A 57,671-nucleotide genomic window follows, 5' to 3' on the forward strand; every position below is an offset into this window, starting at 1 on the left:
TCGGCGAGACGGCCACGGAATTGCTCCAGCGTATAGCCCTCTTCGGACCCCGGCAGACCCGCGATAATATTGCCCGTCAGGCGCGCAATATCCTCTTCGCTCATCGCACGGTAGTAGTCGGCAGCCTGTGCCTGCTCATCCGCCGTGTAATCTTTTTCGGCACCGTTGCGTTGCAGAATATGCAGTTCAAAAGCCGCAAAGGCAATATGATCGAAACGCAGCGCTTTTGAGCCATCCGGCAGCGTATATTCCAGATCGGTTCGCGTCCAGTCCAGCACTGGCATGAAGTTATAGCACACCGTATCAATGCCGCACTGCGCCAGATTGCGCAGCGATTGCTGATAGTTGGCAATATGTTGCTGATAATTCCCTGTCTGAGTCTTTATCTCTTCATGAACCGGTACGCTTTCTACTACCGACCATACCAGCCCTTTCGCCTTCAATTCAGCTTTGCGCTTTTCAATCTCCTCAACGGTCCAAATTTCACCATTGGGAATGTGGTGTAACGCCGTCACCACGCCGGTCGCTCCGGCTTGCCGCACATCATCCAATGAGACAGGATCGTTCGGGCCGTACCAACGCCAAGTTTGTTCCATACCGAGTTACCCTTTTTTTTTGCCAAAAATAGTGGTTTTTGTCCAGATAGCAAAAGCCTACCTCACCGAAATCGGCTGTCAAACGAAACTCACAAATTGATTGACCAATTACACAAAAAATCTGTCATTTGGACTAACAGCATGCATAAAAAGGCTATAGGAATGAAAAAACAGTCAAAGCCAGGGGATTTGGTCTGATATCTTTACTCTCCGTACACCGATACGATGCCGGAGAGAAAATTCACACGGGAAGGACATACTGGAGAATTAGGATTCCAGACGTGAAGGAACAGACTCGAACAGGTAACCATCGAATGTGGGGTCGTCTACATTCGAGATTTCCAGCAGTTTAATTTTTACATTCTCGAGATGCTGCCACATCGCCTGCCGCGCCATGTTCACATCACGACGAGATACGGCACGTAGGATCTGTTCATGATCGTCCAGCCACTGGCGCTGATAGCTGAAATCATCGGTATGGGAGTGAATTCCCTGCCACATTGGGCTGCGCTTACGTGCCTGCCAAACCTCATACACCATATTGGCTAAGACGCTGTTTTGGGTAGACTGCGCCAGCAGGCAATGGAATTGTTCATCGGCGCTTTCATCCACGCTGCCGTTCTCAAGCGATGCCCTTTCTTGTTCAATGGCCTGTCGCATCTTCACAATGTCACTCTTGGTCGCCTGCATTGCGGCAAACGCAGCGACTTCACCTTCCAGTAGCTGACGCGCCTGCATCAACTCGAAAGGACCATAATCGCTGTCCACGACGCTGTCTTTTCCCTGTGCCGTCGGGAGTTGCATGACATAGACACCGGAACCTTTGCGCACTTCAATCAGCTTTTCCAACTCCAGCATGATTAAAGCTTCACGCACCACGCTGCGGCTGACGTTGTAGGTTTCAGCAATATCACGTTCGGGAGGCAAACGATCGCCAATCTGATAGTTTCCCTTCAGAATTTCCGCGCGAAGATTGTCACCAATCTGCTGATATAAACGCATACCGCCATCCCTTTATTCAACATCGGCCATCGTAATATTGGCCTGACCAAAAGACAGAAAAAACGCCCAATTTGTCTGAAGTATAACATGAAGCCCCACCGCGCCAGCACGTTGAGCGCCATGCTTGCCAAATAATTTCAGATATAGTGGTGTCGAAACGCCATATCCCGTTAGCGAGCAGGTTGATGTTGCCAGCAGGCAAGGAGCATAAATGACAATAGACGTATTCCGGTTCGTTTCGTGGGCAGTCTGGAAACGAGTGATGACAGGCTTATTCGCTACCATTGGCGTGCTTTCCATCGTCGGATGCAATAGCAATCCACGCGACATCACGCCATTAGGGCAAACATCATTCGAGCGTTATCAGCAAGACACTACACGCTGGGTAGCGCAGCATCGAGCCTTCCAAACCACGGATAAACAGCTGGAATTACGTTGGAACACGCCGAGAGAAACCCGTCCTGCGGGTCAACCGCATAAAGCGATTTTGCTGGTGCACGGGCTGGGAGACTCACCCGGTTCGTTCATTGACGTCACACCGGAATTGGTCAAACAAGGCTTTCTGGTCAGAACCGTTTTGCTGCCAGGCCACGGCACTCGGCCCTCCGATCTGTTGCACGTCACTGTTGATGACTGGCGCAAAGTGGTCGCCGAGCAGGCCGCCATCCTCAGTAAAGAGGTCGATGAGGTCTATCTGGGCGGCTTTTCAACTGGCGGCAATCTGGCTCTGGAATACGCCTCACAACATTCTGAAATCAAAGGATTGGTGCTATTTTCACCCGCCATTAAATCCAACGAAAAATACGATTTCATGACGCCACTGCTGTCCGTATTTACCGACTGGCTGATGCCACCGCGCCCCGGTTATCCTGAGCAGTTAGCGACCCGCTATATGCGAGTACCAACCAACGGTTTCGCCCAATATTACTATTCCAGCAGCGGTGTTCGTTCACAACTGGCCAAAAAACCTTATGACAAACCGGTGTTAATCGTGCTGGCGGAACATGATTCCGTCGTCGATACGACCTATGTTGTTAACGCGTTCGATACGCAGTTTACCAATCCGCGCAGCCGCCTGATCTGGTATGGCGATCGCCCTGCCGGTGTACATTCCTCACGCGTGTTGGTGCGTACCGGCTCGCTACCTGAATGGCGTATCAGCCAGTTTTCGCATATGTCACTCCTGTTTTCACCAGAGAATAAGGAATACGGCAAAACGGGAGCAATCGTCATTTGTGCCAATGGACAAACCAATAGCGACCTGACGGCCTGCGCGGATCGCAGCACGCTGTGGTATTCCGACTGGGGATATAGAGAAAACGGCAAAACCCATGTGCGCCTGACGTTTAACCCCTACTTAGACTGGCAAAATCAGATCATGGCCAACGTACTAGACGTACAATAACCTTACCCAAAGCGGGTAATTGTCATCATTTGGTCATCAAGGGCAGGTATTTTTACTTAAAGATAAATCCGCCCAAAGATTAACCATGATCTCCATGTCCGTTCCTCGCGCCCGACCACTCCTCCGGGGTACTCCGGTGGCGCGAGATCTTTGCATTCCTTTGCCGGACGTTTCTCCTAACACCGACAACGCCACCGTATTGCAGTTGTTTAGTAAAAATAAAGAATGGGTCAGCCTGCCTGTCGTTGAGGATGGACGCCCTTTCGGCTTAATCAACCGCCATATTTTCCTCTCGCAGATGTCCCGGCCTTTTTATCGCGAGCTGTACGACAAAAAGAGTTGCATCGCGTTTATGGATAAGAACCCGCTGATCGTTGATGCGCTGGCCTCATTAAACGACGTCGCCGATCAAACGGTCATTACCGGTGATAAATCGCTGACGGACGGTTTTATGATCACCGAGAACGGACGCTATATCGGTATCGGGCTCGGTATCGATCTGATCAAGGCCGTATCGGATATGCACCTACGCCAACATCAACAAATTATGCAAAGCATCGAATATGCCAGCGTGATTCAGGCCGCGATGCTGACGACATCGACGCAGGCGATGTCCCGCTCGCTCGCTGACTGGTGCTTAGCCTGGGAGCCACGGGACTGTGTCGGCGGCGATTGTTATGCCTTTAAAACCTATCAAAATGGCTGGTTGGCCGCCGTCGCGGACTGTACCGGGCACGGCGTACCCGGCGCATTCATGACGCTAATTTTTTCTTCCGCACTGGAACAGGCGCTCACACAGCACGGCCCAATGTTGCCAGCGCAGTTATTGCAAGCGATCAACCGTCACATCAAAGATACGCTGGGGCAACGCGGCGAATCACGGCAGCTTTCTACCTCTAATGATGGCTGCGATGCGATGCTGGTGTTCTGCGATATGACGCGAAACACGCTGACGTTTTCCGGTGCACGGATGCCAGCCTTCATGCTGCAACGCCATACCGGACAGATGACACCACTCCAGTGCGATCGTATGGGTATCGGCTATACCGAAACGCCTTATGACTACCAGTGGTCGAGCTACGAATTGCCGCTTCATGACAACGATATGTTTTTCATCACCACGGATGGGCTGACGGATCAAATTGGCGGAGAACGCAGGATTATGTTTGGTAAACGTCGACTACAGGAGCACCTACAGCACTATAAAAATCAACCTATGCGTGAGCTGGCTAACCAACTCCTATCAGCACACAAGATCTACCAGGGCGATCAGACCCGACGAGACGATTTAACATTTTGGGGCTTCCGACATTGTTCGACTTTTGTTTAATCAGGTAGGCAGAATGATGCCAAACATCAAATACACCGAGTTCTTTTCGCCCTCTCATCAGCATGACATCACGCTGTATTACGTGGGCTATTTTTCACAAAACATCATCAGTTCACTGGCTGAAACCATGCGGCTACAGCTGGAGAAAAAGCAGCTTCCCGCTGGTATCCGTCGCCGGCTGTTTTCCACATTCGTGGAAATGGTACAGAACATCACCCGCTATTCCGCCACACAGTTAACCGCTCTTGAGAGCCCCATCGAGGTTCGTCATGGCTCCGTGTGTCTGGGTTACGAAAATGGGAAATACTTCCTGTTGTGCGCTAATCCGGTACGCCCTGACGATGTCGAGAAGCTGCGGGGACGTCTTGAACCGCTGCGCGGTATGACGCTTGATGAAATCCGACTCGCCTACAAAGTCTCTCTGCGTGATGAAACCCCGTCATCAAGCAAAGGCGCGGATATGGGGCTGTTGACCGTCGCGCGTGATGCCAGTGAGCCACTCCAGTTTACGTTTCTGGCCGACGCATCAACGGGGCTATCTACGTTTTATCTGAAGGCAATCATTTGACATGAAAAATATAACGACCATAAGCAACCTCCATATTTCGGGGACATCCTGTACCCCGGCAGTTGATTTCCATTTTGACACACACCGTCTTTATCTTTCCGGCGAATCTTATCCTGAGAATGCGGCGGCGTTTTATCGCCCTCTGCTCACCGAGATTCAGGCATATCTGCATGCATTGACGACCTGCGCAGAAACGATGCCACCGGATGAGGCACTCCCGAGCATCGAAATACACGTCTCCCTGATTTACTTCAACAGCTCAAGCACCAAGATGCTGTTCAGTTTATTCAACCTGCTTAACCAAGCGGCTGAACAGGCGCTCTCTATTGCGCTGTATTGGTATTACGACAAAGACGACGACATTGCAGAAGAATTTGGTGAAGAACTCCACATCGATTTCCCTGCCCTGATCTTTCACAGCACGATTTTGAGTGATAACCATGAGCACAATTGAATTGTTTACACCGGAATATGACATTCTGCTCGCCGCGCGCAACATTGCTAACCAGCAGGAAAGGCCAGCAGAAGTCTATCGCGATACGCTAATGGCATTAACCGATCACTACCAGCGATTGGTACGAGAGTCGCATCGCCTGATTTCACGCAGCGATCGGGCAGAGAAAGAGCTCAATCGTCTGAATGCGCAGCTCAATCAGTTGGCGGTCGAGTTAGAGTACAAAGCCAGCCACGATCCGTTGACCAGCGTGTATAACCGTGGCGCGATTATTGAACGCATAAACCACGCGCTGGAACGCAATCAGGCAGCGCTCATCGTGTTGGATATCGATCACTTCAAACAGGTGAATGACACCTATGGTCACCCTACCGGCGACGCCGTGATCTGCGATCTGGTATCACGTGTACAGCACGTCCTGAATACCACAAGCAGCATTGGTCGCGTCGGCGGTGAAGAGTTCACGATCCTGCTGGAAGGGCATACGCTCATGCAGGCCGTCGCCCTCGCCAGCCAACTACATCAGGATCTCAACAGGATGCCACTCAGCGTGCTGCCACAGCAGCGCGTTACTGCCAGCTTCGGCGTCAGTTGGGCACCGCAGAAGACCAGTTTTGATGCGCTATACGGTGCAGCAGACGTGGCGCTCTATAAAGCCAAAGAAAAAGGAAGAAATAGGGTGGAGTTTCAATAAGTCACAGGCTGGGCGATTGCCGTCGCCCTGACTCGCGACCATAATAGTGGGTATCGGCTCACCCGAGACAGATTCCCCTATGCGATTCGATTTAACCGATCTCCGGCTGTTTCTCAATATTCAGAAAGCAGGCAGCATTACCGGTGGTGCAGCGGCATCCAGCCTGACCGTGCAGGCCGCCAGCGAACGAATACGGGGAATGGAAGAGGAACTGGGCGTACCACTGCTGTTGCGATCAAAAGCTGGCGTCTCGCTCACCGATGCGGGATTTTCACTCGCGCATCATGCCCATATTATCCTGCGTCAGGTAGAACATATGCGCAGCGAATTACACCAATACGGCAAAGGGCTACGCGGCCACATTCCCCTGTTGTGTAACTCGGCAGCGCTGAATGAATATTTACCCGCCCTACTTGGCCGCTATTTGGTGGTTTGTCCGCAGATATCCGTAGCGGTGAATGAAAAACTCAGCCGCGATATCGTCGATGCGATCCGCAATCAAACCGCCGACCTCGGCATTGTGGCCGATTCCGTGACGCTAGACGGACTGGAAACTCGCCCGTTCCGTCAGGATGAACTGGTGGTTGTGGTTCCTCGTACCAGCATCTGGTCTGGCACAAAGCAGCTTGCCTTTTCCGCCATCACCGACGCCGAATTTGTCGGGCTTAGTGAAGGTGCTGCGTTGCAGGAACATATTGATGAACATGCCAGAAAGCTGGGAAAACGTCTGAATTATCGCGTTCGCCTAGCCAGTTTTGATGCCGTCATGCAGGTGATTCACAGCGGTATCGGCATTGGTATTCTTCCGCGACATGCTGCCCAACGGATGATGGAACGGCTAGAGGTTCACACCATCCCGCTGTCAGACGATTGGGCGACGCGCAATCTGGTTATCTGCGCCCGTCAGTTCTCCGCTCTGCCCGGCTACGTTCAGGATTTCGTGGCGTTTATTACCGAAGCGCATGCGGATTAGAGCAGCCCGCGTGCCGCCATGTATCCACCCAGTGCAATCAGTCCGATAAAGAAGCAGCGCCGGAAAAGCAGTTCACTAATCGCGTGGCGCAAACGCTGCCCTATTATCATGCCGAGTAGCGCGGGAATCAGGGCCAGCAACGACTGCCAGAGATCGATGCCCTCTAGCCCGATGCCCCGCATGAGCTGTAACGCCAGCCCCAGCGTGGAGACGGTAAACGCCAACCCCAACGCCTGTACCAGATCGTTTTTATTGAGTCGCAGACATTGCAGGTAAGGCACGGCAGGAATCACAAAGACTCCTGTTGCCGCTGTGATTGCACCAGTGATGTAGCCCACCAGCGGCGAGAGCCAGATTTCATGGCGTCCCGGCTGCGGCAAGGTGGTCGCCACGATGCCCCAGAGGCCGTAAACCACCAAAATGCCGCCGAGCGCTGCGCTCGTCCATGATGACGACGAGGTTAGCGCGGGCAGCCCATTCCATAACGTCCCAATAATGATTCCGGCAAATAACGTCCAAAACCGCTTAATCAGGATAAGAAAAGCTGGGCCACAGGCGAGTTGCCAGATGTTGGTCACCAGCGAAGGAATTATCAGCAACCCTGCTGCGCTGGCAGCGGGCATCACCAGCGTTAACAGCCCCATGGCGATCGTCGGTAATCCCAGGCCAATCACACCTTTCACCATGCCAGCCAGCAGGAACACCACCATCATCGTCATTGATTGCCTCGGTTTGCAACAGGTTGATTTACAAAAGACCCCACGAACGAATATTCCAATAAGGTGGCGGCGGGTGTCTATGCGGATTGTATTGAGGCTGATTCAAGGAAAATTGGAGGCAAAGGGAGGATTGAGAGTCTTGGAGTCACATATTTATGCAGGCTCAGAGACCGTTTCGTGCGCCATAATGCTGTTATTTCATGCTACCTCGTAGCACGCGCCCGACGCAGGGCGCTCAGTCGCCGCCGCCCTGCGAACCCTGGCTTCCGGCTAAATTATGTCGCTGCGCGATGCCATCGTCGGTATCAGGCTTAACGGACCGCTTGCGACACGCTCCCTGCGTGGCGCAAGCTTTCGCCGCGTCCATGCGGCTCATCCTAAGCCTACTATCTCCTCAGCATAATTTCTTACGCCGGATAACGGCCAGACCCGATGGCGTCCTTACATTGTGTATAAGGATCTTCCCTTGCGAAAGAGAAGACGGATACGGCATAAGCAGCACCCACAAAATATCTTAACGCGCGCGGCCTACGGCTTCACCGAGTTGCCATACGGCCATCGCATAGTGCGTGCTGTGGTTGTAGCGCGTGATGGTGTAGAAGTTCGGCAGTCCGTACCAGTATTGATATCCCGTTCCGATATCCAGCCGCAGTAGGCTGGCTTCACTGTATCCCGCCAGCGAATGCTGTGGCGTTAGCCCTGCGGCCTGAAGTTCAGTGAGCGAGTAACGGGTATTAAAACCGTTCGGAAGTAGCGGCGCTTGACCGTTTGCCGGCACCGCAACAGGCGCGCCCTTCACCCAGCCGTGCGCTTTGAAATAATTGGCTACGCTGCCAATCGCGTCCACCGGATCCCATAGGTTGGTGTGTCCGTTGCCGTCGAAATCCACGGCGTAATTCTTGAAGGATGAAGGCATAAACTGCCCGTAGCCCATCGCACCCGCGTAAGAACCACGCAGGCTGAGTGGATCGTTGCCTTCTTTACGTGCCATCAGCAGGAAGGTTTCCAGCTCGCCCGCAAAGTAATCGGCACGTCGTGGGTAATCAAACGCCAGCGTTGCCAATGCATCAATGATGCGCGTTTTCCCCATCACTCTGCCCCAGCGGGTTTCAACGCCAATAATGCCGACGATGATCTCAGGAGGAACGCCGTAAATATTCTGGGCACGCTGTAGCGCATCCTGATATTGATTCCAGAACGCCACGCCGTTCTGCACGTTGTCAGGCGTAATAAACTGATTGCGGTAACGGTTCCAGGCACCGTTCGGCCCTGAAGGTGGCCGTGATGTCGGAGCCTGTTTATCCATCAGACGGATCACCCAATCCAGACTTTTCGCCTGTACCAGCACATCATGCAATTGCTGACGATTAAAGCCATGTTCCTGCACCATTTTATCGACAAATCGCGCAGTGGCGGCGTTAGTCGCAAAATCACCGCCCAACGGATGGACATTGTGTGCAGGTTCAAGCAGGAAACCACCGTTGAAAGGATTCCCCGAAGGCGCTTCTGTGGGAGGAGGAGCTGGCTGACTGCTACAGGCAGAGAGCAAAACGAGCAGAGGGAGAAAACGAACCAAATGACGCATCAGATATCCGTATAGCCAGGTAAGAAATCAATATCAGCTATGGTAAAGGATTGTCTGATGTGAAAAAACCAGCCAGAGGTGAAAAAGTGCCGCGCGCCGACCAAATGGAAGACCAGCGCGCATCGCCACACTCGAATCAGTTTTTCTTCACAAACTCGGATTTCAGCTTCATCGGGCCAAAACCGTCGATTTTACAATCAATGTTGTGATCGCCTTCCACCAGACGAATCCCTTTCACGCGGGTGCCGATTTTCAGCGGAGTCGAGCTACCTTTGACTTTCAGGTCTTTAATAACCGTTACCGTATCGCCATCCGCCAGCAGATTGCCGTTGGCATCTTTTACCACTAAAGCGTCATCCTGCGCCGCCGCATCACCCGCCGCCGACCACTCATTTCCGCATTCAGGGCAGTTGAGCATTTCACCCTCTTGCCAGGTGTATTCAGAACTGCATTTTGGACAATGAGGTAACTGTTGCATGATAAACTCCTGAAAAATTCATAATAAAAAAGTAATAAATATCATTAGGTAACTACCATATTTTCGATATTTTACCCTTTTATGCTCATTTTTGATAGTGAAGCAGTGTTTATCGTGGCTTTACTGCCCGTCTGACATGGTTTCTCGCCTTGCCGTCAGAAACGCAATTAATGCTTCTTGCGTGAGCGCTTTGGAATACAACCAGCCCTGCGCATAAGCTACACCAAGGCTTTTCAGGTAGGCTTCCTGAATGGGGGTTTCGACGCCTTCAGCAACAATTTGTTGGTTAAGACAATGTGCCATGCTGACAATATGGGACAACACAATATCCGTGGGTGAATGGTTATTAATATTCCAGACAAAAGACTTATCAATTTTAAGCGTATTGGCTTTGACTCGCTCAAGATATGACAGCCCGGCATAGCCGGTACCAAAATCATCAATGGCAACGTCAATCCCTTTTTGCTGATACAGTTCGACCATGAGTCCGGCTTTTTGTGGTTCGATCATTGATGATTCGGTTAATTCAACGCTAATATTCGTCCCTTCAAGATCGTGTGCAGTAATGTGCTCCACAAGATAATTGAAAATGGAAATATCCTCGAATTCCGCCGCTTCAAGATTGATGGAGACAAACATCTCGGGGTAACTTCTCTTCAATACGCTAGCGGTTTGTAGCGCTTCATCAATGACGTATAACGTCAATTCTTTCATCAACCCAACCTGACGGATCATGGGAATAAAAGAATCCGGCATAATTAAGTGTCCGTCTGAATGACGCCAACGTATCAATGCCTCACATCCCACAACCTGCGCGGTATTCAGTGCAATAATCGGCTGATAATGTAATTCAAACTCTTTTTGCTTCAGTGCCTGATTAAGAACATAAAGTGGGCTCTGAATAGTCAAGGTTCGTCGGGAAATCAACGTGGATAGCAGCAAGGAAAGCAGAATAAAAAGAGGCAAGGCCGAGAAAAAAATCGTCAGATAGCGTGCGGTACTGACAGGCTTATCTGCACTTACCACTAGAGAAAGATCGCTGTTTGATAGCGGTTTCAAAACATAATATTTATTATCAATATAAAATCTATCGGTTCGATTTTCTCCCGTTATCAGGCGGGGAAAAACGCCGTCATTGATCGAATCCGACAGGATAACCTGCCCATCCTGTTTCTTTCTCTCCAGCAATGCGCTCTGGATATTATGGCTATAGGAAGAAACATCCAGAAATGAGCGCGGGTTCAACACCACAAGATGATGCGTTGCGCCAACATAAATCATTCTCTTATTGCTATTCAGCGGGCTTTCAACGTTATACCAAACCCCGTAGGCGTTTTTATAGACAAAGTCGGGCGCGGAAAGAAACATCGTATTAATTTCGTTCAACATCGAAGAACAGCGAGGCCGATTCCCGTCGATATAGACCACGTCCTGAATATAATCATTATCGTAAGCCACCTTGCGGAGCACATTCAGATGAGGAGCCTCGCAATAAGGCAAACGATATTCTTCTAATCTATCCAGCGCAGAGGTTGCCTGCGCCATTATTTCACCAGCATGTTCAATTGTGACGCTAGAAAAATTCTCTACATCCCCTTCAAACTGTTTGAGCGTGAAAGCCGAATGGATCGCAAGCGCCAACGCAAAAAGCGAAGCCAGAATAAAAAATAGGCAGAAGGATAATAAGAACAAACCTTTCTTAAAATAGAGCGTTTGAAAATAAGCTAACAGGTTTTGTCTCATAGGAAGGGCGACGTATCATCATCACGAGAAACTCAACATAGCACATAACCTTTTCCGACAATGTATGGATATCCTAAATAATTAGGATTTCAGAGCCTTGATAACCGTCTGGCTCAAAGGGTCTGAGCGGCATGAGAGCAACATATTTATTTTCTTTTCTATTTGCTTTAAAAAACAGATAGTTGTTTTCCATTCCATTTGTCGTGCCAATATCTCACCGCGATTCAATTGTAATGAGAACCATTATCATACTAACATAGCGCCCTATTATTGACCGCCGATACGCTTTTCTACTCCTGACCATTATGTCTGACCACGCTACCACTTCTGCTGAACTGACGTTTGAATCGCTTTATGGTTCGCATCACGGCTGGCTAAAGCACTGGCTGACGGGCAAACTCCAATCTTCTTTTGATGCCGATGACATTGCGCAGGACACCTTCCTGCGCGTAATGAACGGCGAGTCGCTCACTGCAATCCGCGACCCCAAATCCTTCCTGTGTACGGTTGCCAAACGCGTGATGGTCGATCTCTTTCGCCGCAATGCGCTGGAGAAAGCCTATCTGGAGAGGCTGGCACAGTTGCCGGAAGCGCTTGCCCCCTCACCAGAGATCCAGCAACAGCAGCTTGAGACACTCCAGCAGGTCGATCTCATGCTTGATGGACTGAACCACAAAGCGCGACAGGCGTTTCTGCTGTCCCAGCTTGATGGCATGGCCTACGGTGAGATTGCCACGCGGCTCAATGTCTCCGTCAGCTCGGTCAAAAAGTATGTTGCCAAAGCCACGGAGCATTCCCTGCTGTTTCGTCTGGAGCACGGGCTGTGAGTCTTCCGCTGACCGACTCCCAACGTCAGGCGCTACGCTCTGCCTCGCATTGGTATGCGGTACTGAGCGACGAACGCGTGAGCCCGCAACAAACCGAGAAATGGCAGCAGTGGTATAAACAAAATCGAGATCACCAGTGGGCCTGGCTACAGGTAGAAAACCTGCGCAACCAGATGAACGTCGTGCCGGGCAACGTCGCCCACCGCGCGCTTCAGGATACCCAGCTCACTCGTCGCCGAGTGATGAAAGGTTTGTTGCTGTTGTTGGGCGTGGGTGGAGGTTGGCAGCTTTGGCGTTCTGACGCTGGAACAGGTCTGCGGGCGGACTACGCCACGGCTAAAGGCGCGATCCGTCAGCAGCGTCTGGAAGACGGCACTTTGCTCTCGCTTAACACCAACAGCGCCGTCGATGTCCGCTTCGATCTACAGCAGCGACGCATTCATCTCTGGTATGGCGAAATCGCGATGACCACCGGGCAAGATGCCAATAACCGCCCTTTTTACGTGCAAACCCGGCAGGGTCAACTGACCGCGCTGGGCACCGAATTTACGGTACGTCAAGAAGAAGGTAGCACTTTGCTGAGCGTGCAACAGCACGCGGTGAAAGTCGTACTGGCAGACGATCCGACACAAGAGCGCATCGTGCGTCAGGGCGACAGCCTGCACTTCAGCGCGCGGGAACTAGGTGAAACCCAATCCGCAGAGGAAGAAGACAGCAACTGGACGCAGGGTATCCTCAGCTTCAGTAATAAACCGCTCGGAGACGTGATGGCGACCCTCTCGCGTTACCGTCACGGCGTACTGCGCTGTAGCCCAGAGGTCGCTACGCTACGCTTAAGCGGCACCTTCCCGCTGAAGAATACCGATACGGTATTACAGGTTATTGAGAAAACACTACCCGTTAAAATTCAGTACATTACACGCTACTGGGTCAATATCCTTCCCGCAAACTAAACGATAACGAAAAAAATTATCATTCTTGGTTGTCCTTTTTCTCCCTCTCGTTCGACTTAAGTATATAGATGCAAAAAAATGATGATGGAGATGTTATGACGCTCTTACGCGCCATTCGTAAAGCAACACCTTTAGCTATGGCAATACAGCTCAGCCTGCTGTCGACAGTCGGTATCACGACAGGGATAGCCTACGCAGCCACTGCACCCGCCACCGCCACCGCCACCGCCACCGCACGCTACGATATTGCGGCTGACGATTTAGACAAAGCACTTAACCACTATGCCGCCCGCAGCGGGATTACGCTGTCGGTGGATGCCAGCCTGACACAGGGAAAGCGCAGTAGCGGCCTGCACGGCGACTACACCGTTAATGACGGCCTGAAAGCCCTGCTTGCGGGTAGCGGTTTGCAAGTGAAAGCGTTGGGTGATAACGCCTGGACGCTGGAACCAATCCCGACGGCAGCCGAAGAAACGCTGACGGTCGTTGGTGACTGGCTGGGTGAAGCCCGTGAAAATGATGTCTTTGAACACGCTGGCGCGCGTGATGTGATCCGCCGTGAAGACTTCGCCAAGACCGGTGCCACCACCATGCGCGACGTCTTAAACCGTATACCGGGTGTTTATGCGCCGGAAAATAACGGTACGGGTAGTCATGATCTGGCCATGAACTTTGGTATCCGCGGTCTGAGTCCGCGTCTGGCTAGTCGCTCCACCGTTCTGATGGACGGCATTCCGGTACCTTTTGCTCCCTACGGTCAGCCGCAGCTTTCCCTCGCCCCCATTTCTCTTGGCAATATGGATGCTGTTGACGTAGTACGCGGCGGCGGCGCAGTACGCTACGGGCCACAGAGCGTCGGTGGCGTCGTAAACTTTGTCACCCGCGCGATCCCGAAAGCGTTTGGCATTAGCGCTGGCGTAGAAGGCCAACATAGCCCGACGTCTTCACAGCACAATCCGAAAGAAACCCACAACCTGTTGGTTGGCGGCACGGCCGATAACGGTTTTGGCTCGGCATTGCTTTACTCCGGCACGCGCGGCAGTGACTGGCGCGAGCATAGCGCGACGCGTATTGACGACGTCATGCTGAAAAGCCGCTACGCGCCAAACGAGGTGCACACCTTTAACAGCCTGCTGCAATATTATGATGGCAGCGCCGATATGCCCGGCGGGCTATCGCGTGCCGATTATAATGCTGACCGCTGGCAGTCAACACGTTCGTACGATCGCTTCTGGGGACGTCGTCAGCTTGCCAGTTTTGGCTATCAATACCAGCCAGATCAGCAGCACAAATTCAACATTCAGAGCTTCTACACGCGCACGCTGCGCAGCGGCTATCTGGAACAAAACGCGATCCTTACCCTGTCTCCACGCGAATATTGGGTGCGCGGCATTGAACCCCGCTACAGCCAGAGTTTTACTCTCGGTTCCTCCGCTCATGAAGTGGGCGTAGGTTATCGCTATGTCAGCGAATCCACCCACGAAGTGCGTTATTTCACCAGTACCGCTAGCAAGACGCTGCCGAGTACCAATAGCCCCATCGACCGCGAAACCCGCGCGGGGACAGAAGCGCACGCCTGGTACATCGACGATCGCGTAGATATTGGCAACTGGACAATTACGCCGGGTATGCGCTTCGAGCACATCAAATCTCATCAGGACAATACGCTGAAAGGCACAGGTGAAGCGGTCAGCTACAACGCGCCGCTGCCTGCCTTGAACGTCCTTTATCACGTCAACGACAGCTGGAATCTTTATGCAAACACCGAAGGATCATTCGGCACCGTACAGTACAGCCGAATTGGCAAGGCTGCTAAAAGCGGCAAAGTGGAGCCAGAAAAAGCGCGTACCTGGGAAGCCGGCACCCGCTACGACGATGGTGCGCTAACGGCAGAAATGGGCGTCTTTCTGGTCAACTTTAATAACCAGTATGACTCCAACCAGACCAACGATACCGTCACCACCCGAGGGAAAACCCGCCATTCGGGGCTAGAAACACAGGCTCGCTATCACCTCGCCGACCTGTCACCTCGTTTAGAAACGGTATCGGTTTATGCGCGCTACGCCTATGTGAATGCTGAAATTCTCGAAGCGGGCGATACCTACGGTAATCAAGTGCCCTTCTCTTCAAAACATCGGGGTGGATTCGGCATCGATTACCAACCGGGCAACTGGACGTTCAACCTGAACAGTGAGTTCCAGTCCAGCCAGTTTGCCAATAATACCAACACCGTTGCCGAAAGCGCCGATGGCAGTGCCGGACGTATCCCCGGCTTTATGCTGTGGGGCGCTCGTGCCGCCTACGACTTCGGCCCGCAGTTCTCTGACCTCAATCTGGCCTTTGGTGTGAAAAATCTGTTCGACCACGATTACTACACGCGTTCGAACAGCGATGACAACAACAAAGGGATTTATGCTGGCCAACCCCGCACCTTCTATATGCAGGGCTCGCTGAAATTCTGACTGTCACGCTCTCTCTCGCCGGGCAGATGCCCGGCCTGACTATTGAATGATCACGACTATTAGGAGTTACGCTATGTTTGCTCTACTTCGCGTTGCACTGATTACAGTGCTTTGTCTGTTCGGACTGGGTCGCGCCAATGCAGTAACGGTGCAGGATGAACAGGGTTCCTTTACGCTCGACACGCCGCCTCAGCGCATTGTGGTGCTGGAACTCTCTTTTGCCGATGCACTGGCCGCGATAGACGTCAGCCCAGTAGGCATCGCCGATGACAACGATCCAGACCGGATCCTGGCGGAAGTCCGTGAACACCTAAAACCCTGGCACTCCGTGGGAACGCGTGCGCAGCCGAGCCTCGAAGCCATCAGCGCGCTGAAGCCTGATTTGATTATCGCCGACAGCAGTCGCCACAGCGGTATTTACACGGCGCTGAAGGCTATCGCTCCGGTACTGCTGCTGAAATCACGCAACGAAACCTATGATGAAAACCTGCATTCGGCGGAAATCATCGGCAAGGTATTAGGGAAAGACAGTGCGATGCAGGCTCGTCTTGCTAAGCATCGCGCGACAATGAAAGCCTACGCAGACCAGCTTCCCAAAGGCACGAGCGTCGCTTTCGGCACCTCGCGCGAACAGCAGTTTAACCTGTATTCCAGCGAAGCCTACACCGGCAGCGTGTTGGCTGCTCTGGGTCTGAGCGTGCCGAAACCCATTAACAATGCGCCGATGGCCTCCATCAATTTGGAACAGTTGCTGGCGATTAACCCACAGTGGCTGATTGTGACGCACTATCGCGAAGAAAGTATTGTGAAACGCTGGCAGCAGGATGCACTCTGGAACATGCTGGAAGCACAGCAAAAACAGCAGATTGCCGCTGTCGACAGCAACGCCTGGGCGCGGATGCGCGGCATCTTTGCAGCGGAACGCGTCGGCAGCGATACGGTGAAGATTTTTAAACATCAGCCCGTTAGCATCAGCAGCGAGCAATGAGGCAAAATTTCCATCCGTTCTGGCGTTGGGGATTACCGATAACAGTGCTGCTGGGCGTGTTCTGGCTCAGCCTATTCTGTTATTCCGCGATCCCCATTCCTGCACTGAGTGCTATCAAAGCGCTGATTACGGGATCGCCGTCTTCGCTACCGGAGGCGCTGGTGCTCAACCTGCGCCTGCCTCGTAGTCTGGTTGCTGTACTGATCGGCGCCAGCCTGGCGCTGTCCGGCGCTCTGCTTCAAACCCTGACCCATAATCCTCTGGCTTCTCCTTCTCTGCTCGGCATCAACAGCGGTGCGGCGCTAGCGATGGCACTGACCAGCGCGTTCACATCTTCGCTTTCCGGCTATCCCATCGCCTTTGTTGCCGCCTGCGGCGGTGGCCTGTGTTGGCTGATGGTGATGGCAGCGGGCGGCGGCTGGCGACAAACGCTCGATCGTAATCGCCTGATTCTGGCAGGTGTCGCGCTTTCTGCCCTGTGCATGGCCTTAACCCGCATCACGCTGCTGCTGGCGGAAGATCACGCCTATGGCATTTTTTACTGGCTGGCGGGTGGCGTATCGCACGCACGCTGGGTGGAATTCTGGCAACTCTTCCCCTTTGTCATCATCGTCATCCCCGTTGTCCTGCTAATGGCAAACCAGCTTAATTTACTGAATATTGGTGACGTAAGCGCCCATACGCTGGGCGTCAACTTGGGTCGCCTACGCCTTGTCTTGAATCTGGCAGTGCTGGTATTAGTCGGTGCCTGCGTGAGCGTAGCCGGTCCGGTGGCGTTTATCGGCCTGTTAATTCCGCATCTGGCACGTTTCTGGATCGGGTACGACCAGCGAAAAATGCTGCCTATGAGCATGCTAATGGGCGCAGCATTTATGTTACTGGCCGATCTGCTTGCCCGCGCGCTCGCCTGGCCGGGCGAACTGCCTGCCGGCGCGGTACTGGCACTGATCGGTGCCCCCTGTTTTGTCTGGCTGGCAAGGAAACGAGGATAATGCGCCCCGTCACTGTATTTATCTCGATTACTCTGCTGTTACTCGCCACTAGCGTTCTGGCACTGCGCATGGGAGCAATTCCGCTGCCGTGGTCGGCGTTGATAAGCGGTTGGCACAACGCCAACGAACATCATTACGTACTGACGCAGTATCGCTTGCCCCGCGTACTGCTGGCGCTGTTCGTCGGTGCAGCGCTGGCAATTTCCGGCGTATTGGTTCAGGGGATCGTACGTAACCCGCTAGCCTCGCCGGATATTCTCGGCGTAAATCATGCGGCAAGTCTGGCAACTGTCAGCGCGCTAATGCTGGTGCCTTCACTGCCAGTGATCTGGTTGCCGCTCCTCGCGTTCATCGGCGGCATCGTCGGGCTGCTACTTCTGCGACTTATCGCGGGAACATCATCACCCATGCGGCTGGCGCTCATCGGCGTTGCGCTTTCTGCTACCTGGGCAAGCCTCACCGATTATCTGATCCTCTCCCGCCCGCAGGATGTCAACAACGCGCTGCTGTGGCTGACGGGGAGCCTATGGGGACGCGACTGGTCATTCGTCATGGTCGCGCTGCCCGTCCTCTGTGTACTGATTCCGATCAGCCTGCGCTTTTGCCGCGATCTGGATTTATTGGCACTAGGCGACGACCGTGCCAGTACGCTGGGTGTCAATATTGGGCGTATTCAGTTCTGGGGATTGACGCTTGCAGTAGCGCTCGCCGCGACTAGCGTGGCCGTCTGCGGGCCCATCGGGTTTATCAGCCTTGTCGTGCCGCATCTGATCCGCTATCTGGTGGGAGGACGGCACCGCTGGCTTCTTCCTGCTTCAGCCGTTGCTGGTGCGTTGGTACTGCTGCTTGCCGATCTGCTGGCGCGTACGCTGAACCCACCAATGGAATTACCCGCCGGGGTGCTAACCGCGATTATCGGTGCGCCTTGGTTTTTTTGGCTTCTCGTGAGAATGCGATAAATGGAACTCACCACACAAAACCTGACGGCAGGTTATGGCGATAAACGTATTCTAGACGGCCTGTCGCTGTCGCTGCCTGCGGGAAAAATTACTGCCCTGCTCGGCCCCAACGGCTGTGGAAAGTCAACGCTGCTGAAGTGCTTCGCCAAGCTGCTTACTCCAGAATCCGGCGCTATTCAGCTCAACGGCAAACCGCTCTCTACGTTCTCTGCCCGCCAGTTTTCACGCCATCTGGCGCTGTTACCACAGCAGCATTTGACGCCGGAAGGGATTACCGTGCGTGATATGGTGGCCTACGGACGCAGCCCCTGGCTATCGCTGTGGGGACGGTTATCACAAGACGATCGCCAGCGCGTGCAGCTCGCAATGGAGAAAACGCACATCGTCGAGCTGGCCGACAAACGCTTGACCGATTTGTCCGGTGGGCAACGTCAACGGGCGTTTCTGGCAATGCTGCTGGCGCAGGATACCCCCGTTGTACTGCTCGACGAACCGACGACTTACCTCGATATCAATCATCAAGTGGAACTGATGAAGCTGCTGCGCGAACTGAATCAGGCTGGAAAAACGGTGATAACCGTCCTGCACGATCTGAATCAGGCCAGCCGCTACTGCGATCATCTGGTGATGTTAGCGGATGGACGCGTGATAGCGCAGGGTTCACCGCACGAAGTGATGAAACCGGAATTACTGCAACGGGTGTTCAGCATCGATGCGGAGATCCATGCAGAGCCGGTATCAGGTCAACCAATGTGTGTGGTGAAGTGAGCGCGGATCATGTTCTTATCCATCAAGGTGAACGCAGCAACCTCATAAAAATATTTATGCCCCTACAAAAATAGCCTTGTTAGCCGAAGGCCAACGGAATCGCTACTCTACGTGTATTACACGGAATCAATACACGTCGTGGGGCAACATCATGGCGATTAGCTCAACCCATCAGAATTTAAGGAAACGTAATATGGGATTAAAATTACACCATCTTAATGATTCACGGTCTGTTCGTATCCTCTGGTTGCTTGAAGAAGCCGGGATACCTTATGAGCTTGTCAGATATCAACGGGATGAAAAAACGCATCTGGCACCCGCATCACTGAAAGCGATACATCCTTTAGGTAAATCACCGTTGATTGAAGAGGATGGAAAAGTCATCGCAGAATCTGGTGCGATTGTTGAGTATCTGATCAATCGCCATGCAAGACACTTAGCGCCAGATGCAAACGCAGCCGAATACATTGATTATCTTCAGTGGATACACTTTGCAGAAAGCTCCGCGATGCTGCCGGTGTTATTGAAGATTTTTGGCGAATTTGAAAAGAATACCGGCACCACACTGAATTTCCTTGAGGGTTACGCTGACAATGAATTCGATAAAGTCTTTTCATTTTTAGACGACACGCTGGCTTCAAGAGAATTTATCGTGGGTGATACCTTAACCGGCGCGGATATTATGCTGGGCTTCGTTATTAATACCGTCGTGGAACGACTCGTTCCTGCTGAACGTTTCCCCAATATTCAACGCTATTCACAGCGGCTGAAAAATCTGGCTAGCTGGCGGAAAGTCCAGGATATTGAAGCAAGCGCAGAATAAGGAATAAACGCGAGGTACCCTGAAACACGGCGCATCGCGTTCAAAAATAACCACGATTGAGATGATTAATTCAACACCACCTATTTCGTCAACAAGGGCGGAATAGCGGGAAACTCAAGCGCCGTCGCTATATCTTTCTGCGTAATACGAAAGGCTTCAGGATAATGCTCGCGGCTAATACGGCGCAGCGGTTCGGTATCACGCCAGGTATACAAACAGCACTGGCACTGATATACCGTCCAGACGCCTTTCACTGGCGATGTCGCCATCACTTCGATCTGCTCATCGGCACAACGTGGACACATTATTTGTCACTCCTTAGTTATCGATTCGCCAGCATGGCAGACAGTTTTTCAACCCAGGCTTTGGCTTCAGGCAAATCTTTCACGGATTGGCTGTAGTGACCACGGATATCCGGCGCGACGGGCGTTGTAGCATCAATGATCAGTTTGTCGGTGATACCTGCAGGGCTTGAGCTCGGATCCAACGCCAGCACAGGCATATTCGGCAGTTGGACCAGATCGCCAGCTGGGTTCACTTTGGCAGACAGTGCCCACATGACTTGGGGAAGGTTAAAAGGATCGACGTCCTCATCAACCATGATAACCATTTTCACATATCCCAGTCCGTGCGGTGTAGTCATGGCACGCAACCCTACTGCACGAGCAAACCCTCCATATCGTTTTTTGGTGGAGATAATCGCCAGCAATCCGTGGGTATACATCGCGTTAACTGCCTGAACCTCTGGGAACTCCGCTTTTAATTGCTGATAGAGCGGCACGCAGGTTGCGGGGCCAATCAGATAATCGACCTCGGTCCAAGGCATACCAATGTACAGAGATTCAAAAATCAGTTTAGAGCGATAGGACACTTTATCAATTATCACCACGGGCATACTACGGCCACCAGAATAATGCCCAGTGAATTCACCAAACGGCCCTTCAATTTCGCGCTTACGGCTTTCAATCACGCCTTCCAGAATAACTTCGGAGCCCCAGGGAACATCAAAACCAGTAAGCGGTGCAGTAGATATAGGGTACGGACTTTCACGCAGCGCACCGGCCATTTCATATTCCGATTGATCATATTTCAGCGGCGTTGCCCCCATTAGCGTAATAATGGGATCGTTACCGAGGGTAATAGCAATGGGCAAATCCTCGCCGCGCTCTTCTGCCTTCCGGAGATGCATGGCAATATCGTGCATCGGCACCGGTTGCAGGCCCAGCTTACGTTTGCCCTTGACTTCCATCCGGTAAATACCGACATTTTGCTTACCGAAATGCTCGGGATCGTCGGGATCGCGTGAAACAACGCAGGCCTTATCCAGGTAGAAACCGCCATCACCGTCGTTTAAACGGAACAATGGCAGGAGAGCGAAAAGATTGATGTCATCCCCCTCCAATGCATTTTCTGCCCACGGCGGGTTCTCGCGTCGTTCCGGCGCAACTGGGAAGTTATCCCATCGGCGAATGAACTCATCAATTTGCTGTTTTACCGGTGTATTTCCCGGTAATCCCATAGAGATGGCATGATTCGGCCATGAACCTATCGTATTCATAACGACATGTGCATCAACGAATCCTTTAATATTCGTAAAAGAAAGCGCGGGCGCCCCTTCCCCAATACGTCCCGTTGCATTGGCCGCAGCGGCCAAATCTGGCTCAGCCTGAACTTCCTCATCGATATGCAACAGTTGGCCATTTTCATCAAGCGCGTTTAAAAAACCGCGTAAATCATCAAATGCCATATCCAGATTCCTTTCTTCCGAATGAGTGACAGAATAATCAGTCTAGTTGCTACCTATGATGCTGCAAGAAACGTGCGAACCGCCTCGCGCAATGCGCGGTAACGGCTATTGACTCATTTACCAAAAAATGCAGAAATTACCCTCCCATAAGGAAAAAGGATTTATGGGGCAGGATTATGGATAATATTAAGGAATAAATAATGGCAAATTTGATCTATCTAAAACTCACTGGCGTAACGCAAGGTCTTATCTCTGCGGGCTGTTCAAGTGCAGACTCGATTGGCAATAAATATCAGACTTCCCATGAAGATGAGATTTTTTTATGAGTTAATGAATAGAATAACTCGGCAGGATAATGTTTCCCTCAACCCTGTGGAAATCAGAAAACCGATAGATAAGGCAACGCCTCTTCTGGCACAGGCATTAGGTGATAACGAAAAACTAACCTGTGAATTTCTGTTTTACAGAACGTCCCAATCCGGTGGCAACGAACTCTATTTTAAAATGGTGCTAAGAGACGCCATTATCAATGACATTCAGTTTTTCTATCCTAACTCATTAACACATAATGAAACCCAGCCACAGGAAAGCATTTCGTTCAAATTTGCATCAATCGAATGGGAGCATGTGGTAGCAAGAACCAGTTCTTTTCTCTTATGGACTGATTCAGCTTACTAATACATAACTGTGGGCGATAGTGTTCAAATATTGCTACACCCTATAAAATATAATAAAAACCAGGAGAAAAAACCATGAATGACCAAGAGACAGAAAAGGAACTCTTAGCGAATGGTTTCACACAGAATGATATTAACTTCATGAGAAAGATAATCTCTCGTGGTGAGGATAGTGAAGAGACGCTACAGAGATTGATTCATACATTACGAACACGGTTTTATAACGGGTGCTTTTTGTTTGTTGTTATAATAGCTACATTTACCATTAATTTTATTTTTAACACACGAGCTGATTTAATTGAATTCTTTGTTTACTTTTTTGTCATGATGCTTTCTCTTTTTTTAGTTTATCACATGGGGCCAATGAAATTGGCATATAAATCATATAAATTAATAAAGGCGAGAAAATATGAATAACCAGGAGATAGAAAAAGTTCTCTTAGAAAATGGTTTCACTCATGATGATATTAACTTCATGAGAAAAATAATCTCTCGTGGTGAAAATAGTGAAGAGACATTATTAATGTTAACGCACACGTTAAAAAGCAGATTTCACACCGGATGTTTTTTATGCGCCATTCTAATCACTATACTTATAGCAACCCTGATTATAAGAAATGACATTATTGTCATCTCGGTATATTTTTCATTCACACTTATTTTTGTTTTTCTTATCTATTATATTACCCCAATGAAATTAGCATATAAGTCATATTCCTACCTAAAGAGAAAGGGTAAGATGGGCTGATCCAGCCTATTATCTTAAAGAGAGTCATCTTTATATATATCAGACATTATTCGTATCTTATTTCCAGCCCCGATCATCTTCAACATCAGCGATGCTCTGCTCATCGTATTTATTTTTCTATAATAATCGCTGGGAATATATCGAAAAAGCCTCCAGGCATCAGGTTTCAGCGTTAATTTGACGATACCATAGAATGAAGTGACAAGATCGACTGAATGATAAGCCAACAAGCCTGATCTTTTATCAAACCCCAAAAATTCTGCTGTACGTATATAGCCAGACTTCATAAATCCTACTGAATCCTCACGCCCAATAAGATGAAAAATACTCTCACTAAGTGAACTTGCTCCATTTAGAGCGATATGTGCCCCAATAAATCGACCTAAATAACCAGTCGCGGCATAAGCGATTCCAACTCCAGAAACAAACTGGGCATCACCAACAATTACACCGATTGCATTTATTGTATAACCAAATTCCTTATCTCTTTTCTCCATGCTGATGGTAATAAATACCTTGGCTTTTTCAAGAGAAAGCATTGTTCCTTGTTTTTCAATATTGGCACATTCTTCCTTGATATTATTAATAGCAATCTGACATTCCGATGAGCTACTGGCATTTCTAACGATGTCCAGATTTCCATTAGAAAAACGTCGAATTTCGTCTTCAAATTTTGCTTTAAGAAAGAGATCGTTAATATGACGAGCGGAAACAATTCTGGCTGTCTTTATTAGATCAAACGAGGCTGCCTGAGCCATAGCCAAAAAATATTGATTATTAACACTATTTCTATTTAGGTAATTGTCCATATCTCGCATCCTTGACGTTAAAGAACATTGAGAACCATCATCCATTCCCTTGGTTATCTGTTCTGCTAATTAGCTAACTTTCGCCCCTTCGGCTCAATCCCCTGCTTTCTCAATTCCTGACGAGCAAGCGCTTTGAACCCGTTATCGAGGCTGATACCTTACTTTTCTGTGTCAATCTTACCTTATGAATGATCGCGACGTTGGGCAAAAATCCCACCTATTATCAGCTTAACAATAGTGATAGCCTCAGGCCGCATTCGATCTTCGCTTTATTGACTTAAGGATTCCGGGCAAACTTGCGAGCCGCCTCGCGCGCCTGAGCAATAGAGGAAAAATCGCATACGCATCCCTGTCTCAGTCTGGTAACGTCGTCTGACGCCAAATAACGACCATCAATGGTAAGATAGCGCACTCGCAGGTGATGTTTTTCATCTGCCAGTCAGTATACTTCTGGCATTCCATTTCAATGCTCAGGTGACGAGCCATTGGCAAGATTTAACATCGACCCTACGCCATCATCTGAATGAACCAAAGCGTTAAGACTGAGTAAAATCAATATGAAAGATTCTACCGACAAGGATTTCACTGCCCACACGCCAATGATGCAGCAGTATTTTAGGTTAAAGGCTGAACATCCAGAAATCCTGCTGTTTTACCGTATGGGCGATTTTTACGAGCTGTTCTTTGACGATGCCAAGCGGGCTTCTCAACTGCTGGATATTTCGTTGACGAAACGCGGCGCTTCCGCAGGGGAACCGATCCCGATGGCGGGCGTTCCTCACCATGCCGTTGAAAACTACCTTGCCAGACTGGTGCAAATGGGCGAATCCGTCGCAATCTGCGAACAGATCGGCGATCCCGCCACCAGCAAAGGGCCAGTGGAACGTAAAGTCGTACGTATCGTCACGCCAGGAACCATCAGCGACGAAGCGCTATTGCAGGAAAAGCAGGATAACCTGCTGGCAGCAATCTGGCAGGACGGTCGGGGATTCGGTTACGCCACGCTAGACATCAGCTCTGGACGCTTTCGCGTAAGTGAACCCGCCGATCGGGAAACCATGGCGGCCGAATTACAGCGCACCAATCCAGCAGAATTACTCTACCCAGAATCCTTTGAGTCCATGGAGTTGATCGACAATCGTCATGGACTCCGCCGTCGTCCGATGTGGGAATTTGAACCCGATACCGCACGCCAGCAGCTTAACCTGCAATTTGGTACCCGCGATCTGACTGGTTTTGGCGTAGAACAGGCAAAGCTCGCGCTGCGAGCCGCCGGATGTTTGCTGCAATACGCGAAAGACACACAGCGCACCTCGCTGCCGCATATTCGTGGCATTACGATGGAGCGCCAGCAAGATGGCATCATCATGGATGCAGCCACGCGCCGTAACCTTGAACTGACGCAAAACCTGTCAGGCGGCGTAGAAAATACGCTGGCTGCCGTACTGGACTGCACCGTAACAGCGATGGGCAGCCGGATGCTGAAGCGCTGGATTCACATGCCTAGCCGCGATATTGATGCGCTCAAGCAGCGCCAGCAGGCTATCAGCGCATTGCAGGAAATCACACCGGATCTGCAACCCTACCTGCGGCAGGTCGGCGATCTGGAGCGTATTCTGGCGCGCCTCGCTTTACGCACGGCACGTCCGCGCGATCTGGCACGCATGCGTCATGCTTTCCAGCAGTTTCCCGATATTCGTGAACAGCTTGCGCCGCTAGAGACCGACTCCGTTCGCCGTTTGGTCAGTCTGATTGGGCAATTTGATGAACTACGTGATTTGCTGGAACGCGCTGTTGTCGAAGCACCACCGGTCTTGGTACGAGACGGGGGCGTTATCGCGCCGGGCTACCATGCAGAGCTGGATGAGTGGCGTGCGTTAGCTGACGGTGCTAGCGATTATCTAGACCGCCTGGAAATTCGCGAACGTGAAAAGCTGGGGCTTGATACGCTGAAAGTCGGCTTCAATGGTGTGCACGGCTATTACATTCAGGTCAGTCGTGGCCAAAGCCATCTGGTGCCGATCCACTATGTCCGTCGCCAGACGCTGAAAAATGCCGAACGCTATATCATTCCAGAGCTGAAAGAATACGAAGACAAAGTTCTGACCTCGAAGGGCAAAGCGCTGGCGCTAGAAAAAGCACTCTACGATGAGCTTTTCGACCGACTGCTGCCTCATTTAGCAGAACTCCAACAAAGTGCGGCCGCATTGGCCGAGTTGGATGTTCTGACGAATCTGGCGGAACGCGCCGATACGCTGAATTACGTCTGTCCGACACTGAGTGACAAACCCGGCATCAAAATAGCAGGTGGTCGTCACCCCGTCGTCGAGCAGGTACTTCGTGAGCCGTTTATCTCTAACCCCCTGTCGCTCTCACCGCAGCGTCGTATGCTGATCATTACCGGCCCCAACATGGGTGGTAAAAGTACCTATATGCGTCAGGCCGCACTAATTGTACTGATGGCGCATATCGGCTGCTTTGTGCCTGCGGAGCAGGCGGTCATTGGTCCCGTCGATCGCATTTTTACCCGCGTGGGGGCAGCAGACGATCTGGCATCTGGCCGCTCCACCTTCATGGTAGAAATGACCGAAACGGCAAATATTCTGCACAATGCCACGGAAAACAGTCTAGTGCTGATGGACGAAATTGGCCGTGGAACCTCAACCTATGACGGTTTGTCGCTAGCGTGGGCCTGCGCCGAGAATCTGGCGAACCGTATCAAAGCGATGACGCTGTTTGCAACGCACTACTTTGAACTGACCACCCTGCCGGAAAAAATGGAAGGCGTGGTGAATGTCCATTTAGATGCACGCGAGCACGGTGATACCATCGCCTTTATGCACAGCGTACAGGATGGCGCAGCCAGCAAAAGTTATGGGCTTGCCGTCGCCGCACTGGCGGGTGTACCGAAAGAAGTGATTAAACGTGCACGTCAGAAACTGAAAGAGCTGGAAACGTTATCGAATAACGCATCATCCAGCCATATCGATGGCGCGCAGTTGGCGCTACTGAACAATGATGAGCCATCACCAGCGATTGAAGCGCTGGAAGCCATCGACCCTGACGCGCTCACACCACGTCAGGCGCTGGATTGGTTGTATCAGCTAAAGAAAATGCTCTAACGCGAGTCAGAACGGAGCAAATAAAGCAAAAAGGCACTGAAAATCAGTGCCTTTTCTTTTAAACGTCAAGTCAGTCTATCTGTGTATCGCAATTTGCTCGTGCCTTCATGCGTACTTTATCACTGCCGTTGGGGACAACTGCTTTCACCATCTGCCCTTCTTCCATCGACGGAATAACGGCAAAATGCGCAGTGAGAACAAGTAATACCGGTTCAGCGGCTTTATCTCTCACGCGAAAATATTGTCTTTCCAACTCCGCGCTGTCATCCATCACAAAGGTTTTTCCTGTCGCACAGTCAGAGAAGGTCGCGACGTCCGCCATATAGCGGTACATTCCCTTCATTACCATCGGCGTGTTTGGCAGCGGCTGCTCGGTTGCAGTCAGCTGGCGAGGAAGAGAGGAATTGATGGGCAAACCTTGTTGATCCAACATTTCAAGAGCGCTATCAACTGGGCGGAAGTAACGTTTTTCGCCCGCGCTATCCGTCAGCACCAGCTTATCTGCGGTACGTCTCCATTGCCCATAGGAAGCGAACGTGTTGTTACCCTCTCTCGTCGTTTGATACTGTTCACGCAGAACAAAAGTCCCGTCTTTTTCCAAAAACAGTGACGTATCAATCCCTCCACAGTCCGCACAGGGTAAAACGCCACGATAACTTTGCGCCATTGGTTTAAGGGGCTCTTCCTGAACTTGTGAGCGGGTATGGCACCCGATCAACCCAGAAATCCCCGCAATCAACAGCACACCGATAGCCAGTTTTTTCATCATTATTTTTCTGTCCCTCTGTCCTGTTTTCCCGTTCTTACTCAATACGCTGGAACGTACCCAACTCGTTATCATCCCTGAGTCTGGGGAATTTTCCACTCAGAAAATGCTATTTCAAGACTATTCTTATCGTCAGACAACCAGATCGTGCCGTCCTGTATGGTTGCCTGCAATGACATGGTGCGTTGGATTAGTCCGGCAATCTGAGCCAGTTGATTGTCATCTAAAAAGCGGACAGCCAAATTCTTGTACCCGGAGACCTTATTCGATATCGCATTCCACCACACCTGTGCCGCACGCTCGCTGTAGGCGTACAAAACAACGGAACGGGACTGGTTGCAGGCTTTCTTCAGCCGCTTTTCATCCGGCAGGCCTAGCTCAATCCACAATTCCAGCTCCATCGTATCATTACGTCGCCAGATTTCCGGCTCGTCATCTGCGCTGAGCCCTTTGGTAAAGCGCAGGTTTTCATCAGCATGGCAAATCCACGCTAAAAGCCGCAGCATCATACGCTGCTCAGTTTCAGACGGATGCTGCGCTATCGTCAGATTCGCGTCGTGAAAAAAATTCCGATCCATATCGGCGATATTGATTACTGCTTTGTAAACCGTTGCTTTTAATGCCATCGTGACCTCGTATTTATTCCCCCCTAGTTTACTTGAGTTAGCGCCATCCTCACAGTAAAGGTGATATCTGCCACGTAACCGATAGATTAGGCCTCTAAGGACTACTGATATCCTGTTAGTCCCTATGCTATAGTCGGTTTGATAAATAGAGTTTATCTTCGTAGGCTTACAACATCGCGCACCACAACGAGTGATGATGCATGAATATCTACCGAGCTAAGCTTTCAAGGGAGGATATAGTGCAAGAATACTGTGAATTAGTACGTCGCTTATACGCAGAGATCGCCGGTGGCGCTCTGGGCTATATACCCGATTCGCTGGGTTGTGTTTTAAAAACCCTGGATGGCATTGCCGCGAATGAGGCGTTGCCATCCTCCGTCAGGGAACAGGCAGCTTTTGCCGCCGCTAACTTATTGGTGAGTGATTATGTCAATGAGTAATGAATATCAACCCATCAACTGTGATGATTACGACAGCCTGGAAGCCACCTGTCAGCAGAATCTAACGCTGACGCTGGAACTACGTAATGGTGAAGTTGTGACCGGTAAAGCCAGTGACATGATCTCACGTAAGCAGGTCGAATATCTGGTGATTGAAGCATCCGGTGCTACGCGCGAACTGCGCCTCGACCACATCGTCAGTTTTAGTCATCCTGAAATCGGGAAGGTCGTCGTCAGCGAATCCTGACAGACTTCTCCTTTCATTTAGCGGCAAACGCTGAATAAATGCTTCCCAAACGGACAACACAAGTTGTCCGTTTTTATTTCAGCGCTAACTAACATCATGTTTCCCCGGTTTTTTCCCCAGGTTTATTTTCCCAAACTTGTTTTTCCCACGTAATGTGCCACACAGGCTGATGTTCTCTCACTTGCCCTTCTCGCGTAACAAATCGCCCAATGGCAGCAATCAGTTGCTCGTTATAGAACACCAGCGGCGTCCGGTCGCGCCACCAGGGCGGAACATCCAGTTCCTGCCAGAGTTTCTTGATTTGCCGACCGTGTGCTCTGCCAACAATATGCACGGTTCCGCTGGTCGAAAAGCGAATACTCACCGCTTCACCGTTTTCCGGCGCACGAACCGCCACCCCACTATCGGCCAGCAACAGCGTACCTAAGTTGTCAGGGAGAGATAACGGACATAACGTCGGCTGCCATGGCAGAACGCGGTCTTTGAGCGATTGCATCAGCGGCAGTAGATAAAGATGCTGACGAAAACGGCGAATCTGCATCTGATTCAGTTGCAATATAGGTTCCGCATCCAGCCGGCTCGTCGCAACCTCATCCCAGAGTCGTTGCAACTGATCGCGCGCGGGCATGGTCGCCCCTTGTTGCGACAGCCAACGCCGCAGCAACGCAAAACGCCGCACCGGACTTAGCGGCAACAGACCATCAATGCTCAACGCGCCATCCGGCTGGCATAGTGCCCGCAATGACTCCTCCAGTAACTCATCGAGCAGTTCTTCCTGTTCGGCACAAAGCTGGGCGCTACGCGCAACGGCAGAGGGGAAATGCGGCCAGCGCTGCGTCAGTCTCGGTAAGATCTGGCGGCGTAAAAAATTGCGGTCAAAACGCTCATCCTGGTTGCTGTCGTCTTCAATCCAGTGAAGCTGATGCTGCTGCGCGTACGCTTCTAATTGTAAACGAGAAAAACCTAACAACGGACGTACTAAACGATGCTCACCGAGGAAGCTGTCAGCCGCCATCGCAGACAATCCGGCAGGCCCGCTACCGCGTTTAAGCGCCAATAAAAAAGTTTCGCTTTGGTCGTCAAGGTGCTGTGCCGTCAACAAGGTTTCGCTCTCTTGCAAATGCATTTTCAGCGCCTGATAGCGCGCGGTTCTGGCTGCGGCTTCAATGCCGCCATTCTGTGATTCAACTGTCACTGCCAGCGAAGAAAATGGCACCAGCCAGCGCTCACACTGTTGACGACAATGTTCAGCCCAACTGTCTGCCAGCGGATTTAAGCCATGATGTATATAAGCCGCACGAATAGTCAGCCCAGAACGCTGACGCACAGCCACCAGCAGATGTAATAACACGCTAGAGTCGAGACCACCGCTGTAGGCCAACAGGATCGACTCGCATCCGGCCGTTTGCATCACGATCGTCTGGAGTAATTCATCGTCAGGTTCGGTACGGTCCACGGTATCAGATCTCATACAGTTCTAAAGGCTGGTCGTCAGGATCGGAGAAAAACGTGAAACGCCGCTGCGTTTCAGAATCGATCCGTACGGGTTCACAAATGACACCAGCCTGCGCCAGTGAGGCAATGGCCTGTTCGACATCAGCTACAGCAAAAGCCAGATGGCGTAAACCGCAAGCCTCAGGTCGACTGACACGCGCAGGTGGATGAGGGAAAGAAAATAGCTCGATGGTGTAACGCCCATTCAGCGAGAGATCGCCTTTCCATGACTGTCGCGCGGCACGATAGACCTCATTGTTCAACGTAAATCCCAGCACGTCACAATAAAATGCTTTGCTGCGTTCATAGTCAGAGGCAATCACAGCAATGTGGTGTACATCGAGCAATTTCAGCATTCTTCAAACCCTCATAGCAAAAAATCCGCTGTCATTCCTGACAACGGATTTTCAGAGTAACGCCAGAATAGCCTGATTGATAAGACTGCAATCAATCAGACAGTCACGTCATCAGCAATAACACTGTGTATCAGCAATAACCATAGTTCATCAAACGCTGATAGCGGCGGTTCAGCAGTGCCTCTTCGCTCAGGCCTTCGAGGTCGAGCAGATCGGCCAACAGTTGCGCTTTCAGCGCCGCAGCCATTACCGGAACGTTACGATGCGCGGAACCCAACGGTTCAGGAATCACGGTATCGATCAGCTTCAACTCTTTCAGACGCGGCGCGATGATGCCCATGGCTTCAGCCGCCAACGGTGCCTTATCCGCGCTCTTCCACAGGATAGACGCACAGCCTTCCGGTGAAATGACCGAGTAGGTGCTGTATTGCAACATGTTGACCTTGTCGCCCACGCCGATAGCCAACGCACCACCGGAACCACCTTCACCGATAACGGTACAGATGATTGGCACACGCAGCGTCGACATTTCACGCAGGTTGCGTGCGATAGCTTCAGACTGACCACGTTCTTCTGCGCCAACGCCTGGATAAGCACCCGGCGTATCGATAAAGGTGATGATCGCCATCCTGAAGCGATCGGCCATTTCCATCAGGCGCAGCGCTTTGCGATACCCTTCTGGAGCAGGCATGCCGAAATTACGGCGAATCTTTTCTTTGGTTTCACGACCTTTCTGATGACCAATGATCATCACCGGACGTCCATCCAAACGGGCAATCCCGCCGACAATCGCTTTGTCATCGGCATAGGCACGATCGCCAGCCAATTCATCAAAATCGGTAAAAATGTGCTTAATATAATCAAGCGTATAAGGACGTTGCGGATGGCGCGCTAATTGCGCAACCTGCCAAGCACCCAAATCGGCGAAGATTTTGCGCGTCAGTTCAACGCTCTTCTCACGCAGGCGCTGGACTTCTTCGTCCAGATTAATATCCAATTTTTCGTCTTGACGGCTGACTGCGGTCAGCGAGTCAATTTTCGCTTCCAACTCTGCAATCGGCTGCTCAAAATCAAGAAAATTCAGACTCATAGTATTCCTATATTAGTCAAATTCCAGTTCCACCTGCTCATTACCCACTAATGTACGCAGCTCGTTCAATAGCGAATCGGCAGGCGTTACACGCCATGCTGCGCCGAAACGTAGTCGGGCGCGCGCATCTTCACGCTGGTAATAGAGATGCACTGGGATCGTCCCCGATCGATGGGGTTCCAACGATTGACGGAGACGGTTTAATAGCTGGTCATCAATTTGCCTGTCAGTCAGCGAGATAGCAAGCCCGCGCGCGTATTTTTCCCGCGCTTCACTGATATCCATTAACTCTCGGACGGTCATTTTAAGCCCGCCGCTGAAGTCATCAAAGCTGACCTGTCCACTGGCGATAAGGATACGGTCTTTCTCAAGTAAATGCTGATATTTTTCCAACGCATCAGTAAACAGCATTATCTCAAGCCGACCGGAACGATCGTCCAATGTACAGATACCAATACGGTTGCCCCGCTTGGTTACCATGACGCGAGCCGCCAACACCAGCCCAACGGCAGTGGTCATTTTACCCCGATCCGTCGGGTGCATATCTTTCAAACGTACGCCACCGGCATAGCGTTCAATTTCCTTAATATATTGCGTGATCGGATGGCCGGTCAGGTACAGCCCCAGCGTCTCCCGCTCACCGTCCAACACGACCTGTTCCGGCCACGGCGGCACTGTGCTGTAGGATTGCTCAACCTGCTCAGGCGCATCGGCTAGCACGCCGAACATATCCACCTGACCAATGGCTTCCGCTTTAGCATGCTGATCGGCCGCCTTTAGCGCATCAGCCAATGAGTTCATCAGCGCGGCGCGATGCGGCCCAAGACGGTCAAACGCCCCAGACATAATCAGCTTTTCCAGCACACGGCGGTTCAGCTTTTTAATGTCAGTGCGCGCGCAGAGGTCAAACAGCTCTCTAAAATAGCCGCCCTGATTACGCGCTTCAATAATCGCCTCAATCGGGCCTTCACCGACGCCTTTAATCGCGCCGATGCCGTAAACAATCTCGCCATCGTCATTAACGTGGAAGTGATACAGTCCGCTGTTGATGTCCGGAGGCAGGATTTTTAATCCCATCCGCCAGCATTCATCAACCAGCCCCACCACTTTATCCGTGTTGTCCATATCGGCCGTCATCACCGCCGCCATGAATTCAGCTGGATAGTGCGCTTTCAGCCACAGCGTTTGGTAAGACACCAGCGCATAGGCCGCGGAGTGAGATTTATTAAAGCCATAACCGGCGAATTTTTCCACCAGGTCGAAAATCTTAACCGCCAATTCGCCGTTCACGCCGCGAGATTTGGCACCATCTTCAAAGCCACCACGCTGCTTCGCCATTTCAACGGGGTTCTTTTTCCCCATCGCACGACGCAGCATGTCCGCGCCCCCAAGCGTATAACCCGCCAGAACCTGAGCGATCTGCATGACCTGTTCCTGATACAGGATAATACCGTAGGTCGGCTCCAGCACAGGCTTGAGTGACTCATGCTGCCATTCAATATCAGGATACGAAATTGCTTCACGACCATGCTTACGGTCGATGAAGTTATCCACCATGCCGGATTGCAGCGGACCAGGGCGGAAAAGCGCCACCAGTGCGATCATATCTTCAAAGCAGTCGGGCTTCAGGCGTTTGATCAGATCTTTCATGCCGCGCGATTCAAGCTGGAATACCGCGGTGGTTTCCGAACGTTGCAGCATATCGAAACTTTTCTTATCGCCGAGCGGAATCGCCGCGATATCAATCGGTTCCTGTCCTAGCTTCGCGCGACGGGCGTTGATCATCTCTAGCGCCCAGTCGATGATGGTCAACGTACGCAGGCCTAGGAAGTCAAACTTCACCAGCCCGGCATATTCCACGTCGTTCTTATCAAACTGGGTAACCGGATGGTTCCCTTCCGAATCGCAATACAGCGGCGCGAAATCGGTAATCTTGGTGGGGGATATCACCACCCCACCCGCATGTTTACCGGCGTTACGCGTTACCCCTTCGAGCTTGCGTGCCATATCGATGAGAGCCTTAACTTCCTCATCGGCTTCATAAATTTCCGGCAGTTGCGGCTCGGCGGCAAAGGCTTTTTCCAGCGTCATGCCCGGATCGGGTGGCACCAGTTTTGAAATACGATCGACAAACCCATAAGGGTGCCCGAGCACGCGCCCTACGTCACGAATAACCGCTTTCGCCGCCATCGTACCAAAGGTGATAATCTGCGATACCGCATCACGTCCGTACAGCTCCGCAACGTGGTCGATAACCATGTCGCGTTTTTCCATACAGAAATCGACGTCAAAGTCAGGCATCGAGATACGTTCAGGGTTGAGGAAGCGTTCGAACAGAAGGTCGAATTCTAGCGGATCCAGATCGGTAATTTTCAGCGCATAAGCGACCAACGAGCCTGCACCGGAACCACGTCCCGGACCAACCGGCACATCGTTATCCTTCGACCACTGAATAAATTCCATTACGATCAAGAAGTAGCCGGGGAAACCCATCTGGTTGATAACGCCCAGTTCAATATCCAGACGCTCATCATATTCAGGCCGACGCTCGGCGCGTACTTCTGGGTCAGGGAAAAGGAATTCGAGACGATCTTCCAGCCCTTTTTTCGAGCACTGAACCAGAAAATCAGCCGTACTCATATCGCCCGTCGGGAACTGCGGCAGAAAATATTCGCCCAAACGGATCGTGACGTTACAGCGTTTGGCAATTTCAACGCTGTTCGCCAGCGCTTCGGGGATGTCGGCAAACAGCTCGCACATTTCCTCTTCCGAGCGCATGTACTGCTGTGGACTGTAATGACGTGGGCGTTTGGGATCGTCGAGCGTGTAGCCATCATGAATGGCTACACGAATTTCGTGAGCGTCAAAATCATCAGTGCTGATGAAGCACACTTCATTGGTCGCCACAACGGGTAGCCCGTACTTGGTTGCCAACTCCACGGCCGCGTGTATATAGCTTTCTTCGTCGGGACGAGACGTGCGGGTCAATTCCAGATAGTAACGCTGAGGAAAATGTTCCTGGTAGAACGCCAGACACTCTTCAGCCTGCGCCTGATTACCACGCAGCAAAAATCGGCCAACATCGCCACGGCGACCACCTGACAGTAAAATCAGGCCTTCCTGATGTTCAATCAGCCAATCGCGGTCAATCGTCGGCCCGGCAGCCCCATAACCACGTTGATAAGCATGGGAAATTAGCAGCGTGAGGTTCTGGTAGCCTTCATTGTTCATGGCCAGCACAGTGAGATGTGCCAGCTCATCCCCTAGCTCATCGCTTTCGACATAGAAGTCTGCGCCGATGATAGGTTTGACCCCAGCGCCATGCGCGCCGCCATAGAATTTAACCAGCCCACACAGGTTGGTAAAATCGGTAATCGCCAGCGCTGGCATACCGAGTGCCGCCGCTTTTTTTACCAGCGGACCGACTTTGGCCAGCCCATCGATCATGGAATAGTCACTGTGAACACGCAGGTGAACAAAACGTGGTTCGGCCATCTCCAGATCCCAGAATTTATTGAGTAGTCAGCGTTGCAATCGTGATATCACAACACAGAGAGTTAATGATGATGTTTTACGCCAGCCCTAACACACGCTTAACTGGCGCGAAGCTCCGACGGTGAAACTCAGTGGCACCCAGTGCGGCCAGTTTCTCCAGATGAAAAGCCGTTGGATAGCCTTTATGTTGGGCAAAACCATAAGCGGGGAAGCGTTGATCCAACTCGACCATCTCACGATCGCGAGTCACTTTCGCCATAATTGAGGCCGCGCTGATTTCTGCCACGCGGCTATCCCCTTTAACAACCGCCTGCGCGGGCATCGACAACGCCGGGCAACGGTTGCCGTCAATGAGAACAAAATCAGGCACAATAGTCAAAGCAGCCACCGCACGCTGCATAGCTAACATGGTAGCATGCAGAATATTCAGTTGGTCAATCTCTTCCGGTTCCGCACGGCCAAGACTCCACGCCAGCGCCTTTTCTTTGATTTCATCATAGAGCGATAGCCGACGTTTTTCACTCAGCTGTTTGGAATCCGCCAACCCGACAATTGGCCGAGCTGGGTCAAGAATCACCGCAGCCGTCACGACAGCACCAACCAAAGGGCCACGGCCCACTTCATCAACGCCAGCGATGCAGGTCGCCTGCGGGTAAATAAATATTTCGCTCATAGTGTTATTAACATGTTTTTATTAACGAGGCGTGACTAATTCAAGTACCGCCTGAGCGGCTTGCTCATCGGCATTACAGCGAATTTGCTGGTGCAAATCCACAAATGTCGTGCGTAGCTCAGCCATTTTATCCGTATCGGCAAACAGCAGCAGCAGCGCAGCGGCGAGCTTATCTGGGGTACAGTCGGTCTGGAGCAATTCAGTCACCAGCTCACGCCCAGCCAGCAAATTCGGCAGCGACACCCACGGTGTTTTGACCAAGCGCTGCGCCAGCCAGAAGGTAAAGGGCTTCATGCGATAACCCACTACCATCGGACACTTCGCTAGCATGCACTCCAGTGCCGCAGTACCAGATGCCAATAGCGCCGCATCACTGGCAATCATGGCTTCACGCGCCTGCCCATCCAGCAAATGCACGCGCAGATCGGGGGCCACGCTATTTTTTATCTGTTCGAACTGTTCACGACGCTTACTGTTCACCAAAGGAACAACAATTTCCAGATCGGGGAAATGCTGTCGTAGTAACACAGCCGTATTGAGGAAATCCGCGCTAAGCATTTCAACTTCTGCGCCACGACTGCCCGGCAGCAGCGCCAAACAGTGCGCATCGGGCGCAATACCCAACGTCTCACGGGCGGCCATTTTATCGGGATGCAGCGGCATCGCATCAGCCATCGTATGACCGATAAAGCGACAAGGTACATTGAAACGATCGTAAAACGCTTTTTCAAAAGGCAGGAAAGCCAGCACCAAATTGGTCGCTTTACCTATTTTGAAAACACGTTTTTGACGCCAGGCCCACACGGACGGGCTGACATAGTGAATGGTATTGATACCGCGCTGTTTGAGGTTGCCCTCCAGCGTGATATTGAAATCAGGTGCATCAATGCCCACGAAGACATCGGGCTGAAGTTCGCTGAAACGCTGGGTTAAATCCCGCCGAATTTTTAGCAGACGAGGAAGGCGTCCGAGCACTTCAACAATGCCCATAACGGCTAGCTCTTCCATTTCGTACCAGGCTTCACAACCTTCAGCCTGCATACGCGGTCCAGCAACACCGACAAACCGCGCATCGGGCACCTTTTCTTTTAGCGCACGGATCAAACCCGCGCCAAGGATGTCGCCGGAAGTTTCTCCGGCGACTAGCCCAATAGTCAAAGGACGTGATGACATGGATTAACGAATGATGCCGCGGGTAGAACGGGCAAAGAAATCGGTAAATGCCTGCACTGCTGGATATTCAGCCGCCAGCGCTTCGATTTCCGGTTTCACCTCGTCCAGCGTTTTACCGCTACGGTAGAGCAGCTTGTACGCGTTACGGATCGCATGCAGCGTTTCTTTTTCGAATCCACGACGCTTCAGGCCTTCGATGTTCAAGCCAAACGGCGTAGCGTGGTTACCCTGCGCGATAACATACGGCGGCACGTCTTGCGCCACACCAGAGCACCCGCCAACCATCACGTGAGCACCGATAATGCAGAACTGGTGCACAGCCGTCATCCCACCGATAATCGCAAAATCATCGACGGAAACGTGGCCGCCCAACGTAGCGTTATTCGCCAGAATACAGCGATTGCCCACTACGCAGTCGTGCGCGATATGCGTGTTGATCATCAACAGGTTATCGCTACCGACTTTAGTCAACCCGCCGCCCTGCGACGTGCCACGATGAATCGTGACGCTTTCACGGATGCGGTTACGATCGCCAATCTCAACGCGGGTCGGTTCCCCAGCATATTTGAGATCCTGATTCACTTCACCAATTGACGTGAACTGATAGATTTCGTTGTCGCGGCCAATTTTAGTGACGCCATTGACGACGACATGCGATTTCAGCACCGTACCTGCACCGATCTCAACCTGAGAACCGATGTAGCAGAAAGGGCCAATATGAACACCAGCGCCAATAATGGCACCGTCTTCAACAATCGAACTAGGATGAATAAAGGCGGTTTGATCAATCACGTTATCAGGACTCCCGACGACGAGCACACATCATTGACGCTTCACAGGCCACTTCGCCATCAACTTTGGCAACACCTTTAAAGCGCGCAACGCCACGACGCTCTTTAATGAATTCAACTTCAAGGATCATTTGATCGCCTGGCTGCACGGGGCGCTTAAAGCGCGCTTCGTCCACAGCGGCGAAATAGTACAGCTCACCCGGCTCCAGTTTACCGACGCTTTTAAACGCCAGAATACCCGTAGCCTGAGCCATTGCTTCCAGAATCAATACACCGGGAAAAATAGGTTTGCCCGGGAAATGCCCCTGGAAAAAGGGTTCGTTGAAAGAGACGTTTTTCACCGCCCGCAGAAACTTCCCTTCTTCAAAATCCAGTACCCGATCAACCAGTAAAAACGGGAAACGGTGCGGTAATAATTCTAAAATCTCTTCAATATTCAGAGTATGAGTGTCAGTAGTCAAAATACTCTTCCTGTCCATAAAAAACTGATGCCATCAACAACACGGCCTGCGCAGACCCTAAATTAGGTGTCTTCAGGCAGGCCGCAAATAAAACGCGAGTGATTAAACGTTATCGACTTTTCGTTCAACGGCTTTCAACCGTTTGCTTATCTCATCAATATTCATCACCAGCGCTGCAGTTTTGCGCCACACTTTATTGGGTTGCAAAGGAATACCCGAAGAGTATACCCCAGGTTCAGTGATTGGTCGCATGACCATACCCATTCCTGTTACCGTCACTTTATCGCAGATCTCCATGTGCCCGTTAATCACGCTGGCACCGCCGATCATACAATAACGACCAATTTTCAAGCTCCCCGCCATAATGACGCCACCCGCGACCGCGGTATTGTCGCCAATCACGACGTTGTGCGCAATCTGACATTGGTTATCAATGATAACACCATTGCCAATGACCGTATCATCCAACGCACCACGATCGATGGTCGTGCTCGCGCCAATCTCAACCCGATCGCCAATTCTGACCGTTCCCAACTGCGGGATCTTCACCCAGTTGCCGCGATCGTTAGCATAGCCAAAGCCGTCAGAACCGATCACCGTCCCAGACTGGATCAGGCAATGCTCACCAAGCTCAACGCGGTGATAAATCGTTACATTTGCCCACAAACGGGTTCCGGCACCAATACGGGCATCTTTACCAATAAAACAGCCTGGGCCGATGACAACGCCATCACCCAACTGTGCGCCAGATTCGATGACAGCATTTGCGCCAACGGACACATGCTGACCCAGCGTTGCATCGGGAGCAATCACTGCACTCGGAGCAATATCAGTGGCCGGTTGCGGTGTCGTATCCAGCAGCTGCGCCATGCGGGCATAGGTAAGGTAGGGATTTTTCACTACCAACGCAGCAACCTGACAGTAAGGTAAATCCGCTTCCGTCAGCACGACCGCAGACGCTTGCGTCCCGGCCAGTTGCTCACGGTAACGACTGTCGGAAAGAAACGTAATTTGCCCAGTTTTTGCCGAATGCATAGAAGCAACACCGGTGATGACGATATCGCCATCACCGTGTAATTGTGCATCCAACTGTTGAGCTAACGCGTCCAGTCGAATTGAATACATGGTTTATTTAACCTGTTTCAGCACATCGGCAGTAATGTCTTTGGCATTGGCGACATACGCAACAGCGTTAGCGTCAATCACGACATCATAACCTTCTTTGGTTGCAACGGCTTTCACCGCATCCTGAATACGACTCAGGATTTTGTTGCGTTCTTCAGTCTGACGGCGACGGTTGTCCTGCTCAAAAGCCTGCGCTTTCGTAGAGAACTGCTCGCGCTGCGCCATGACGTCTTTTTCCATTTTGCTGCGATCGCTCGCTTTCATGGTAGAACCATCACGCTGCAACTTCTGCATCTTGGTCTGTAAATCGTTTTCCATCGATTGCAGTTCAGAAGCACGGCCTTTGAACTCGTTTTCCAGCTGTTTGCCAACGCTTTCACGCTGCGGCAACTGTTGGAAGATACTGGAAACGTTAACAACGGCAATCTTGTCAGCAGCCTGAACGCTGGCTGAAGCAGCCAATGCTAAACCGAGGCCTGCGGCACATAACCACTTTTTCACTATAAACTCCTCAACCTAACCTAAATTTGTGTCTTAACACTTTAATGATGGGCATCGCGTCATGGCCTCAGCTGTATTTCCAGCATTCATGCCAATGAGCAGCGATGCGACATTCCCTGCATACGACCTACGGACGTCACACTACCAGGTTTTGCCAATGTTAAACTGGAATTGTTCCGACTTGTCTCCATCGTACTTTTTAACCGGCTGGGCATAGGAGAAGACCAATGGCCCAAGCGGAGACATCCATTGTAACGCGATACCGCTGGAAACACGGAAGTTGCTCGCCTTGCTGTAATCCGGCACGCCTGCGTCAATCGTTTCCTGTGTATTTTTCCAGTTGGTATCCCATACCGTACCGCCATCCACAAAGAAGGAAGTACGCACAGAGCTCGCGTATTTATCACTGATAAATGGCGTCGGTACGATCAGTTCCGCACTCAACACCGCCATCGCGTTACCACCAACGGCATCATCCAGATTGGTTTTATCAATACCACAACCAGAATAAGAAGGTGGGAGAGCTCCAGATGTACGGGTACATTGATAATACGCCGCTTTAGGTCCAATCGTATTCGACTGGAAGCCACGCACTGTACTGGAACCACCGGCATAGAAGTTGTCGTAGAAAGGCACTTCTTTACTTCCGATACCATCCGCAAAACCTGCACGCGTACGGCCCATCACCACCCATTTACCACTCTCGGTCAGTGGATAGTAGCTCGCCGAATCAAACGTCAGTTTGTAGTATTCGTTGTCCGAACCCGGCACCGCGATCTTGGCATTCGCGGATGCACGCGTTCCTTTCGTCGGGAAGTAACCGCGATCCAGATTGTTATATGACCAACCGGTATTCAGGAAGAAATCGTTCGCTTTGAAGTCCGCATTGGATTTGGCATTCGGATCAACCACGGATGGATTGACACCCACGGAATCCAGATAACGCCACATCGCCACCTGCGGTCTCATATCCGACAGGTCGTTATGCACATAATCCAGACCGACACGCAGTGAGTTATTCTCGTTAATCGGGAAACCCAGAGTGCTGCCAACGCCATAGCTCACGTTGGTATAGTCGGACAGATCGGCGTCAGACGCTTCAAATTTGTTATAGAAGATGCGTCCACCGAGGCTAACGCCATCGACAGTAAAGTACGGGTCGGTCAGTGATAGCTCAACATACGTCTGGTAGTCGTTCTTAGTCCCGCTGATACCAACGGAGTTACCCGTTCCCAGCCAGTTGTCCTGTTGAACCCCAGCCTGGAAACTCACGCCACTTTCTGTACCGAAACCAACACCAAAATTGAATGTACCCGTATTGCGCTCTTTGACCTTATACGTCACATCAACCTGATCGGCGACACCGGGAACACGCTGTGTTTCTACCTCAACGCTTTCAAAGTATCCCAATCGGTTTAGACGCTCTTTGCCTTGTTCAACCAGATCGTTGCCTAACCAGGCACCTTCCATCTGGCGCATTTCACGGCGCAGAACAGAATCTTTCGAGGTGTCGTTGCCGTCAAAGCGAACATGACGCACATAGAAGCGGTTACCCGCATCAACGTTGATGTTTAATCTCACCGTCTTGTCTGCGTCATTAATTTCCGGCTGTGTTACCACGCGCGGATAGGCATAGCCATAACGACCCAGCAGCTTTTTGATGTCCTCTTCCATACGGGTCACTTTCGTCCCGTTGTAGAGCTCACCAGGTTCAATCTTCGTCAGCCCTTCGATTTCCGCAGAGTGACCTGCCAGATTGCCTTTCACCGCCACGCCGGACAGCTTGTACTGCTCGCCTTCCGTCATATTGATGGTGATATAGATGCCTTTTTTATCTGGCGTCAGGCTCACCTGAGTGGAATCGATGTTGAAACGTGCATAGCCGCGATCCAGATAGAAACTCCGTAGGGTTTCCAGATCGCCAGACAATTTTTGTTTCTGGTATTTACGGTCACCGACCACGTTCCACCACGGCACTTCATCACGCAGTTGGAAACGGGAGATCAATTCGTCGGAACTGAATGCTTTGTTACCGACAATATTAATCTGCTGGATCTGGGCGGAAACGCCTTCCGTGAAGACCAGTTTCAGGTCTACGCGGTTACGCGGCAGTGGCGTGACAACGGCTTTAACCGACGCACTGTACTTACCGACGCTGTAGTAGAAATCTTCCAGTCCTTTTTCGATGCTGGTGAGCGCTGTGCGGTCTAACGCTTCACCAACGCGCACGCCCGAGGCTTCCAGGTTTTCTTTCAGCATGTCGTCTTTGACTGACTTATTGCCGGAAAACGTGACACTGGCGATTGTCGGACGCTCTTTCACCTGCACAATCAGCGTTTCGCCATCGCGCAGGACGCGAACATCTTCAAAATTTCCGGTCGCAAACAAGGCACGGATGGTGTTTCCGATATCATCGTCACCGATGGTATCACCAACGCGGACTGGCATACTGAGTAGTGCCGCCCCGACGGCAACCCTTTGCAGGCCCTCGAAATGAATGTCCTTCACTACGAACCCGTCTGCACCGTATACGGTTGCGCTGCTAAACAGCAGCGACGCTATGAGCAACTTTTTGATCGCCATCGTTGTTATGCGTTTTTCCTAACCTAATCCCGCGCCTAGAGACGAGAGAAATCATTGAAAAGTGCGAGTCCCATTAACAACATCAGCAACACTGTACCAATGCGATAGCTAACGTCCTGCACACGCTCAGAAACCGGCCTGCCCTTCAGCTTTTCAACCGCAAGAAAGAGCAGGTGTCCACCATCCAATACCGGCAGAGGGAACAGATTGATGATCCCCAAATTGACGCTGATTAAGGCCAAAAACATCAGGTAATAAATCAATCCATAATCTGCTGACATTCCTGCACCCTGAGCAATCGAAATGGGACCACTCAGGTTATTCAGCTTAACATCACCCATAACCAGTTTCCCTAACATACTGACGGTCAATTTCATCAGTTGCCAGGTTTTATCTGTTGCCTGATAGGCAGCACTGAACGGCCCATACTGGCGCACAGTCCTGTATTCTTCAGGCAGCGGCGTCACGCTTGGCATCACGCCAGCCAGACCTTCAACTCTGCCACTTCCCACAGATTTGCTGTCTGGCGTTAACGTCAACGGTACCGCTGCACCGTGTCGATCCACCTCCAGAGCAATAGATTGCCCGGGGTTATCACGCACGGCGATGACAAAATCACGCCAATGCGCTAGCGCCTGCCCGTCGACTTTAACGATCCTATCTCCGACTTGCAAACCTGCTTTTTCCGCTGCCGAGCCTGCCTGCACCTGCTGCAACACGGGCTCAATTCGCGGACCTAGCGGGATAATCCCAAGCGAGGAAGCCGGATCTTGCTTATCAGGCTCAAACTGCCACTCGCGTAAATCCAGCGTTTTCTGGACGACACGGTCGGAGCCCAAAGGTGCGGTTCCGATCACGACATCGCTATCGCCGATTTTACCGATCAGCGCCAGACGCGCGGTATCCCAATCAGGCGTTTCGATACCATCAACGGACTTTAGTTCCATTCCCGCCGACATTTCCGCTTGCGCAGCAATGGAGTTGGGCAGTATTTCACCCACTACCGGACGCACACCCGGCACGCCGATAATAAACACTAGCCAGTACGCCACAATGGCAAACAGAAAATTGGCAATCGGACCCGCGCTGACGATAGCCGCGCGCTGCCAGACCGTTTTACTGTTAAAGGATTGGTGGCGGAATTCTGGTGCTACGGTGTCGACACGCTCATCCAGCATCTTCACGTAGCCGCCAAGCGGGATCAGCGCAATGACGAATTCCGTACCGGTACGATCACGGTGACGCCATAGTGCGCGACCGAAGCCGACAGAGAAGCGCTCCACCTTCACACCACAGCGACGGGCCACCCAAAAATGTCCAAATTCATGGACGGTGACCAACACACCCAGTGCGATGATAAACGCGGCAAGATTCCAGAGAAAACTCAACATAAATAGCTCTACCGCTTTATTCTAAGCCACTTTAAACAGCAGCAGCATCAGGCAAGAGAACACAGGAACCGCAGCCGTCAGGCTATCGATACGATCGAGCACACCACCATGCCCCGGAATCAAATGGCTACTGTCTTTGATGCCCGCCTCACGTTTGAACATGCTTTCCGTCAAATCACCCAATACCGAGGCCAGCGCAGCGGCGATAGAACAGATCAGTAACGTCACTGGCGCTATCGTTAATGGGGCATAGAGGCTAAACAGCAAAGAGATGAGCGCTGAGGTTGCCAGGCCACCGAGAAAACCTTCCCAGGTTTTGCCAGGCGAGACTTTTGGCGCGAGTTTCCGCTTACCAAACAGTTTGCCAAACATGTAGGCACCGCTGTCCGCTCCCCAGACCAGCAGCATGACGTACAGCAGCCACCAGGCACCAGCGAAAGGATTAATCGCGTAATTGTAATGACGAAGCGCAACCATGCCCCAGAAAAACGGCACGATCGTCATGATGCCAAACACAAGCCGCAATGCGCGTGAATGACGCCAGAATGAGGCAGAAGCCGGATAGAACAGAACCAAAAACAGCGCGACACCCCACCATACCAGTGATGACCAGAGCGCAATACTGATTTGCGGGATATGAACGGAGTAATGGTAGGCTGGGAGTGATAACAGCATCAGCGCCAGCAAGAAACCACATAGGATCGCGAGCCATAGGCGTTGACCATAAGAGGCAAACCCCGCCAATTGACCCCATTCCCATGCCGCCAGCATACAAACAGCCAACGTAACAAGTGTGAATCCCAAAGGAGGCAACAAGAATAGCGCTGCAATAACCATCGGAATCAAGATAAAAGCAGTAATCAGGCGATACTTCAGCAAAAGTTCCCCCTAGGATGCATCAGCATCGATAGGTGTTGTTCCCCCGAAGCGGCGCTCGCGTTGTGCAAAAGCATTCAGCGCACCTTCAAAGACTTGTTCATCGAAATCAGGCCAGAGGACATCAGTAAAGTAAAGTTCAGCATAAGCAATTTGCCACAGAAGAAAATTACTGATGCGGTGTTCTCCACCGGTTCTGATCACCAAATCAACCGGAGCCAGATCATTCAGACAGATATACTGACATAATGACGCTTCATTAATGCTATCAGGGCGCAGAATGCCTTCCTGCACCTGCTCTGCAAGTTGCCGTACTCCCTGAATAATATCCCAACGGCCGCCATAATTCGCGGCAATATTCAGTGTGAGCCCCTGATTCTTTTCTGTCAGCACTTCTGAACGACGGATTCGCTCTTGTAAACGCGGGCTGAAGCGGCCGATATCACCAATCACCCGCAAGCGAACATTGTGCTTATGCAGACTTTTCACTTCGCTGTCCAGCGCTCGAACAAACAGCTCCATGAGTGCGGAAACTTCCTGCGCCGGACGGTTCCAGTTTTCACTGCTAAATGCGTAAAGTGTCAATGCGTCCAGCCCTTGGCTCACGGCGAAGCTGACTGAACGTCGCACAGCCTTTACACCAGCCTGATGGCCAAAAATCCGCATCTTCCCCCGGCTTTTTGCCCAGCGACCATTGCCATCCATGATGATGGCAACATGCCGTGGCCCGGCGAGTGGCAGATCGTTAGTATTCTTTTGATTATCGGACGGCATAACGCGTACTTATTTCCTCAAGCAAGAAATACAACAGTCCTTCCGTAACATCAGACCCCGTTAGCGCAAAAAAAGCCGTGAACGATCACGGCTTAGCTTCACGGTCGATTAAACAACTTTCGCATAATCAACCATTGAGTGACGCAGACTATACCACCTCCACCGCACATGAACAAATTGTGCCATGGGTCTATCCGGCTATCGCGCGTAATGTGTCAGGGTCTGTGCTGCGACCTGTCTAGCCCAGTTGTCGATGAACAAAACATCATCAACACTGGTGGGTTCTGGCAATGTAAGTTGTTCAATAACATGCTGATTTACCGCCGCGATATCCGTAAAGCGTATCTGCGACTGCAAAAATGCCGCCACAGCAATTTCATTTGCAGCGTTCAATGCCGTGGTAGCTGACTGACCGTGATTGCAGGCATCAATCGCCAACTGCAAACAAGGATAGCGCGCATAGTCCGGTGCTAAAAATGTCAGCGCACCAATTTGGCAAAAATCTAACGCTTTTGCGCCCGATGCCACACGTTCGGGGTAAGCCATTGCATGAGCAATCGGCGTGCGCATATCGGGCGAACCCAGCTGCGCCAGAACGCTGCCATCACGGTAACGCACCATCGAGTGAATCACCGACTGCGGATGAATAATGACTTCCATCTGTTCGGCAGAGGCATTAAACAACCAGCGCGCTTCGATATACTCCAGCCCTTTGTTCATCATCGTGGCAGAATCAACAGAAATTTTGCGCCCCATTGACCAATTTGGATGCGCACACGCCTGATCCGGTGTCATGTCTGCCAGCGCCGACACGGGAGTTTCACGAAACGGCCCACCGGAGCCAGTCAAAACAATACGTTCGACCCCATGCTGCGACAATGAAGCGTAGCCTAATTGGCGCTGAATTTGCTCAGGTAAACTCTGAAAAATCGCATTATGTTCGCTATCAATCGGTAAAAGCTGCGCACCACTTTGCGCGACGGCATCCATAAAGAGACGCCCGCAGGTAACCAGTGATTCTTTATTCGCCAACAAAACCTGTTTTCCGGCATGGATTGCCGCCAGCGTCGGCAACAGCCCAGCCGCACCAACAATCGCAGCCATGACCTGATCGACACCATCCAATGCAGCAAGTTCGCACGCCGCCTGTTCTCCCGCCAGAACCTCTGTTTTGCAGCCGTATTCCGCCAACTGCTGGCGCAGAGCAGTTGCTGAGGTTTCATCAGCCATTGAGGCATAGGCGGGTTGGAAAGTGAGGCACTGTTCCAGCATCAGCTTGACGTTATACCCAGCGGATAGCGCGCGTACGGCAAATTTATCGGGGTTGGCTTTAATCACAGCCAGAGAACTGACGCCAATAGAGCCAGTGGAACCAAGAATTGTCAGTTGCTTCATTAAAAATGCTCTGAATAACCGGATTTGATGACAGGAAGGTACACGAGTCTGAGAGGATTACCATGATATATCTCTGCTATCGATCACAGTCACGATAGCCACAGGTATATGCACAGCAAAAAATTGTTTACTACCCAGAGGGGCTGGCCTTCACCCATTGATTACATAACACGCATTATATAAAAATAAAGCGCCGCCGGAAAAAACATCCTGCGGCGCAATATCCAACAGGCTGATTAGAACTCCATCAGCTCCGCTTCTTTTTCTGCCAGTGCGACGTCCACTTTCTTAATGAAGTTGTCGGTCAATTTCTGCACATCGTCCTGAGCACGACGTTCTTCATCTTCACTGATCGCTTTGTCTTTCAACAGTGCTTTAAACTTGTCGTTAGCATCACGGCGCACGTTGCGTACAGAGATACGCCCCTGTTCTGCTTCGCCACGGACGACTTTGATCAGATCTTTGCGACGTTCTTCCGTCAGAGGTGGCAATGGAACACGGATTACGGTGCCAGCAGAAGACGGGTTCAAGCCGAGGTCGGAGGCCATGATCGCTTTCTCAACCGCAGGGCTAAGTGAGCGATCGAATACCGAAATCGCCAGCGTACGGGAATCTTCTACCACGATGTTAGCGAGTTGGCGCAATGGCGTTGCGCTGCCATAGTATTCAACCTGAATGCCATCCAGAATACTAGGCGATGCACGGCCGGTACGGATTCTGTTGATCTGGTTTTTAAACGCTTCAACACATTTGTCCATGCGCGTTTCAGCATCTTTTCTGATTTCATTAGTCACGTTGTGAACCCTTGAAAACTGGTTGCCTGGCAGGCCATGTCAGTACATGACCCAGTGAATAATTAATGCCAGCGCTCGGCTGGCATAGGCGCAATACTGGGGATATATTACCCCATAATTTGAGTTACTGACTAATCAACGTCCCTTCTTTTTCACCCATGACAACACGACGCAGTGCGCCAGGTTTGTTCATGTTGAAAACACGGATCGGCAAATTATGGTCGCGTGCCAGCGTGAACGCAGCAAGATCCATCACTTTCAGTTCACGTTCTAACACGTCTTGATAGGTCAGCGTTTCATACATCGTCGCTGAAGGATCTTGTACTGGATCGGCAGAATAGACGCCATCGACTTTGGTCGCTTTCAATACGACATCCGCTTCAATCTCAATGCCGCGCAAGCAAGCCGCAGAATCCGTGGTAAAGAACGGGTTACCTGTCCCAGCGGAGAAAATCACTACGCGATTATTACGCAGCAGGCTGATCGCTTCCGCCCAGCTGTAGTTGTCACAGACGCCATTCAGGGGAATCGCAGACATCAGGCGAGCGTTCACATAGGCACGGTGCAACGCATCACGCATTGCCAGACCATTCATGACGGTCGCCAGCATTCCCATGTGGTCGCCCACAACGCGGTTCATACCCGCTTTAGCCAGACCCGCGCCACGAAACAGGTTACCACCGCCGATAACTACACCGACCTGAATGCCTAACTCAACCAGTTCTTTCACTTCCTGAGCCATGCGATCCAGAATGCTCGCATCGATACCAAAACCTTCAGTTCCCTGTAAAGCTTCGCCACTGAGTTTCAGCAGGATTCGTTGATAGACGGGTTTTGCATTGGTTGCCATGGTGTTCTTATCCTACAGGCTGTCGTGGTATTGGGGGGTTGTGTAAATCAATACTGTAAAAATCAAAACTGTTCCACCCAGCTCCTGCCTGAATGCAGGAAGCCAAGCGAACTAAAACTCGTGGGGCTGGATAAAAAGGAACCGCCAACTGGCGGCTCTTTTTTTACTATTAAGACTGCTTACTCATCGCTGCAACTTCAGCAGCAAAGTCAGTCTCAACTTTCTCAATGCCTTCACCCACTTCGAAACGGATGAAGTTAGTCACGTCAGCGTTGTGCTCTTTCAGAAGCTGACCAACAGACTTGGCTGGATCCATAACGAAAGGCTGACCAGTCAGAGAAACTTCGCCGGTGAATTTCTTCATGCGGCCTTCAACCATTTTCTCTGCGATTTCTTTCGGCTTGCCAGACTGCATCGCGATTTCCAACTGAACCTGGTACTCTTTCTCTACCACTTCAGCAGACACATCTTCTGGCTTAACGAATTCAGGCTTGCTTGCAGCAACGTGCATAGCCAAGTGTTTAACCAGCTCTTCATCAGCGCCTTTAGCGGCAACCAGAACACCGATGCGCGCACCGTGTTGGTAGTTACCCAGAACTTCGCCTTCCAGAGCGGAAACACGACGAATGTTGATGTTCTCGCCGATTTTAGCAACCAGTGCAACACGCTCTTCTTCGAACTGTGCTTTCAACACGTCAACATCAGTGATTTTGCCTGCAACCGCAGCATCCAGCACTTTGTCAGCAAACGCCTGGAAACCACCATCTTTAGCAACGAAGTCAGTCTGGCAGTTAACTTCCAGAATCACAGCGTAGTTACCGTCGATCTTAGTCTTGATTACGCCGTCAGCAGCAACGTTACCTGCTTTCTTCGCTGCTTTGATCGCACCGGATTTACGCATGTTTTCGATTGCAAGCTCGATGTCGCCGTTAGCTTCAACCAGCGCTTTCTTACATTCCATCATGCCTGCTGCGGTACGCTCACGCAGCTCTTTTACCAGGGATGCGGTAATTTCAGCCATTCTAAAATCCTCGGAAGATTTGTACTGCCCGGTCGTCACGACCAAACAGCTTTAAAAGTGAAAAAGGGGCCATAAAAAGGCCCCTAACCAAACTAGTACTACCTGGTTAATAAGGGCTCGACGAGCCAGACTTATTATTCAGCTTCTACTAAGCCTTCTTCTGCCTGCACAGCCAGATCTTGAGAACGGCCTTCGCGGACAGCAGTAGCAACAGCGCTCAGGTACAGGTTAACTGCACGGATTGCGTCATCGTTACCAGGGATGATGAAGTCAACGCCATCTGGATCAGAGTTGGTATCAACCACAGCGAATACCGGAATACCCAGGTTGTTAGCTTCTTTGATTGCGATGTGCTCGTGATCAGCATCGATAACGAACAGCGCGTCTGGCAAGCCACCCATATCTTTGATACCACCCAGGCTGTTTTCCAGCTTGTCCAGTTCACGAGTGCGCATCAGCGCCTCTTTTTTGGTCAGCTTGTCGAACGTGCCGTCTTGAGATTGGATTTCCAGATCTTTCAAACGCTTGATGGACTGACGAACGGTTTTCCAGTTAGTCAGCATGCCGCCCAACCAACGATGGTTCACGAAGAACTGATCGCAGTTGTTAGCAGAATCTTTTACCGCTTCGCTTGCTGCGCGCTTAGTACCAACGAACAGAATTTTGCCTTTGCGAGAAGCAATTTTGCTCAACTCAGCCAGAGCGTCGTTGAACATTGGTACAGTTTTTTCAAGGTTGATGATGTGAACTTTGTTACGCGCACCGAAGATGAATGGCTTCATTTTCGGGTTCCAGTAACGGGTCTGGTGACCAAAGTGTACGCCAGCCTTGAGCATATCGCGCATGGAAACAGTTGCCATGATTACCTCTATTAATTAAGTATGGGGTTATGCCTCCACATGTCCCATTGCGCCGACCCCATCCGGTGAAACACCTCAGGAGCACCCCGGCGAACGTGCCGACATGTGTGTGTTATTTACACAAAGTGAGTTTAGTCGATGTGGTTGAGTATCGTATAACCGATATCCAGCCGGATCATCGGCGCGCTTTATACCATAAATCCGCCTGCGACACCAACATTTGTTATTCGCCAATCTACTAATCCGAATGATAATTTGGCAAGCCAGCGGCAGGGCTGGTAACATAAGTTATTAGTTATCGCTCTTAATTTTCGTGCTTAACAGGCACCTGCGGACAATCATCAATGGCAATTTCAATTAAAACCTCTGAAGACATCGAAAAAATGCGCGTAGCGGGTCGTCTTGCTGCCGAAGTTCTGGAAATCATCGAACCTCACGTGGTACCCGGCGTGAGCACCGCCGAATTAGACAGAATCTGTCACGATCACATCACCAATAAGCAGCAGGCCATTTCTGCTTGTTTGGGCTACCACGGCTTCCCGAAATCCGTCTGCATCTCCATCAACGAAGTGGTGTGCCATGGGATCCCTAGCGACGAGCGTATTTTGAAAGATGGCGATATCGTCAACATCGACGTCACCGTGATCAAAGACGGCTTCCACGGCGATACGTCAACAATGTTTATCGCTGGCAAGCCGACCATTCTGGGCGAACGTCTCTGCCGCATCACGCAGGAAAGCCTTTATCTGGCGCTGAAAATGGTTAAGCCGGGTATTCGCCTGCGTACGCTGGGCAAAGCAATCCAGCAATTTGCAGAAGGGCACAACTTCTCCGTGGTACGTGAGTATTGTGGTCACGGCATCGGCAAGGGCTTCCACGAAGAGCCGCAGGTTCTGCACTACGATGCAGATGACGGCGGCGTGGTGTTGCAGGCTGGTATGGCCTTTACAATCGAGCCTATGCTCAACGCGGGTGATTTCCGTATCCGTACGATGAAAGACGGTTGGACGGTAAAAACCAAAGATCGCAGCTTGTCGGCACAGTACGAGCATACTATTGTGGTAACCGAAAACGGCTGCGAAATAATGACGTTGCGAAAGGATGACACCATCCCCAACATCATCACGCATGAACAGTAAACACTAAGCCGGCAGATGCCGGCTTTTTTTATGGGCTGTGCTATGACAGATAAACGCTTTTCGCCAGACAGTACGCCACCTGATGCTTCCTCACCAGACAGCCCTGTAAATGCCATTGCGGCAACACCGCCCCCCGCGTCACCACTAACCTACGCTGATGACATGCTAAATTGCCAGGCGTTGAAACAGCAGTTGGAGCTATTCCAGCTCTGGCTCGGTTCAAAATTTCGCTCCGGCGTTAGCGCAGAAAAGCTGATTGATGCTAGAACCTTATTCATCGATCGTCTGTTGCAGCGGCTGTGGTACTTCCACGGCTTTGAAAATATCGCTCAAACTTCGCTGGTCGCCGTTGGTGGATATGGCCGCGGCGAACTGCACCCGCTTTCCGATATCGACGTACTGGTGTTAAGCCAGACAGCGCTTAGTGAAGAGCATTCCCAGCGTGTCGGCCAATTCATTACCCTGCTGTGGGATTTGAAGCTGGAAGTCGGCCATAGCGTCAGAACGCTGGAAGAGTGTTTACAGGAAGGGCGTGCAGACATTTCCGTCGCGACCAATCTGATCGAATCACGCATGATATGCGGCGACGTAGCCCTGTTTCTCACGCTGCAAAAACACGTATTCAGTGATGAGTTTTGGCCGTCATCTACGTTTTTTCCGGCAAAAATCACCGAACAACAGGAACGCCATCAACGCTATCACAGCACCAGCTACAATCTGGAGCCCGACATCAAGAGCAGTCCAGGCGGGCTACGCGACATTCACACGCTGCTGTGGGTCGCAAGACGCCACTTTGGCGCGACCTCGCTCAACGAGATGGTGGGTTTCGGCTTTCTGACAGAGGCCGAGCGTAAAGAGCTTAATGAGTGCCAAAGCTTTTTGTGGCGCATTCGCTTCGCCCTACACCTGATCCTGCCGCGTTACGACAACCGTCTGCTGTTCGACAGGCAGCTTAACGTCGCGCAACTGTTGCAATATCAGGGCGAAGGCAACACGCCAGTAGAGCGCATGATGAAGGATTTCTACCGCATGACGCGTCGCGTCAGCGAGTTGAACCAGATGCTGTTGCAGCTCTTTGATGAAGCAATTCTGGCGCTGGATGCGAGCGAAAAACCCCGCCCGATTGACGATGAATTCCAGCTACGCGGCAATCTGGTAGACCTGCGGGATGAAAATCTGTTTATCAAAAAGCCGGAAGCCATCATGCGCATGTTCTACCTAATGGTGCGTAATCGTGACATCAGCGGCATTTATTCCACCACATTACGCCAGTTGCGCCATGCTCGTCGTCATCTCGCCAGCCCGCTTTGCACCATTCCAGAAGCGCGCCAACTATTCATGAATATTCTACGCCATCCGTATGCGGTAAGCCGTGCGTTGCTGCCGATGCACCGCCATAGTGTGCTGTGGGCGTATATGCCACTGTGGGGGAATATCGTCGGTCAGATGCAGTTCGATCTGTTTCACGCCTATACGGTGGATGAGCACACGATCCGCGTTCTGCTCAAGCTGGAAAGCTTCGCCGACGAGGATACGCGACCGCAGCACCCGCTGTGCGTAGAGCTCTACCCTCGCCTGCCCCAGCCAGAATTGCTGCTGCTGGCCGCACTGTTCCACGATATCGCCAAAGGCCGTGGAGGCGATCACTCTGAACTGGGCGCACAGGATGTGTTGGAATTTGCCGCGCTGCACGGACTGAATTCACGCGAAGCTCAATTGGTATCCTGGCTGGTACGCTGCCACCTGCTGATGTCCGTCACCGCACAGCGTCGCGATATTCAGGATCCCACGGTTATTCAGCAATTTGCTACGGAAGTACAAAGCGAAACCCGTTTACGCTATCTGGTCAGCCTGACGGTTGCGGATATCTGCGCCACCAATGAAACCCTGTGGAACAGTTGGAAGCAGAGCCTGTTGCGTGAACTCTATTTCGCAACCGAAAAACAGCTGCGCCGTGGCATGCAAAATACGCCAGATTTACGCGAACGTGTGCGGCATCACCGCTTGCAGGCGTTGGCGCTACTGCGTATGGATAACATTGACGAAGAAGCGCTACACCATATCTGGAGCCGCTGTCGAGCCGATTACTTCCTGCGCCACTCACCAAACCAGATTGCCTGGCACGCGCGCCATTTGCTGGAGCACGATACCAACAAACCGCTGGTGCTGATCAGCCATCAGGCCAGTCGTGGCGGTACGGAGATCTTTATCTGGAGCCCTGACAGACCTTATCTTTTCGCGGCAGTCGCCGGCGAGCTGGATAGGCGCAACCTTAGCGTGCACGACGCACAGATTTTTACCAGCCGCGACGGCATGGCGATGGATACCTTTATTGTGCTGGAACCGGACGGTAGTCCGCTGGCACAGGATCGGCATGAAATGATACGCCAGGCGCTGGAACAGTCGCTGACACACCGACACTACCAGCATCCGCGCGTACGACGGCCGTCGCCCAAGCTGCGTCATTTCAGTGTGCCAACCGAAGTCAACTTCCTGCCGACGCATACCGACAGACGCAGCTACATGGAGCTCAGCGCACTTGACCAGCCAGGGCTGCTGGCACGAATCGGTGAGATCTTTGCCGATCTCAATCTGTCGCTGCATGGCGCACGCATTTCGACGATCGGCGAACGGGTGGAGGATCTTTTCATCCTGGCCGACAGCGACAGGCGGGCATTGAAGCCGGAATTGCGTCTTAAATTGCAAGAACGGTTGACAGAAGCCCTTAACCCAAACGATAAAGTACCATTGAGTTAATTTTTACAATCAGGAAAGAGAAATCAGGATGCACCAACAATTACAGAACATCATTGAGACGGCTTTCGAGCGCCGCGCAGACATCACTCCGGCAAACGCAGACACTGTAACGCGTGAAGCCGTTAATCAGGCGATTAGCCTGCTGGATAGCGGCGCCCTGCGCGTTGCAGAAAAAATCGACGGCCAATGGGTTACCCATCAGTGGCTGAAGAAAGCCGTGCTGCTCTCTTTCCGTATTAACGATAACCAACTTATCGAAGGCGGAGAAACTCGCTTTTTCGACAAAGTGCCAATGAAATTCGCTGACTATGATGAAGCGCGTTTCCAGCGTGAAGGCGTACGTGTTGCACCGCCAGCCAGCGTACGTCGCGGTGCTTATATCGCACGTAATACCGTACTGATGCCGTCTTACGTCAACATCGGTGCTTATGTCGATGAAGGTACGATGGTAGATACGTGGGTAACCGTCGGTTCCTGCGCCCAAATCGGTAAAAACGTTCACCTGTCCGGTGGCGTCGGCATCGGTGGCGTGCTGGAGCCGTTACAGGCTAACCCAACCATCATCGAAGATAACTGCTTCATCGGTGCGCGTTCTGAAGTGGTGGAAGGCGTTGTCGTTGAGGAAGGTTCCGTCATTTCCATGGGCGTGTTCATCAGCCAAAGCACTCGTATTTACGATCGTGAAACCGGTGAAATTCACTATGGCCGCGTTCCTGCGGGTTCCGTCGTGGTTTCCGGCAACCTGCCGTCCAAGGATGGTAGCCACAGCATGTACTGTGCCATCATTGTGAAGAAAGTGGATGCGAAAACCCGCGGTAAAGTGGGCATCAATGAGCTATTACGCTCCATCGACTAAACTAGAAACGGCGGGTTAATCACCCGCCGTTTTTTTACCAAGAAGGTGACGCTATGTATGACAATCTAAAAAGCCTGGGCATTACCAATCCCGATGATATCGATCGCTATAGCCTGCGTCAGGAAGCGAATAACGACATCCTGAAGATCTATTTCCGTAAGGATAAGGGTGAGTTTTTTGCTAAAAGCGTGAAATTCAAATATCCACGCCAGCGCAAGACCATCGTTGCAGACAACAGCGGACAGGGCTATAAAGAGATCAATGAGATCAGCCCAAATCTGCGTTATGTGATTGATGAACTAGACAAGATTTGCCAACAGGAACAGGTTGAAGTCGATCTGAAACGCAAAATCCTTGACGATCTACGTCATTTGGAAAGCGTCGTTTCCCACAAAATTACCGAAATCGAAGCGGATTTAGAGAAGTTGACCAAGAATCGCTAAATACGATCATCTCTAAACCTCATCGTCGTTAAAACATATCGTGATGATGGAAAGCAAATAAAAACGGGAGCCATATTAGCTCCCGTTTCTTATCTCAGCGCGACATCACTGTGCATCAACCAAATCTGCCCATTCTTCAACCCACGGGCATGAAACGACTTCAGGTTCAGGATTTTCGACCGCATCAATATCCAAAACGTTACCCAGACGCGTAGCACCTATTTCCTGCAATAGCGCATCAAAAATATGGCCGCCTGCGCAGAAATTCGGATAGCTACTGTCGCCCAGCGCAATAACGCCATAGCGCAGCATGGGCTGATAGCCGCCTTTTTCACGCAGTGCCGCGTAAAGCGGAACAATAGAATCAGGCAGTTGGCCTTGTCCCGTCGTTGACGTGACAACTAAAACCGCATGCTCACGATAATCCAGCCAGGATTCCAGCGTCGCATCCTCAAAGACCTTAACCTCGTGGCCGCGATCCTTGAGAATATTTTCGGCTTCTTCAGCCACCAGCAATGCATTCCCGTAGACCGTACCAACAAAAATACCAATCTGCGCCATGCTTCTGACTCCCTTTTTAATTCGGATGTACGTAATACGACGGCAATACGACAGGTATTACTCGACGAGATGCCCGCTATCCTGACCTGACTCGGCAGGAAACTCAACCCCTTCAAAATCAGGGAGAATCCCCTGCCAGCCAAACTGCCTCATCACCCCCTGCCACGGCGAATCCCAGCGTGCCTGCAGCGTCAATGGCTGCCCGGTCACGGGATGATTCAGCAGTAACTCGCTGGCGTGCAGCATGAGCCTACCGCAGGAGAAATGCGTCTCCATACCACGGTTATGTCGCAAGTCACCGTGCGCGGTGTCGCCGATAATCGGATGGTGAAGATGTGACATATGACGGCGTAGCTGATGTTTACGCCCAGTCTGCGGCTTTAGTTCCATCAAATTGTAGCGTGCCGTTGGATAACGGCCGATGGCGACTGGCATCTCAGCCTGCGCTAAAGAACGGTAATGCGTGACGGCAGGCTGCGGCGCTTTATCAGGATTGGCAAACTTATCGGCAATCTTGTCCAGCTCTTCGGTGAGCGCATAGTCGATCACGCCATCATCCAACACATAGCCGCGCACAACGGCATGATACGTTTTCTGCATCTGGTGCGATTCAAACTGCTGGGATAGTGCTCGCGCCACCTCGCTGGACAGCGCAAGCAGCAAAACACCGGATGTAGGCCTATCGAGGCGATGAACGGTATACACGTGCTG

General features: G+C 51.4%; 56 protein-coding genes and 1 pseudogene (2 of these 57 cut by a window edge). 23 read left to right on the forward strand and 34 right to left on the reverse strand.

Annotated elements, in window-relative coordinates; all coding sequences use genetic code 11:
- From uxuA to A0G03_RS21880, 3 genes are all read right to left on the reverse strand, one after another.
- Positions 1 to 596, reverse strand: the 5' portion of a protein-coding gene (uxuA, locus tag A0G03_RS13780) for a mannonate dehydratase (RefSeq protein WP_048259090.1). The gene continues 601 nt to the left of window position 1, outside the view; only the first 596 of its 1,197 coding nucleotides appear in the window; the start codon lies at positions 594 to 596; the stop codon falls past the left edge of the window.
- 267 nt (positions 597 to 863) lie between these two features.
- On the reverse strand, positions 864 to 1,598 hold the full coding sequence (locus tag A0G03_RS13785; RefSeq protein WP_039323579.1) for an FCD domain-containing protein: 735 nt from the start codon (positions 1,596 to 1,598) through the stop codon (positions 864 to 866).
- Between the two features lie 12 nt (positions 1,599 to 1,610).
- The gene (locus A0G03_RS21880; RefSeq protein WP_167389300.1) at positions 1,611 to 1,883 is read right to left on the reverse strand and encodes a hypothetical protein; all 273 of its coding nucleotides are present in this window, start codon (positions 1,881 to 1,883) and stop codon (positions 1,611 to 1,613) included.
- Here A0G03_RS21880 and A0G03_RS13790 point away from each other — a divergent pair.
- The 6 genes from A0G03_RS13790 (at position 1,810) to A0G03_RS13815 (ending at position 7,022) form a co-directional block, all read left to right on the forward strand.
- Positions 1,810 to 3,003: an alpha/beta hydrolase gene (locus A0G03_RS13790; RefSeq protein ID WP_048259089.1), complete on the forward strand. Its 1,194-nt coding sequence runs from the start codon at positions 1,810 to 1,812 to the stop codon at positions 3,001 to 3,003. The two genes, A0G03_RS21880 and A0G03_RS13790, sit on opposite strands and share 74 nt — an antisense overlap.
- 85 nt (positions 3,004 to 3,088) lie before the next feature.
- Positions 3,089 to 4,333 carry a SpoIIE family protein phosphatase gene (locus tag A0G03_RS13795; protein WP_011092687.1) on the forward strand — a complete coding sequence of 415 codons (1,245 nt, stop codon included), beginning with the start codon at positions 3,089 to 3,091 and terminating at the stop codon, positions 4,331 to 4,333.
- A 13-nt stretch (positions 4,334 to 4,346) separates the two neighbouring features.
- Positions 4,347 to 4,901, forward strand: a complete 555-nt coding sequence (locus tag A0G03_RS13800) for a SiaB family protein kinase (RefSeq protein WP_048259088.1) — start codon at positions 4,347 to 4,349, stop codon at positions 4,899 to 4,901.
- 1 nt (position 4,902) lies between these two features.
- Complete coding sequence (locus tag A0G03_RS13805; RefSeq protein ID WP_048259087.1) at positions 4,903 to 5,355, forward strand: DUF1987 domain-containing protein; 453 nt, start codon at positions 4,903 to 4,905, stop codon at positions 5,353 to 5,355.
- Positions 5,342 to 6,049, forward strand: coding sequence for a GGDEF domain-containing protein (locus tag A0G03_RS13810; RefSeq protein ID WP_011092684.1), 708 nt, complete (start codon positions 5,342 to 5,344; stop codon positions 6,047 to 6,049). Before A0G03_RS13805 ends, A0G03_RS13810 begins: the two co-directional genes overlap by 14 nt.
- Positions 6,050 to 6,128: 79 nt before the next feature.
- On the forward strand, positions 6,129 to 7,022 hold the full coding sequence (locus A0G03_RS13815) for a LysR family transcriptional regulator (protein WP_048259086.1): 894 nt from the start codon (positions 6,129 to 6,131) through the stop codon (positions 7,020 to 7,022).
- Here A0G03_RS13815 and A0G03_RS13820 read toward each other — a convergent pair.
- The 5 genes from A0G03_RS13820 to A0G03_RS13835 all read right to left on the reverse strand — a co-directional run bounded on the left by A0G03_RS13820 (position 7,019) and on the right by A0G03_RS13835 (position 11,547).
- Positions 7,019 to 7,735, reverse strand: coding sequence for a sulfite exporter TauE/SafE family protein (locus A0G03_RS13820; RefSeq protein WP_048259165.1), 717 nt, complete (start codon positions 7,733 to 7,735; stop codon positions 7,019 to 7,021). The two genes, A0G03_RS13815 and A0G03_RS13820, sit on opposite strands and share 4 nt — an antisense overlap.
- Before the next feature lie 241 nt (positions 7,736 to 7,976).
- Positions 7,977 to 8,117, reverse strand: coding sequence for a hypothetical protein (locus tag A0G03_RS21885; protein WP_167389301.1), 141 nt, complete (start codon positions 8,115 to 8,117; stop codon positions 7,977 to 7,979).
- A gap of 138 nt (positions 8,118 to 8,255) precedes the next feature.
- Positions 8,256 to 9,326 carry a lytic murein transglycosylase B gene (gene mltB, locus A0G03_RS13825; protein ID WP_011092681.1) on the reverse strand — a complete coding sequence of 357 codons (1,071 nt, stop codon included), beginning with the start codon at positions 9,324 to 9,326 and terminating at the stop codon, positions 8,256 to 8,258.
- Between the two features lie 136 nt (positions 9,327 to 9,462).
- Positions 9,463 to 9,804 carry a zinc ribbon domain-containing protein YjdM gene (locus A0G03_RS13830; RefSeq protein WP_011092680.1) on the reverse strand — a complete coding sequence of 114 codons (342 nt, stop codon included), beginning with the start codon at positions 9,802 to 9,804 and terminating at the stop codon, positions 9,463 to 9,465.
- Positions 9,805 to 9,924: 120 nt separating this feature from the next.
- Positions 9,925 to 11,547 carry an EAL domain-containing protein gene (locus A0G03_RS13835; RefSeq protein WP_048259085.1) on the reverse strand — a complete coding sequence of 541 codons (1,623 nt, stop codon included), beginning with the start codon at positions 11,545 to 11,547 and terminating at the stop codon, positions 9,925 to 9,927.
- Positions 11,548 to 11,852: 305 nt separating this feature from the next.
- Between A0G03_RS13835 and fecI the strand changes: the two genes are divergently transcribed.
- The 8 genes from fecI (at position 11,853) to A0G03_RS13875 (ending at position 20,319) form a co-directional block, all read left to right on the forward strand.
- Positions 11,853 to 12,374 (forward strand): ferric citrate uptake sigma factor FecI, encoded by a 522-nt coding sequence (gene fecI, locus A0G03_RS13840; RefSeq protein WP_048259084.1) that lies wholly within the window; start codon positions 11,853 to 11,855, stop codon positions 12,372 to 12,374.
- Positions 12,371 to 13,327 carry a ferric citrate uptake sigma factor regulator FecR gene (gene fecR, locus A0G03_RS13845; protein WP_048259083.1) on the forward strand — a complete coding sequence of 319 codons (957 nt, stop codon included), beginning with the start codon at positions 12,371 to 12,373 and terminating at the stop codon, positions 13,325 to 13,327. The genes fecI and fecR overlap by 4 nt, the downstream gene beginning before the upstream one ends.
- 95 nt (positions 13,328 to 13,422) lie before the next feature.
- On the forward strand, positions 13,423 to 15,789 hold the full coding sequence (gene fecA, locus A0G03_RS13850; RefSeq protein ID WP_048259082.1) for a TonB-dependent Fe(3+) dicitrate receptor FecA: 2,367 nt from the start codon (positions 13,423 to 13,425) through the stop codon (positions 15,787 to 15,789).
- Between the two features lie 73 nt (positions 15,790 to 15,862).
- The gene (locus A0G03_RS13855; RefSeq protein ID WP_048259081.1) at positions 15,863 to 16,777 is read left to right on the forward strand and encodes a Fe(3+) dicitrate ABC transporter substrate-binding protein FecB; all 915 of its coding nucleotides are present in this window, start codon (positions 15,863 to 15,865) and stop codon (positions 16,775 to 16,777) included.
- Complete coding sequence (fecC, locus tag A0G03_RS13860) at positions 16,774 to 17,769, forward strand: iron-dicitrate ABC transporter permease FecC (protein WP_048259080.1); 996 nt, start codon at positions 16,774 to 16,776, stop codon at positions 17,767 to 17,769. The genes A0G03_RS13855 and fecC overlap by 4 nt, the downstream gene beginning before the upstream one ends.
- A complete protein-coding gene (gene fecD, locus A0G03_RS13865; RefSeq protein ID WP_048259079.1) occupies positions 17,769 to 18,728 on the forward strand; it encodes a Fe(3+) dicitrate ABC transporter permease subunit FecD in 960 nt (319 codons plus the stop codon). Before fecC ends, fecD begins: the two co-directional genes overlap by 1 nt.
- Positions 18,729 to 19,496 (forward strand): Fe(3+) dicitrate ABC transporter ATP-binding protein FecE, encoded by a 768-nt coding sequence (fecE, locus tag A0G03_RS13870; protein ID WP_048259078.1) that lies wholly within the window; start codon positions 18,729 to 18,731, stop codon positions 19,494 to 19,496.
- 193 nt (positions 19,497 to 19,689) lie between these two features.
- Positions 19,690 to 20,319, forward strand: coding sequence for a glutathione S-transferase family protein (locus A0G03_RS13875; protein WP_048259077.1), 630 nt, complete (start codon positions 19,690 to 19,692; stop codon positions 20,317 to 20,319).
- A gap of 80 nt (positions 20,320 to 20,399) precedes the next feature.
- Here the strand turns inward: A0G03_RS13875 and A0G03_RS13880 are convergent, their stop codons facing one another.
- The gene (locus tag A0G03_RS13880; protein WP_048259076.1) at positions 20,400 to 20,627 is read right to left on the reverse strand and encodes a non-oxidative hydroxyarylic acid decarboxylases subunit D; all 228 of its coding nucleotides are present in this window, start codon (positions 20,625 to 20,627) and stop codon (positions 20,400 to 20,402) included.
- A gap of 14 nt (positions 20,628 to 20,641) precedes the next feature.
- Positions 20,642 to 22,066 carry a non-oxidative hydroxyarylic acid decarboxylases subunit C gene (locus A0G03_RS13885; RefSeq protein ID WP_048259075.1) on the reverse strand — a complete coding sequence of 475 codons (1,425 nt, stop codon included), beginning with the start codon at positions 22,064 to 22,066 and terminating at the stop codon, positions 20,642 to 20,644.
- A gap of 200 nt (positions 22,067 to 22,266) precedes the next feature.
- On the opposite strand from A0G03_RS13885, the pseudogene A0G03_RS13890 reads away from it, so the two are divergent.
- Positions 22,267 to 22,744: pseudogene (locus A0G03_RS13890) on the forward strand (Hcp family type VI secretion system effector).
- Between the two features lie 74 nt (positions 22,745 to 22,818).
- Positions 22,819 to 23,160: a hypothetical protein gene (locus tag A0G03_RS13895; protein WP_048259074.1), complete on the forward strand. Its 342-nt coding sequence runs from the start codon at positions 22,819 to 22,821 to the stop codon at positions 23,158 to 23,160.
- A gap of 345 nt (positions 23,161 to 23,505) precedes the next feature.
- Here the strand turns inward: A0G03_RS13895 and A0G03_RS13905 are convergent, their stop codons facing one another.
- Positions 23,506 to 24,300 (reverse strand): DUF4225 domain-containing protein, encoded by a 795-nt coding sequence (locus A0G03_RS13905; RefSeq protein WP_048259072.1) that lies wholly within the window; start codon positions 24,298 to 24,300, stop codon positions 23,506 to 23,508.
- A 557-nt stretch (positions 24,301 to 24,857) separates the two neighbouring features.
- Here A0G03_RS13905 and mutS point away from each other — a divergent pair.
- On the forward strand, positions 24,858 to 27,422 hold the full coding sequence (gene mutS, locus A0G03_RS13910) for a DNA mismatch repair protein MutS (protein ID WP_072061998.1): 2,565 nt from the start codon (positions 24,858 to 24,860) through the stop codon (positions 27,420 to 27,422).
- 70 nt (positions 27,423 to 27,492) lie between these two features.
- Here the strand turns inward: mutS and nlpE are convergent, their stop codons facing one another.
- Entirely contained in the window at positions 27,493 to 28,188 is a 696-nt protein-coding gene (nlpE, locus tag A0G03_RS13915; protein ID WP_048259163.1) for an envelope stress response activation lipoprotein NlpE, read from the reverse strand.
- A 71-nt stretch (positions 28,189 to 28,259) separates the two neighbouring features.
- Positions 28,260 to 28,814, reverse strand: a complete 555-nt coding sequence (locus tag A0G03_RS13920; RefSeq protein ID WP_048259071.1) for a YaeQ family protein — start codon at positions 28,812 to 28,814, stop codon at positions 28,260 to 28,262.
- A 239-nt stretch (positions 28,815 to 29,053) separates the two neighbouring features.
- Here A0G03_RS13920 and A0G03_RS13925 point away from each other — a divergent pair, with 239 nt between their 5' ends.
- Positions 29,054 to 29,254, forward strand: coding sequence for a YaeP family protein (locus A0G03_RS13925; RefSeq protein ID WP_048259070.1), 201 nt, complete (start codon positions 29,054 to 29,056; stop codon positions 29,252 to 29,254).
- On the forward strand, positions 29,241 to 29,501 hold the full coding sequence (gene rof, locus A0G03_RS13930) for a Rho-binding antiterminator (RefSeq protein WP_012773648.1): 261 nt from the start codon (positions 29,241 to 29,243) through the stop codon (positions 29,499 to 29,501). Before A0G03_RS13925 ends, rof begins: the two co-directional genes overlap by 14 nt.
- Positions 29,502 to 29,595: 94 nt before the next feature.
- Here the strand turns inward: rof and tilS are convergent, their stop codons facing one another.
- The 19 genes from tilS to rpsB form a co-directional block, all read right to left on the reverse strand.
- A complete protein-coding gene (gene tilS / locus A0G03_RS13935; protein WP_048259069.1) occupies positions 29,596 to 30,972 on the reverse strand; it encodes a tRNA lysidine(34) synthetase TilS in 1,377 nt (458 codons plus the stop codon).
- On the reverse strand, positions 30,962 to 31,351 hold the full coding sequence (locus tag A0G03_RS13940; RefSeq protein WP_048259068.1) for a VOC family protein: 390 nt from the start codon (positions 31,349 to 31,351) through the stop codon (positions 30,962 to 30,964). The genes tilS and A0G03_RS13940 overlap by 11 nt, the downstream gene beginning before the upstream one ends.
- 130 nt (positions 31,352 to 31,481) lie before the next feature.
- Entirely contained in the window at positions 31,482 to 32,441 is a 960-nt protein-coding gene (gene accA, locus A0G03_RS13945; protein ID WP_048259067.1) for an acetyl-CoA carboxylase carboxyl transferase subunit alpha, read from the reverse strand.
- A gap of 12 nt (positions 32,442 to 32,453) precedes the next feature.
- A complete protein-coding gene (gene dnaE, locus A0G03_RS13950) occupies positions 32,454 to 35,936 on the reverse strand; it encodes a DNA polymerase III subunit alpha (protein ID WP_048259066.1) in 3,483 nt (1,160 codons plus the stop codon).
- 76 nt (positions 35,937 to 36,012) lie between these two features.
- Positions 36,013 to 36,609 carry a ribonuclease HII gene (gene rnhB / locus A0G03_RS13955; protein ID WP_048259065.1) on the reverse strand — a complete coding sequence of 199 codons (597 nt, stop codon included), beginning with the start codon at positions 36,607 to 36,609 and terminating at the stop codon, positions 36,013 to 36,015.
- A 21-nt stretch (positions 36,610 to 36,630) separates the two neighbouring features.
- Positions 36,631 to 37,782, reverse strand: a complete 1,152-nt coding sequence (lpxB, locus tag A0G03_RS13960; protein ID WP_048259064.1) for a lipid-A-disaccharide synthase — start codon at positions 37,780 to 37,782, stop codon at positions 36,631 to 36,633.
- Positions 37,783 to 37,785: 3 nt separating this feature from the next.
- Positions 37,786 to 38,574, reverse strand: coding sequence for an acyl-ACP--UDP-N-acetylglucosamine O-acyltransferase (gene lpxA, locus A0G03_RS13965; RefSeq protein WP_048259063.1), 789 nt, complete (start codon positions 38,572 to 38,574; stop codon positions 37,786 to 37,788).
- Between the two features lie 4 nt (positions 38,575 to 38,578).
- A complete protein-coding gene (fabZ, locus tag A0G03_RS13970) occupies positions 38,579 to 39,034 on the reverse strand; it encodes a 3-hydroxyacyl-ACP dehydratase FabZ (protein ID WP_005975923.1) in 456 nt (151 codons plus the stop codon).
- A 102-nt stretch (positions 39,035 to 39,136) separates the two neighbouring features.
- Positions 39,137 to 40,159, reverse strand: a complete 1,023-nt coding sequence (gene lpxD, locus A0G03_RS13975; RefSeq protein ID WP_048259062.1) for a UDP-3-O-(3-hydroxymyristoyl)glucosamine N-acyltransferase — start codon at positions 40,157 to 40,159, stop codon at positions 39,137 to 39,139.
- A gap of 3 nt (positions 40,160 to 40,162) precedes the next feature.
- Positions 40,163 to 40,660, reverse strand: a complete 498-nt coding sequence (gene skp, locus A0G03_RS13980) for a molecular chaperone Skp (RefSeq protein WP_048259061.1) — start codon at positions 40,658 to 40,660, stop codon at positions 40,163 to 40,165.
- 141 nt (positions 40,661 to 40,801) lie between these two features.
- The gene (gene bamA / locus A0G03_RS13985) at positions 40,802 to 43,243 is read right to left on the reverse strand and encodes an outer membrane protein assembly factor BamA (protein ID WP_048259060.1); all 2,442 of its coding nucleotides are present in this window, start codon (positions 43,241 to 43,243) and stop codon (positions 40,802 to 40,804) included.
- Positions 43,244 to 43,278: 35 nt separating this feature from the next.
- A complete protein-coding gene (rseP, locus tag A0G03_RS13990; protein ID WP_048259059.1) occupies positions 43,279 to 44,634 on the reverse strand; it encodes a sigma E protease regulator RseP in 1,356 nt (451 codons plus the stop codon).
- A gap of 21 nt (positions 44,635 to 44,655) precedes the next feature.
- Entirely contained in the window at positions 44,656 to 45,513 is an 858-nt protein-coding gene (cdsA, locus tag A0G03_RS13995; RefSeq protein ID WP_048259058.1) for a phosphatidate cytidylyltransferase, read from the reverse strand.
- Between the two features lie 9 nt (positions 45,514 to 45,522).
- Entirely contained in the window at positions 45,523 to 46,284 is a 762-nt protein-coding gene (ispU, locus tag A0G03_RS14000; RefSeq protein ID WP_048259057.1) for a (2E,6E)-farnesyl-diphosphate-specific ditrans,polycis-undecaprenyl-diphosphate synthase, read from the reverse strand.
- 198 nt (positions 46,285 to 46,482) lie between these two features.
- A complete protein-coding gene (gene ispC / locus A0G03_RS14005; protein ID WP_048259056.1) occupies positions 46,483 to 47,679 on the reverse strand; it encodes a 1-deoxy-D-xylulose-5-phosphate reductoisomerase in 1,197 nt (398 codons plus the stop codon).
- Positions 47,680 to 47,915: 236 nt separating this feature from the next.
- Positions 47,916 to 48,473, reverse strand: a complete 558-nt coding sequence (gene frr / locus A0G03_RS14010) for a ribosome recycling factor (RefSeq protein ID WP_048259055.1) — start codon at positions 48,471 to 48,473, stop codon at positions 47,916 to 47,918.
- Between the two features lie 124 nt (positions 48,474 to 48,597).
- Positions 48,598 to 49,323 carry a UMP kinase gene (gene pyrH / locus A0G03_RS14015; RefSeq protein ID WP_005975910.1) on the reverse strand — a complete coding sequence of 242 codons (726 nt, stop codon included), beginning with the start codon at positions 49,321 to 49,323 and terminating at the stop codon, positions 48,598 to 48,600.
- 169 nt (positions 49,324 to 49,492) lie between these two features.
- Positions 49,493 to 50,344 (reverse strand): translation elongation factor Ts, encoded by an 852-nt coding sequence (gene tsf, locus A0G03_RS14020; protein WP_010296401.1) that lies wholly within the window; start codon positions 50,342 to 50,344, stop codon positions 49,493 to 49,495.
- A 134-nt stretch (positions 50,345 to 50,478) separates the two neighbouring features.
- Complete coding sequence (rpsB, locus tag A0G03_RS14025) at positions 50,479 to 51,204, reverse strand: 30S ribosomal protein S2 (protein WP_039301351.1); 726 nt, start codon at positions 51,202 to 51,204, stop codon at positions 50,479 to 50,481.
- Between the two features lie 344 nt (positions 51,205 to 51,548).
- On the opposite strand from rpsB, the gene map reads away from it, so the two are divergent.
- Genes map through A0G03_RS14045 form a run of 4 tightly spaced genes read left to right on the forward strand, consistent with a single transcriptional unit; the run spans position 51,549 to position 56,399 of the window.
- Positions 51,549 to 52,343, forward strand: coding sequence for a type I methionyl aminopeptidase (map, locus tag A0G03_RS14030; protein WP_048259053.1), 795 nt, complete (start codon positions 51,549 to 51,551; stop codon positions 52,341 to 52,343).
- A gap of 42 nt (positions 52,344 to 52,385) precedes the next feature.
- Positions 52,386 to 55,100, forward strand: coding sequence for a bifunctional uridylyltransferase/uridylyl-removing protein GlnD (gene glnD, locus A0G03_RS14035; RefSeq protein ID WP_048259051.1), 2,715 nt, complete (start codon positions 52,386 to 52,388; stop codon positions 55,098 to 55,100).
- A 28-nt stretch (positions 55,101 to 55,128) separates the two neighbouring features.
- A complete protein-coding gene (dapD, locus tag A0G03_RS14040) occupies positions 55,129 to 55,956 on the forward strand; it encodes a 2,3,4,5-tetrahydropyridine-2,6-dicarboxylate N-succinyltransferase (protein ID WP_039301345.1) in 828 nt (275 codons plus the stop codon).
- 53 nt (positions 55,957 to 56,009) lie between these two features.
- Entirely contained in the window at positions 56,010 to 56,399 is a 390-nt protein-coding gene (locus tag A0G03_RS14045; RefSeq protein ID WP_011092626.1) for a DUF3461 family protein, read from the forward strand.
- A gap of 105 nt (positions 56,400 to 56,504) precedes the next feature.
- Here A0G03_RS14045 and A0G03_RS14050 read toward each other — a convergent pair whose 3' ends face one another.
- Together A0G03_RS14050 and truC are read right to left on the reverse strand one after the other, a co-directional pair.
- Entirely contained in the window at positions 56,505 to 56,960 is a 456-nt protein-coding gene (locus A0G03_RS14050; RefSeq protein WP_048259049.1) for a flavodoxin, read from the reverse strand.
- A gap of 57 nt (positions 56,961 to 57,017) precedes the next feature.
- Positions 57,018 to 57,671: the 3' portion of a tRNA pseudouridine(65) synthase TruC gene (truC, locus tag A0G03_RS14055; protein WP_048259047.1), read on the reverse strand. Its footprint extends 132 nt past the window's final position; only the last 654 of its 786 coding nucleotides appear in the window; its start codon lies off the right edge, out of view; it ends in the stop codon at positions 57,018 to 57,020.

Origin of the sequence: Pectobacterium peruviense, from assembly GCF_002847345.1 — a bacterium.
Taxonomy (GTDB): Bacteria; Pseudomonadota; Gammaproteobacteria; order Enterobacterales; family Enterobacteriaceae; genus Pectobacterium; species Pectobacterium peruviense.

Coding starts and splice junctions, on each gene's coding strand:
- A0G03_RS13785 (WP_039323579.1), bottom strand. CDS start 1,598: ATGCGTTTATATCAGCAGATTGGTGACAATCTTCGCGCGGAAATTCTG.
- A0G03_RS13790 (WP_048259089.1), top strand. CDS start 1,810: ATGACAATAGACGTATTCCGGTTCGTTTCGTGGGCAGTCTGGAAACGA.
- A0G03_RS21880 (WP_167389300.1), bottom strand. CDS start 1,883: ATGGTAGCGAATAAGCCTGTCATCACTCGTTTCCAGACTGCCCACGAA.
- A0G03_RS13795 (WP_011092687.1), top strand. CDS start 3,089: ATGATCTCCATGTCCGTTCCTCGCGCCCGACCACTCCTCCGGGGTACT.
- A0G03_RS13800 (WP_048259088.1), top strand. CDS start 4,347: ATGATGCCAAACATCAAATACACCGAGTTCTTTTCGCCCTCTCATCAG.
- A0G03_RS13805 (WP_048259087.1), top strand. CDS start 4,903: ATGAAAAATATAACGACCATAAGCAACCTCCATATTTCGGGGACATCC.
- A0G03_RS13810 (WP_011092684.1), top strand. CDS start 5,342: ATGAGCACAATTGAATTGTTTACACCGGAATATGACATTCTGCTCGCC.
- A0G03_RS13815 (WP_048259086.1), top strand. CDS start 6,129: ATGCGATTCGATTTAACCGATCTCCGGCTGTTTCTCAATATTCAGAAA.
- A0G03_RS13820 (WP_048259165.1), bottom strand. CDS start 7,735: ATGATGGTGGTGTTCCTGCTGGCTGGCATGGTGAAAGGTGTGATTGGC.
- A0G03_RS21885 (WP_167389301.1), bottom strand. CDS start 8,117: ATGAGCCGCATGGACGCGGCGAAAGCTTGCGCCACGCAGGGAGCGTGT.
- mltB (WP_011092681.1), bottom strand. CDS start 9,326: ATGCGTCATTTGGTTCGTTTTCTCCCTCTGCTCGTTTTGCTCTCTGCC.
- A0G03_RS13830 (WP_011092680.1), bottom strand. CDS start 9,804: ATGCAACAGTTACCTCATTGTCCAAAATGCAGTTCTGAATACACCTGG.
- A0G03_RS13835 (WP_048259085.1), bottom strand. CDS start 11,547: ATGAGACAAAACCTGTTAGCTTATTTTCAAACGCTCTATTTTAAGAAA.
- fecI (WP_048259084.1), top strand. CDS start 11,853: ATGTCTGACCACGCTACCACTTCTGCTGAACTGACGTTTGAATCGCTT.
- fecA (WP_048259082.1), top strand. CDS start 13,423: ATGACGCTCTTACGCGCCATTCGTAAAGCAACACCTTTAGCTATGGCA.
- A0G03_RS13855 (WP_048259081.1), top strand. CDS start 15,863: ATGTTTGCTCTACTTCGCGTTGCACTGATTACAGTGCTTTGTCTGTTC.
- fecC (WP_048259080.1), top strand. CDS start 16,774: ATGAGGCAAAATTTCCATCCGTTCTGGCGTTGGGGATTACCGATAACA.
- fecD (WP_048259079.1), top strand. CDS start 17,769: ATGCGCCCCGTCACTGTATTTATCTCGATTACTCTGCTGTTACTCGCC.
- fecE (WP_048259078.1), top strand. CDS start 18,729: ATGGAACTCACCACACAAAACCTGACGGCAGGTTATGGCGATAAACGT.
- A0G03_RS13875 (WP_048259077.1), top strand. CDS start 19,690: ATGGGATTAAAATTACACCATCTTAATGATTCACGGTCTGTTCGTATC.
- A0G03_RS13885 (WP_048259075.1), bottom strand. CDS start 22,066: ATGGCATTTGATGATTTACGCGGTTTTTTAAACGCGCTTGATGAAAAT.
- A0G03_RS13895 (WP_048259074.1), top strand. CDS start 22,819: ATGAATGACCAAGAGACAGAAAAGGAACTCTTAGCGAATGGTTTCACA.
- A0G03_RS13905 (WP_048259072.1), bottom strand. CDS start 24,300: ATGGACAATTACCTAAATAGAAATAGTGTTAATAATCAATATTTTTTG.
- mutS (WP_072061998.1), top strand. CDS start 24,858: ATGAAAGATTCTACCGACAAGGATTTCACTGCCCACACGCCAATGATG.
- nlpE (WP_048259163.1), bottom strand. CDS start 28,188: ATGAAAAAACTGGCTATCGGTGTGCTGTTGATTGCGGGGATTTCTGGG.
- A0G03_RS13920 (WP_048259071.1), bottom strand. CDS start 28,814: ATGGCATTAAAAGCAACGGTTTACAAAGCAGTAATCAATATCGCCGAT.
- rof (WP_012773648.1), top strand. CDS start 29,241: ATGTCAATGAGTAATGAATATCAACCCATCAACTGTGATGATTACGAC.
- tilS (WP_048259069.1), bottom strand. CDS start 30,972: ATGAGATCTGATACCGTGGACCGTACCGAACCTGACGATGAATTACTC.
- A0G03_RS13940 (WP_048259068.1), bottom strand. CDS start 31,351: ATGCTGAAATTGCTCGATGTACACCACATTGCTGTGATTGCCTCTGAC.
- accA (WP_048259067.1), bottom strand. CDS start 32,441: ATGAGTCTGAATTTTCTTGATTTTGAGCAGCCGATTGCAGAGTTGGAA.
- dnaE (WP_048259066.1), bottom strand. CDS start 35,936: ATGGCCGAACCACGTTTTGTTCACCTGCGTGTTCACAGTGACTATTCC.
- rnhB (WP_048259065.1), bottom strand. CDS start 36,609: ATGAGCGAAATATTTATTTACCCGCAGGCGACCTGCATCGCTGGCGTT.
- lpxB (WP_048259064.1), bottom strand. CDS start 37,782: ATGTCATCACGTCCTTTGACTATTGGGCTAGTCGCCGGAGAAACTTCC.
- lpxD (WP_048259062.1), bottom strand. CDS start 40,159: ATGTATTCAATTCGACTGGACGCGTTAGCTCAACAGTTGGATGCACAA.
- bamA (WP_048259060.1), bottom strand. CDS start 43,243: ATGGCGATCAAAAAGTTGCTCATAGCGTCGCTGCTGTTTAGCAGCGCA.
- rseP (WP_048259059.1), bottom strand. CDS start 44,634: ATGTTGAGTTTTCTCTGGAATCTTGCCGCGTTTATCATCGCACTGGGT.
- ispU (WP_048259057.1), bottom strand. CDS start 46,284: ATGCCGTCCGATAATCAAAAGAATACTAACGATCTGCCACTCGCCGGG.
- ispC (WP_048259056.1), bottom strand. CDS start 47,679: ATGAAGCAACTGACAATTCTTGGTTCCACTGGCTCTATTGGCGTCAGT.
- pyrH (WP_005975910.1), bottom strand. CDS start 49,323: ATGGCAACCAATGCAAAACCCGTCTATCAACGAATCCTGCTGAAACTC.
- tsf (WP_010296401.1), bottom strand. CDS start 50,344: ATGGCTGAAATTACCGCATCCCTGGTAAAAGAGCTGCGTGAGCGTACC.
- rpsB (WP_039301351.1), bottom strand. CDS start 51,204: ATGGCAACTGTTTCCATGCGCGATATGCTCAAGGCTGGCGTACACTTT.
- map (WP_048259053.1), top strand. CDS start 51,549: ATGGCAATTTCAATTAAAACCTCTGAAGACATCGAAAAAATGCGCGTA.
- glnD (WP_048259051.1), top strand. CDS start 52,386: ATGACAGATAAACGCTTTTCGCCAGACAGTACGCCACCTGATGCTTCC.
- dapD (WP_039301345.1), top strand. CDS start 55,129: ATGCACCAACAATTACAGAACATCATTGAGACGGCTTTCGAGCGCCGC.
- A0G03_RS14045 (WP_011092626.1), top strand. CDS start 56,010: ATGTATGACAATCTAAAAAGCCTGGGCATTACCAATCCCGATGATATC.
- A0G03_RS14050 (WP_048259049.1), bottom strand. CDS start 56,960: ATGGCGCAGATTGGTATTTTTGTTGGTACGGTCTACGGGAATGCATTG.